The sequence below is a fragment of the Microcoleus sp. S1D4 genome (assembly GCF_036700765.1).
In the GTDB taxonomy this organism is placed as follows: Bacteria; Cyanobacteriota; Cyanobacteriia; order Cyanobacteriales; family Microcoleaceae; genus Microcoleus.
Genome location: NZ_JAUBPP010000035.1, coordinates 1 through 47,157 on the forward strand (window position 1 = coordinate 1; position 47,157 = coordinate 47,157).

The window sequence follows — 47,157 nt, forward strand, 5'->3', positions numbered from 1 at the left end:
AACCCGCGAGGGAATAACTAGGAAATCTAAGAAGTGATTCTTAGAAGCTCCGCACCTGATAGTCGGAGTAATGTCACTAACTTTTGCGACTGACAACGTTAATTCGATCGCTCAATTGACGCAAAGTTTGAGCCAAATTCGGGTCAGTGTTCCGCAACTGAGCAATTTTATCGCAACTGTAAAGCACAGTCGTGTGGTCTTTTCCGCCGAACACTTCGCCAACCTTCGGCAAACTCAAAGCAGTATGCTGCCGAATTAAATACATCCCTATTTGACGGGCGAGACTAATTTCGCGTCGGCGAGAAATACCTTTCAAATCTTCAACAGAAACATCAAACGCCTCAGCCACCACTGCAATTACCGCATCGGGAGTCGCCTGTACCGTTTCAGTTTGCGGGTTCAAAACCGGGGCGATATTCTCAACTGTCATCGGCAAACCGGTAATAGAAAGATATGCTACGGCCCGAATCAAAGCTCCTTCTAATTCCCGCACATTGGAAGTATAGCTAGAAGCAATGTATTCAATCACATCTCGCGGCAGCCGCATATTTTCGTACTCACCTTTTTTCTGCAAAATTGCCATCCGCGTTTCTAAGTCGGGCAATTGAATGTCAGCAATTAATCCCATCGAAAATCGGGAACACAAACGCTCTTGCAGCCGGGGAATTTGCTGCGGCGGGCGATCGGAAGCTAAAACTACTTGATTTCCAGATTCGTGCAAAGTATTAAACGTGTGGAAAAATTCTTCTTGAGTGTATTCTTTGCCTTCAATAAATTGAATATCATCTATTAATAAAACATCCGCTGCCCGATAATGGTCGCGGAAACTTTGCATACTGTCTTTGCGAATTGCGACAATTAAATCGTTAGTAAATTTTTCAGTAGAAACGTAAAAAATCTTGGCGTTGGGGTCAATTTCCAAGCGATAATGACCGATCGCCTGCATCAGATGAGTTTTCCCCAAACCAACGCCGCCGCACAAAAATAAGGGATTGAATTCTCTGCCCGGAGACTCGGCTACTGCGAGGGCTGCTGCGTGAGCCATCCGGTTGTTGGAACCGACGACAAAACGGGAAAATACGTATTTGGGGTTTAAATTAGCGGGTTTAGGCGGGTGAAGCGATTTGTTTTCGGGGACATCGGCGGCGATGGGGGAGGGCCAAATTGTGGCGGAGTCGCTGCTGTCGCCTGTTTCATTTCCCCCGGCAATTGTCAAGTAAATATCTACGGGATAGCCGAGAATTTCTTCGACTGCATCAGCAAGGATTTCTCTGTAATATTTTTGCAACCAATTGCGAGCAAAGGGGTTGGGGGCGCTGACGATCAAACAGTTATTTTCGAGTTGTTCGGCTCTGGCAGTTTTGATCCAGGTCTCAAAGCTAGGTCTGCTCAGTTGTACCTGGAGACGTTCAAGTATCTGTTTCCACAGATTTTCGAGGGGAATGTCCATCGATTACCTCTGCCGATCGGCATTTAAGAGATTTTCAAGTCCAGACTGTTCAGTTTAGTCGAGTTGGTGGTTGGGAAGCTAGAGCGGCCCAAGATTGGGCGGTTTCAACCGTATCTCTTAGCAAAATCAGCGAAAATCGGCAATCAAAAATCCAAAATGAGAAGCTGAATGCTAAAGTTTAAGGGAGTCTGCCGTAGCTTGCGGGGCCCGACGCCATCGCCCAAAAATTTTGCGGCTCTGCGGCGATATAGCAGGTATCAAAGAGCTGCTAAGCAAATATTTAAATTTGGCAGAAAAGCCTAAAAACGTGGCTATGAAGAGTTCTACAGGCAAGTTTTGGAAGCAACCGGCAATTTACATATTGCTGCTGGTAACGGGGGCCGGGGCCGCCATGTTGGGCGATCGGCTGACGGTTTCTCAATTACGTCCTAATTCTGGTGATTCGCGACAAGAGGTGATGCAACCGAAATTGCAACTGCCTCCTAAGACTGAGGTTAAAGGTAGCAAAGTATTGCCGCAGGTTCCCTTGTCGGGCGATGCAGCTAATGTGAATTTCATTGTGGCTGCGGTAGAAAAAGTAGGCCCGGCGGTGGTGCGGATCGATGCTTCGCGCTTGGTGAAACCGACAAATAGATCGCTTTCACCGGAAGATTTTTTTGGCGCAGAACCGAATTCGGGCGGTAGGGGCGGGATCGAACGGGGTACGGGTTCGGGTTTCGTGATCGGGGCCGACGGCGTGATTCTCACTAACGCTCACGTTGTAGAGGGTGCAGATACGGTAAGTGTAACTCTCAAGGACGGCCGCAGCTATCAGGGGCGGGTGTTGGGGGCGGATAAGGTGACGGATGTGGCTGTGGTGAAGATTGAGGCGACTGCTCTGCCTGTGGCGGCGATCGGCAATTCTGATAAGCTGTTGCCTGGGGAATGGGCGATCGCGATCGGCAATCCTTTGGGTTTGGACAATTCGGTAACTGCAGGGATTATTAGCGCTACGGAGCGATCGAGCTCTGATGTGGGCGTACCCGACAAGCGGATCGGTTTTATTCAAACAGACGCTGCAATTAATCCGGGGAATTCCGGCGGCCCCCTGCTGAATGCCTCGGGCGAAGTTATTGGCATGAATACGGCGATTATTCAAGGTGCTCAAGGATTGGGCTTTGCGATTCCCATTCAGGCGGCGCAACAGGTGGCGAAGGAACTGATTACGACGGGGAAAGTCGAACACGCTTATTTGGGTATTGAAATGGCGACGCTGACTCCCGATGTTAAGCAGCAAATTAACAGCAATCCTAATAGCAATTTGCGAGTTGCAGTCGATCGGGGTGTGGCTATTGTTAGCGTTGTTCCTAATTCTCCCGCCGCCGCCGCCGGTTTGCGCGCTGGAGATGTGATTCAAAAGCTTAACAATCAGCCGATTATTCAGTCGGAAGCTGTTCAGGAATTCGTGCAAAATGCTAAGGTTGGCGGTCTGTTACAAATGGAGATTAATCGCAACGGACAAATAGTTAATTTGACTGTTAAACCGGGGAGTTTGCCGGTTCAAAAAGTTCGATAAGAAGGAAGAAGGAAGAAGGAAGAAGGAAGAAGGAAATGGTAATTTGTCAGTAGTTAACGACTAACCAATAACGACTAACCAATAACTATGGCAGAACTCTTACAAATCTCACAATTAGGAAATCCCGTATTGCGCCGCCCGTCGCAAGTTGTCGAGAATATTAAGGACGATCGCATTCAACAGCTAATCGACAACCTAATTTCTACCGTCCAACAGGCGAACGGAGTAGGGATTGCGGCCCCCCAAGCGGCGAAGTGCGATCGGCTGTTCATCGTCGCATCCCGCCCCAACCTGCGCTATCCCCAAGCCCCTAAGATGGAACCGACGGCGATGATTAATCCCCGGATTCTCGCTGCATCCACAGAAACAGTCAAAGACTGGGAAGGCTGTTTGAGTATTCCGGGGATTCGCGGGTTGGTGCCCAGAAGTAGGGCGATCGAGATAGAATACACCAGTAGAGACGGCAAAGTCCACAGACAAGAACTTACAGACTTTGTAGCCCGGATTTTTCAACACGAATACGACCATTTAGAGGGCATCGTATTTTTAGACAGGGTGGAAAATACCCGAGAACTGATGTCAGAGGATGAGTACCAGCAGCAATTTGTCAAGCTCCTGTGATAATTGATATAATGGCGATCGGTAACTAAGATTGATGTTGTGAATAGGAGGGCGAATGTCTATTAACTTGGAAAAAGGCGGGAGAATCAATCTATCTAAAGAAGCACCGGGGCTGAAAAATGCCGGGATCGGTTTGGGATGGGATACCAATGCTACAGACACCGGCGCAGCGTTTGACTTAGATGCTTCCGTGTTTATGTTGGGTTCTGCTGGCAAAATTCCCAGCGAAAAATACTTTGTTTTCTACAACAACAAACAGTCGCCGGACGGTTCTGTAATACATCTGGGAGATAGCACAACCGGAGAAGGATTGGGCGATGATGAAACCGTTACAGTCGATTTAACCAAAGTCGATCCTTCTGTAGAAGAAATTGTGTTTGTTGTCACCATCCACGAAGCCGAATCGAGAAGGCAAAACTTCGGTCAAGTGCGGAATGCTTTTATCAGGATTTACGATACCACTACTAACACAGAAATCACGAAGTACGATTTGGATGAGGATTTTTCTCGCGAGACTGCGGTGGAGTTTGGCAGACTCTACAAGAAAGATGGCGAGTGGAGGTTCCAAGCAGTTGGAGATGGCTACAATTCAGGCTTGCAAAGCTTTGTAGACAAGTATGCCGGATAAAAGGTCGATATAAAACAATACGGTTCAGATCAAGTCGATCCCCCCTTAGCTTTCCCCCTACTCCCCCTTAAAAAAGGGAGGGGACAAGAGAGTTATCTTTCGTCCCCTTTCTTAAGGGGGATGCTGCAAGGGATATCCTGGGAATAAACAAATCGGACGTACTGTTGAAACCGCCCGGTCTTTTGATCAATCCCATATTGCACGATAAACCTTACAAAATCACAAAACAATGGCTATCAACTTGACAAAAGGACAATCAATTGTTCTCAGCAAAAGTGAATACGACTTATCCCGATTGACAATGGCTTTGGGCTGGGATGTCGCGCAAGTTAAAAAAGGTCTTTTCGGCAGAAGTAGCGGTGCAAATTTTGACCTAGATTCCTACGCTTTGCTACTGGGGGAAAATGGCAAATTAAAAGCTTACAAAGAAGATGTAATTTATTACTCTCATTTAGAATCAAAGGACAAAACAGTTGTACACTCCGGCGACAATCTCACCGGGGAGGGAGACGGCGACGACGAACAAATATTGGTGAAACTCAGCTCGTTGCCAGCACAATATCACAAAATTATCTTGGGCGTAAATATTTACAATGGCAAAGAAAGAAAACAGCATTTTGGCATGGTAGAAAATGCTTACGTGAGGGCTGTAGATGCAGGCGGGAAAGAAATAGCTCGCTATCGCTTGTCAAATGACCCTTCCTATGAAGGCAAATTAAATATGTTGATGGGAGAAGTTTATCGAGAAGGCGGCGAGTGGAAATTTAAGGCTTTGGGAAATCCTTTGACTGAAGATATGAACGGCGTTGTGGGTTCGTTTATGCGGTGAGAAGTAGGTCAACCTAATCGTCGCGATCGCTGTTAGATCCTCGACTTCTTTAAGAAGTCGGGGTTCTGCGTGTTCTGGTTAATTTAATCCCGATTCAGAAAAAGCCCGATCGATTTCTGAAGCGATATTTAACTGGGAAGACCAATGTTGCAGGTAAGCCCTATCTAACGAATCTGCCTGAAGTTTCATCACTCCTAGAATATCTCGCCATTGCTTGTCTGACTGAAATCTTGACATTCTGTACCAAATGAGTTTTTGCAAAATTATATCTTCGGGGCTACAGATATAAAAGGTTAATTCTGGTCTGTCGTCTGGGTAGAATTGCTGTCGGCGATCGAGCTGACATTGCTCGTATTCGCGATCGGGTTTAATCAAATAAATGTCTGCTTTAATGGCTGTCTCTAGGTGAATGACGTTGAAACTTGAACTTCTCCCCCTCAAAGTGTCTTCAACTGCAATATCGCTGATGTAGAATTCGCTTTGCATTGCTTGAATGAGGGACTGAGTTTGTTCTTTTCGGATGCTGATAGCAATGTCTGCATCCTGAGTAGATCTGGGTTCGCCGTGAGCGGAACTAGCAATTGAACCGCCAACATAGTAGGGAATTGACAGTGTATCTAGGATGTTACCAATTTTAGCTGCTAACCAGATCGGATCTTGCATTACAAGTTTTGTCTCTAGTAATTGGGCAATTTTAATAAATTCTTGTCCTAAAGTTGCTTTGATAAACTCTTGTTTGAGGTAGATGGAATCTAATTGAGGGTTGCGTTTTTTGATTCCCGATAAGGCTAATTGGCGGCAGCCCCTCGTGGCAGCAGAGGCTAATGCTAATCTCTTTGCGGGCGGCATTTGCCTCCAGAGATTAAACTGGATGATTTCTACCTCAATACAGGTGTCTGATGCTTGAGGTTGATATCTTGGTTTGAGGGTAACTGACTCACTTAAAATCATGTGCGATCGGTGGGTTAGTTAAATAAACAAAAACACTATAACTGGCGCGATAATTTTTATTTCAAATGTCATAAATATTAATATTTAGCTGCCACAAGCGAGATCTCCGACCTCTCTAAGAAGTCGGGGATCTGAAGGGAACTCAAATGTTTTACGAATCTTTGACCGGCCGCATTGTCGGGAACATCACCGCATCGCGGATGCTTTGAGTATTAGTTAAAAGCATCACCAATCTGTCTACACCAATTCCCATTCCCGCACAGTTAGGCATTCCCAAAGATAAAGCTTGAATAAAGTCTTCATCCATTGGATGCGCTTCGTCATCTCCTGCATTCTTCTGTGCTAATTGTTCTTCAAACCGCTTTCTTTGCTCTTTCGGATCGTTCAATTCTGAGAATCCGTTCGAGTATTCTGTGCCGTTGATAAATAGCTCGAAACGCTCGACAAATCCGGGTTTGCTGCGGTGTCCTTTGGCGAGGGGACTGACTTCGACTGGGTAGTCGATGATGAATGTAGGTTGAATTAGTTTGGGAACAACTAATTTGTCAAAAACTGCGTAGAGCACGTAGCCTAAACTCTGTTGTTCTAACTTGGAAAGGTGCAGTTCTAGTTTGGTTGCGGAGGATATTGCACTTTCTAAGTCCAAACTGTCAAAATCCAGTCCAAACTCGTCTCTGACAGCTTCTACCATTGTTTTCACTTGCCAGTGTTTGCCGCTAAAACCGGGATATTTTTCGCTGTAGTCGTATTTACGTTCTAAACTGATTGTTTCTCCCTGATTTTCTATTTCCCGCACATCGCCAAATACTTCTGCTGCTGCGAAACAAATCACATCTTCGACAACTGTTAAAATGTCGAATACATCTGCATAAGCTTGGTAAACTTCTAAGGAGGTAAATTCTGGATTGTGGGTGCTGTCAATGCCCTCATTTCTAAAGGCTTTTCCTAGTTCAAATACTCGCTCGAAACCGCCACAAATTGCTCTTTTCAAGAACAATTCGGGGGCGACGCGCAAATACAAATCTACTTCTAAAGCATTGTGGTGGGTGATGAATGGTTTAGCGGCTGCACCGCCGTAAATAGCTTGCAGTGTTGGCGTTTCTATTTCGTAAAAGTTGGCTTTCCAAAGATAGGAACGGATGCTTTGGACGATGCGGCTGCGTAGCATGAAACGGTTGAGGGCTTCTTGGTTGCTTGCTAAGTCCATTTCGCGGTGGCGACGGCAAACTTCGGGGTCGTTGATGCCGTAATAAGCATCGGGAAATTGGATCGTAGCTTTTGATAAAAGCGTGAATTCCCGGACTAAAATAGAAAGTTCTCCCCTGGGGGTGCGGCAGCCGATGCCTTCTACGCCGACAAAATCGCCGACATCAAGCAATTTTTTGATTTGTTCAAAGCTCAAACCGACTTCGCCGGTGACGATTGCTTTTTCGATTTTGAGTTGAATTTTGTCTGTGGCGTCTTTTAAATCGATGAAGCAAATTTTGCCGCTGTCTCGCTTGGAAATAATGCGGCCGGCTAATCGCAGGGGAATTTCTTCGGGGTCACTTTGTCCGTTTTCGAGTTCTTTTCCTGGCTGACTAAATATTTCGCGAACTTGTTGGGCTGTGTGCGATCGCGCGTAGGATTGGCTAGGATACGGTTCTATGCCTTGCGATCGCAGTTCGTCTACTTTTTGACTGCGGACTTCGGCTTCACTCAGAGTCATTAGTTATTGCCTAATTAAAATTACCAATATCTTAGATCTTGCACTGCATTGTCACATTCACAGGCTTTCTGGTCTGTTCCACAACTCAATTCTTTTGTGGGTAGGCCGACGGCGGATGCCCGAAAGCTCGATCGCAACAGGTGCAAGATGTCAGAAACACCAAACTCTATCATAACTGAGCTGCCTGACGGGGCCAATTTGCTAAATAATTCAGATACACGCTGCTTTTTGTACCCTGGCTGCTGAAATATTTGCGATCGCAAATTGTTATCGACAGCATAAAGCGGGCGAAACATTAAAAAATTAAGTTGTCTGTCGGTCGCAACAGGTGAGATGATATGTAGTGCAGTCTCAGGGCAGTTCCACAGAAACTCCATAGCAGACACGCGAGCGATCGAACTCGACTCATCGCACCTCTGCCAAAATTGACCACACAGATCGTGTCCGGTCGGTCGATCGTACTATTTGGTTTGGGGCGTTTACTAAAACTCTGGTTTTGATGAGGATTATTGGTTAACTCGCCCCTACAACAATCACGGTCAATTCACCGGATATGAGCTCGCACACACTCTCTCATACATATAAAAACCAGAATTATGGCTGTTGCAACCAAATCAATCGAAGAACTCTGCATTAACTCTATCCGCTTTCTCGCCATCGATGCGGTAGAAAAAGCAAAATCAGGACACCCAGGACTACCGATGGGCGCTGCGCCTATGGCCTTCGTACTGTGGGATCGCTTCATGCGGTTCAACCCTAAAAACCCTAAGTGGTTCAATCGCGATCGCTTCGTACTCTCCGCCGGCCACGGCTGTATGCTGCAGTACGCCCTCATGTACCTCGCCGGCTACGATAGCGTCAGCCTCGACGACATCAAGCAATTCCGTCAGTGGGAATCCAAAACCCCTGGACACCCCGAAAACTTCGTCACCGAAGGCGTAGAAGTTACCACCGGCCCCCTGGGACAAGGCATTGCTAACGCCGTCGGTTTGGCAATGGCAGAAGCTCACCTCGCTGCCAAGTTTAACAAGCCCGATAGCACCATTGTTGACCACTACACCTATGTCATCATGGGTGACGGCTGTCACATGGAAGGTATTTCTGGCGAAGCTTGTTCTTTGGCAGGACACCTCGGACTCGGCAAATTAATCGCCCTCTACGATGACAATCACATTTCCATTGAAGGCGACACTAACTTGGCCTTTACTGAAGATGTCGGCAAGCGTTTTGAAGCCTACAACTGGCACGTCATTACAGTAGACAATACCAACCTCGACGAAGATACTAACGCAGAAGCAGTTCACAAAGCTATTGAAGAAGCCAAAAAAGTCACGGACAAACCGTCTCTGATTAAAGTCCGCACAGTCATCGGTTATGGTTCTCCCAACAAGCGCAATTCTTACAGTTCTCACGGTGCTGCTTTGGGTACCGATGAAGTTAAAGCAACTCGCGATTTCTTGAAGTGGGAATACGCACCGTTTGAGGTTCCTGATGATGCTTTGGCTCACTTCCGCAAAGCAGTCGATCGCGGTGCTGCATCCGAACAAGAATGGAATAAAACTTTTGCAGATTATAAAGCAAAATATCCCGCCGAAGCAGCAGAATACGAACGCACGGTTGCTGGCAAACTTCCCGAAGGTTGGGATAAAGTTCTCCCGACTTACAAGGTAGAAGATAAGGCTGATTCAACTCGGAATCATTCTGGAAAATGTTTGAATGCTTTGGCTGCTGTCCTACCTGAATTGATCGGCGGTTCGGCTGACTTGGCATCTTCTAACATGACTCTGCTTAAGGGTGAAAAAGACTTCCAAAAAGGTCAATACGAAGGACGTAACCTGCGCTTTGGCGTGCGGGAACACGCTATGGGCGCGATCGCCAATGGTTTGCTACTCCACGGCGGTTTGATTCCTTACTGCGCCACATTCTTGGTATTTGCCGACTATATGCGCGGTGCAATTCGCCTCTCCGCACTCTCGGAAGCTGGAGTCATCTATGTCATGACTCACGACTCCGTAGCTTTGGGCGAAGATGGCCCCACTCACCAACCAGTCGAAACCATCGCTTCCCTGCGCGCCATCCCCAATTTGTTGGTGATGCGCCCTGCGGATGGAAACGAAACATCCGGTGCTTATAAAGTGGCAGTTGAAAGCCCCAAACGCCCCACATTAATGGCTTTGTCCCGTCAAAACTTGCCGAATTTGGCCGGAAGCTCGATCGAAGGAACAGCCAAAGGCGCTTATATTTTGTCCGACGACGGCGGCACTCCCGACATCATTTTAATCGGCACTGGTGGCGAAACATACCTCTGCGTTGATGCCGCTGAAAAATTGCGCGCCGCAGGCAAAAAAGTCCGCGTCGTTTCCATGCCTTGCTGGAAATTGTTCGACGCACAAGATGCCGCTTACCGCGAATCTGTACTCCCGAAAGCTGTTACCAAACGGTTAGCAGTTGAAGCAGCTTCTAGCTTCGGCTGGGGACGTTATTTAGGTTCCGAAGGCGACAGCATCAGCATCGACACCTTCGGCGCCTCCGCACCAGGCCCCGTTGCTTTAGAAAAGTTTGGCTACACCGTTGATAATGTGGTGGCTAAAGCTAAGGCACTCTTGGGTTAATCGCAGTAGCATAATGAATGATGGGGCGGGCTTTTGGCTCGCCCCCTTTTTTTATAGAAGAAGGAAGAAGGAAGAAGGAAGAAGGAAGAGGGAAGAAGGAAGAGGGAAGAAGGAAGAAGGAAGAAGGAAGAGGGAAGAAGGAAGAAGGAAGAAGGAAGAAGGAAGAAGGAAGAAGTCATTAGTCATCAGTCAGTAGGGGCGGTGGATGGTGCGTGCGGGCCCTCTTAGTTGTCATTAGTCATTAGTCATGTTTTGCTGTCTCCCCGGAGCTTTCCGTCCAACGTCATCAGGAAGAAGGAAGAAGGAAAACGGAAGACGGAAGACTAAAGACTGAAGACTGAAGAAGATCAAACCTTAACCCGCTGCGGTGGGTTTCGTTTGTTTGGCGTGCGAATTCCATTTGCCCGGTCTTATGTATATTTCAAAAATTTGAGATAAGTTATAAGTTATGGGGTTAAATTCCCCGTTACCCAATTACCAATTACCAATTACCAATTACCAATTACCAATTACCAATTACCCATTCCCCATTACCCATTCCTTTATCATGTGGACTTTTTTAAATAACTTGTTATTCGTCGGCAACTATATTCCTCACGGCCACTGTTACCTTTGGCAGCGAGAGCTAGTCGCGCTCCACGTAGTGTCAGACTCTATAATTGCCCTGGCTTACTATTCAATACCCGTATCGCTAATTTATTTTAGCACTCAAGGAAAAGACTTGCCCTTTCGCAACATTTTTTTGCTGTTTGGAGCCTTTATTTTCTCCTGTGGCACTACTCATATAATGGAAGTTTGGACGCTTTGGCATCCTGTTTATTGGCTTTCTGGTACTTTGAAACTGATAACCGCAGTCATTTCTGCTTACACAGCTTTCGCATTAATTCCATTAATTCCTGAAGCATTAGTTTTCACGAGTCCCGCTCAATTAGGGATGATTAATCAAATACTACAAACAGAAATCGTCGAACGTCGAGAAAGTGACGCTCGCTATCAAACTTTAACAGAAGTTTCGCCAGTGGGAATATTTTATGCTGACGATGCCGGAGACTGTTTGTATGTCAACGAACGCTGGTGTCAAATTGCTGGAATTACCGGCGATCAAGCTTTGGGTAAAGGGTGGTTGCGAGGCATTCATCCAGACGATCGCGAGAGCGTTTTTGCTCAATGGTATAGCGTTGCTACCGAGAAATTGCCGTTTAAATCTGAGTACCGTTTTCAACGTCTTGACGACGGTCAAGTGAAGTGGGTTTTAGCTCAATCTGTCGGTCAAATCGGAGAAAATGGGGAGGTTAAAAGCTATGTGTGTACCATTACTGATATTACAGAACGTAAGCTGGTAGAAGAGGAAAATAGACTGCTCAATGAAACTCTGGAAAATCGAATTGCCGATCGCACTACTCAAATGGAAATTTCCAAGCAACAATTGCAAAACGAAGTAGCTTACAGACAAAGAATTGCGATAACTTTGTTGGAATTGACGCAACTACAAAATGCAATTCTTAACAGCGCTAACTACACAATTATTTCCACTGAGCCAGACGGTAAAATTAAAATATTCAATCGCGCCGCCCAGCAACTTTTAGGCTATTCCCCCGGAGAAGTGGTAGGCAAAGTCACGCCAGCAATCATTCACGATCCTCTGGAGATCAGCAAAAGAGCGGAAGTTTTGTCTCAAGAATTGGGAGTAAAAATAGAGCCAGGAATGGAAGTTTTTTTTACTTTGCCGCGCGAGGGAATGGCTGACGAAAATGAATGGACTTACATCCGCAAAGATGGTTCGCGGTTTCCGGTGCAATTGTCGGTGACAGCCTTATTTGATACTGAAGGAAATATTACTGGTTTTTTGGCGATCGGTCAAGATATTAGCGATGCCGTGGCGGCAGCTACGCAACGCAAACAAGCTGAAAAAGAGCTGCGCGACCTCACCAATGCTCTGCAAAATGCGGTGGAAGGCATTTCGCTGCTGGACATTGACGGACGCTATGTGAATGTTAACCGAGCTTACGCTCGTAAATGTGGTTACGAACCGGAAGAAATGCTAGGCATGGAATGGCAGCTTACCGTGCATCCAGACGATGTTGAGATGTTGACATTAGCTTATCAAGAAATGCTGATTTCTGGCAAAGTAGAAGTTGAAGCTAGAGGTGTGCGGAAAAAGGGTTCATTTTTTCACAATCAATTAACAATGGTCAAAGCTTGCGATGCCGAAGGAACATTTAACGGCTATCACTGTTTTCTGAAAGATATCACCGAGCGTAAACTAACTGAAACAGCGTTGCAGGAAAGCGAATTCAAATACAGGCAAATAGTTGAATTAGCAGAAGAGGGTATTTGGGTAATTGATAACAATGCCGTCACGACTTACGTGAACCGCGCAATGTCGCGAATGCTCGGCTATAGTGAATTAGAAATGTTCGGTCGGCCACTTTGGGACTTCATGGACGAACCGGAAAAAAAACAAGCTCTCGATAATTTCGAGCGTCGCAAGGAAGGGATCGCTGAACAACATGAATTCAAATTCACAACTAAGGATGGTAAAGATATTTGGACGGATATGTCTACCAGTCCAGTCATGGACTCCCAGGGAAATATGCTGTCATGCTGCGCCTTAGTTTATAACATTACAAAACGTAAAAGATCAGAGCAACAAATGTTGCAACTTACAGAAGATTTGAAGCGTTCTAACGAAGAATTAGAACAATTCGCTTATGTGGCTTCCCACGATTTGCAAGAACCGCTCCGAGCCGTTACCAGCTACGCTCAATTGCTCGCCCACCGCTATCAAGACAATTTGGACACTAAAGCAGATAAATATATTCATTATATTGTTGACGGCGCTACCAGAATGCAACAATTGATTAATGATTTGTTGGCCTATTCGCGCTTGGGAACCCGAAGTAAACAATTTGAGCTAGCCGATTGCAACGCTGCTGTCAAGCAAAGTTTGTCTAATTTGCAAATTGCGATCGCCGAAACAAAAGCTGTCATCACCTGCGACGCGATGCCAACTGTGATGGCGGATGAATTTCAACTGGTGCAGTTATTCCAAAATTTGGTCGCCAACGGTATCAAATTTTGTCGCGAAGATATCCCGTTGATTCATATCGCTGCAGGCCGGCAAGATAGCGAATGGGTGTTCAGCGTGCGCGATCGGGGCATTGGCATCGATCCGCAATATGCCGATCGCATTTTTATTATTTTTCAACGCCTGCACTCTCGCCGCGAATATTCCGGTACTGGCATAGGTTTGGCGATGTGCAAGCGCATTGTGGAACGCCACGGCGGGCGCATCTGGGTGGAATCTCAAGAAGGAAAAGGAGCGACTTTTTACTTTACTATTCCTATAATTAGTATCTGAAGGCTTAAATTTCATTTATTTTTTTTATAGTCACAAGGATAAACAGTTTATGAGCGATCCCAGCACTGTTAGATTAGTTGAGATTCTGTTAATTGAGGATTCGCCCAGCGATGCCGATTTGGCAAGAGAAGTCCTCAGTCAGGGTAAAATATTGAATAACTTGCATTTTGTGGAGGATGGAGTCGAAGCAATCAAGTTTTTACGCAAAAAAGCACCCTATCTGGACGTACCCCGTCCCGATTTGATTCTGCTAGATTTGAATCTGCCGAAAAAAAGCGGTGTTGAAGTGCTAGAAGAAATTAAAACTGACCCGAAATTAAAATTAATTCCTGTCGTGATTCTCAGCACTTCTGCTGCTCCCGAGGATATTGTCAAGTCCTACTCGCTCCATGCCAACTGTTATATAACTAAGCCTGTAGACTTTGTAGAATTTACTAAAGTAGTCAGGTTAATTGAGGAATTCTGGCTCGCCGTTGTCCGCCTTCCTGTAATTTATTAATTGATTGAGGATTGGTGGCTGGCGGTAGTGACACTTTTAGAATAATAGCTTAACAAATAAAAATTGCATAAAAAAACCAAAAAGTTTAACCTGAGATTGATACCCAGTGAAAATGTTACAGTCAAAAATCTTTAAGCTATGTGGATTAAGATTCTGTTAGTAGAAGACAATCCGGCTGATGCTGATTTGCTTGCAGAACTGTTGGAAGTATCTGTCGGAGTGGAGTGGGAACTCGTGTCTGTTGAATTCCTGCACGAGGCGATCGCCCAACTGGGCAAGCAATCCTTTGATATAGTTTTGCTAGACCTTTCTTTGCCCGACAGCCACGGTTTGGAAACGCTAACTCGACTGCGAGAAGTGGCTCCCGATACGGCAATGGTGGTAATGACAGGCTTGGACGATGAGGCGATCGGACTCGAATCAGTACGCTTGGGAGCCCAAGATTACATTGTTAAAGGTCAAATTACCACCCAATTATTAGTGCGGACGATCCGCTACGCGATCGAACGTTCTCAAACATTTCAAATGCTGCGGGAAAGCGAACGGCGTTTTAGGGCGATTTTTGACTCTTCCTTTCAGCTTACCAAACTGCTGACCCCCGAAGGAATCGTGCTGGAAGTGAACCAGACAGCCCTAGATTTTGCCGGAGTTCGATCGCAAAATATTGTAGGTCGCCCGATTTGGGAACAGTTGATTTGGCAACAATCACCAAATGGTAAAGAACAATTAAAAGAAGGTCTAGCCAAGGCTGCTAAGGGCGAATTTTTTCGCCGCGAAATAGACTTTTTAGGCAAAAGCGGCCAAATTATCACAGTTGATTTATCACTGAAACCTGTTAAAAATGACACGGGACAAGTTTTGCTGCTGATTGCTGAAGCCCGCGACATTAGCGATCGCAAACGAGCCGAAGCAGAAATTCTCAAAACCCTCGCACGAGAAAAGGAACTTTCCGAACTGCGAGCCAAATTTGTGACAATGGTTTCCCACGAGTTCCGCACCCCCTTGACAACCATCCAATTTTCGAGTGGATTGCTGCAAGACTACAGTTCTAAGTGGACTGAAGATAAAAAATCTACTCATTTTGCGCGGATTCAAATAGCAATTAAACGCATGACAGAGTTATTAGAAGATATTCTAGTAATTGGCAAAATCGAAGCAAACACCTTGCAGTTTCAACCAGTTTCCTTAAACCTCGAAAAATTTTGCCGTCAACTGGTAGAAGAACAGCAGCTCAACGACAGCAACCAACACCCGATCACCTTTAAACATGAAGGCGACAACTGCGATGCTCAAATGGATGAAAAACTGCTGCGGCAAATCTTGGGAAACATCCTCTCAAATGCTATCAAATATTCCCCCGCCGGCAGTACAATTTCCTTACAGCTAAACTGTCAAAACCAAAAAGCTGTTTTCCAAGTTCAAGACCTTGGCATCGGGATTCCCCAAGCCGATCTAGAGCGAATTTTGGAAACTTTTTACCGCTCTACAAATGTCGGCACTATTTCGGGAACTGGCCTCGGTTTAGCCATTGTGAAACGGGCTGTGGAACTGCACGGTGGCCAACTGGCGATCGACAGCCAAGAAGAAAAAGGTACAACTTTCACTATTACCTTGCCTTTGATTTCACAAACACAATAATCGCTTAATGCTTAACTATAAACATCAACCACTCACCTAAATTTTATCCGAAAATCACAAAATTGTCAAGGTTATGAAAGCAAAATTTTATAACCAATTATTAATCAAAAGGAGTAACGACCGTGGCAAAAATTTTGGTAATAGAAGACGAAGAATCGATTAGAGAAAATATTTTAGATTTACTTGAAGCTGAGAATTTTCAAGGAATTGGAGCCAGCAACGGCCGAGCCGGCATCAAATTGGCGATCGCCCAAATCCCCGATTTAATTTTGTGCGACATGATGATGCCGGAAATAGACGGTCACGCCGTCCTCAAAGCCTTGCGCTCCGAACCCCTAACTGCCACAATTCCATTTATTTTCCTCACAGCCAAAGCCGATAAAAATGACATTCGCACGGGCATGGAACTGGGAGCCGACGATTACATTACTAAGCCTTGTACGCCGCAAGAACTGCTAAAAGCAATTGCTATTCGACTTGAAAAATATAAAACCATTAGCAAGCAGTCTAAAAAAACCCTAGACGAATTGCGGACTAATATTAGTATGTCTCTCCCCCACGAATTGCGGACTCCTTTGAATGCCATTCTGGGTTTTTCTGAGCTAATCTTATCCGAATATCAAGTCTTTGAAAAAGCAGAAATATTAGAAATGATCGGTCAAATTAACACTTCCGGTCATCGCTTGTACAGGCTGATTCAAAACGTTTTGCTCTATGCAGAACTGGAAATAGCCGCCACAAATCCCGAACAGCTAAAAGAGATGCGTAGCAGCGAATTTAGCTGCGTCAAATCTTTGCTGACTGAAAAAGCGCGGCAGCAAGCAAAACAAGTGAATAGAACCGACGACTTACACTTAAATTTGCAAGATTCGTCAGTTGCTATCGATTCTATAAAACTCACAAAAATTGTTGAGGAACTGCTCGACAATGCCTTCAAATTTTCTGTAGAAGGAACCCCAGTTTTTTTAAGCACTTTTGTCGAAGATCGGACGTTTATTCTCTCTGTAAAAGACCAAGGACGCGGCCTGACTCCCGATCGCATTGCACAACTAGAAGCTTACAGACAGTTCGATCGCAAACTTTACCAACAAGCAGGTTTGGGATTGGGCTTAGCCATAGTTCAACGCCTTGCAGAATTGCACGGAGGAAGATTTAAAATAGAAAGTTTACCGCAGCAAGAAACAATTGTTTGCGTTTCCCTGCCCATCTAACAAACAATTATATCGTGTCCGATCGATTCATATCAAATCCTTTCTTCATCGGAATAGTAAATTAACAGTTAACAGTTAACAGTTAACATCATGTATGAGTGCAACCGTATTTGTTATGGTGTTCAGCAGAACATGATATAGTTCCCAACTCTTACGCAATCAGTAGACTTTTTGCAAAAATTCTTTGTTATTGTTACATTTTCTTTTATTCATTCTCATTTTTTCAATCTCAAATCCTTCGACGTTAGCGCTCACACCGCAGTCGAAAATCTTAAATAATTTTATATAGAATATATCGCCCGTTTCACACATCGCTGCATATAAATTTTAGCTACCTTATCCTCATGGTTGATTTGTTTGCACTGCGAAAACAATCTTCTCGCTTCGACAAACCTATTATTATTGTACAATACCAAACCTTCCTCAAAGATTGTCTTTGTATCTAATTTTTTTTGTCGCACCTCCGGCGCATCTCCCGCGAATATTTCATAAACTGTTACCAATTGCGATTTACCTTTCACTGTAACGCGATCGATCAATCTAAAATCATAAATATCGTTCAACTGTATAAAAGTATGGTGAGTAATTAACATCGAAACTCCATACTCTTTCGTCAAGTTTTCGACGCGGGAAGCTAAATTTACTGCATCGCTAATCACCGTGCTGTCCATCCGACTTTTGCCGCCAACCGTACCTAACATCAAAGAACCTGTATTGATGCCAATGCCAATTTGCAACGGCGGGCGATCGGGTTGATGACGGCTGACATTGTACTCGTTAAGCTGTTCTAACATCGCAATTCCTGCTTTCACAGCATCGTCTGCACTGCCATTAAACAGCGCCATAATCGCATCGCCAATGTATTTATCAATAAAGCCAAAATTTTCAGTAATTACTGGTTCCATCCGCGACAAATAAGCATTAATAAATTGAAAGTTTTCTTCGGGATTCATAGTTTCAGAAAGAGTAGTAAAATCGCGAATATCTGAAAACAGCACCGACATTTCTTTCTGTACTTGATCGCCTAATTTTACGTCCAGAATACTTTCATATCCCAGAAAGTGGAGAAATTGGTGCGGCACAAATCGCCCGTAAGCATCTGTTAAATTTTCTTCTGCTGCCAAAGCTTTTTCGAGCTCGTTTGTGAATTTTTGCCGCTCGGTTTCTACCTCTTGGCGCTCTGTGATGTCTTGAAAAACCGCGATCGCATAAACTATGTTTTTTCGTTCGTCGTAGATTGGAGTCGCCCAAACCTCGATCGGCACAATCTTCTCCGGGCCGTGAATTTCCGCATCGTCAACGTGCACCACTTCCCCCCGCAGCGCCCGTACAATCGGTTGAATTTCGTCCGGGTAAAGCTCATTGCTTCCAGCACAATAAATTTGATAAACTGCAGACAAATTGCTAGGAATAACATCAGAAACCAAGCCTTTGCCAAATATTTTTTCAGCCCAAGAATTCATATAGCAAGGTTTTCCGACATTATCTATCACAAATATACCCACCGGCACTGCTTCCAGCAATTGAGTCAGCCGATTTTCACTTTCTAACAGCGCTCCATTTAACTTTTCTTGAGCTACCAAAGCTTTTTCTAAATCATTTGTAAACCTGAGTCGCTCCACATCTACCAGTCTTCGCAAAGTAATATCCTCAGCAAAACCTTGATAGTAAAGCACATCACCGCTAGCATCAAAAACAGTGCGCGCATCCTCAGAAATCCAGATAACACTACCATCTAGCCGATAAACTTCCGACTCAAACTCAGACACGCTACCGTACTTTTCCATCAGCGCCAAAAACTCTTGACGGCGGTGCGGTTGCACGTATAATTCCCGCTGAATATCATTAACACTTGCGATCAATTCTTCAGGGGAATCATAGCCGTAAATTTGAGCCAGAGCAGGATTAGCGCTGAGCAATTTTCCCCCCCGTGCAGTCTGAAAAATACCTTCAAGAGCATTTTTAAATATCTGGCGATACTTCTCTTCAGCTTGCACCAGCGCTGTTTCAGCTTGCTTGCGTTCCGTAATATCAGTAAAAGCAATAATCCCGTAGCAAATATCGCCGATAGAATCATAAATAGGAGTCGCCCAACTCTCCACCGGAATAATCTTATTTCCAGTCCTAATTTCTACACCCTCAGTCCGCACTGTTTCGCCCCGGAGCGCCTGCATAATTGGCAACTCTTCCACAGGACATCTCTCATTAGTTCCGGCTTTATAAAATTGATAAATTGCCGCTTTCTGCTCTGAATTAATATGCGGCACTGTGCCTTTACCAAAAACTTCCCGCGCCTTCTGATTTGCATAAAAAGATTGACCGTGAGCATCCAGCACGCACACGCCCAGCGGCATGGCTTCCAGATATTGCGTCAACCGACTTTCGTTTTCGTGGAGTTTGGAAATCAGCATCGCCTGCTTGCGGTTTAATCTGGCTAACTCCTGATTCATCTCCTGAAGTTCTATTTGCTTTTCAGCTAATTGTTTGTCTTGAAAATATCTATAAATCGCCTCAGTGACCGTTAATTTTAAATCATCAGATTGCCAAGGTTTAGCTATGTAGCGGTATAACTTAGCATAATTAATAGCATTGGCTACCGCCTCCAAATCTGCCTGCCCCGTCAGCATGATTTTGAGAGTTTTCGGCGAAATGGCATGAACACTCCTCAATAGCTCGTCTCCTTTCATATTCGGCATAATATGATCGGAAATAACCAAAGGAACTTCATACTGTTCTGCTAAAAGTTCGGATAGCAACTCTAAAGCTTCTTCGCCACTTTGGGCAGTTTCAATTAAATATTTATCTTCAAAGGCTTTGAGCAAGTCTATTTCCAGACTATCGAGTATAGTCTGCTCATCATCAACACAAATAATGACTGGCTTTTTCATAAATTTGCTAGACCAGACTTAATTGCTTCAATTAATTCTTGATTTTTCCAAGGCTTTTGTATGAAAGCATGAAGATTGGCTTGAGCTTTTGTGCGTTCGATTGCTTCTTTATCTGCTTGTCCCGTTAGCATAACTGTCACGATTTGCGGATACTTGTGATGAATTGCAATCAGCAACTCATCTCCTTTCATTCCGGGCATCAACCAATCCGAGACAATTACTAGAATATTAACCTCATTTTCACATAGCTCTTCAATAATTTCTAACGCTTCTGCTGCACTTTCAGCAAATTCGCACAGATATTTACCGTTAAATGCCTGTTGCAGTTCAATTTCCAGACTTTCCAACACCGCTATTTCATCGTCAACACACAAAATTGCTGGTTTAGACATTGCTAGTTTCCTCCTTTAGTCTGGCTGAGTGAACCCCGACGGGTAAGCACATCGTTGTCTAAATTCTACATTCTGCGGGGTAGACTGCCCATTTTTAGCCCCAGATATAGTAGTTAGAGCAAAATATGAAGTATTGACCAATCAATCGCTCAATCCCTCAATTCCTCAATCCCCCAATCTAAAACTTGTACTGAGCGCAGTCGAAATAAGTCGAATAATCTCAAATCTCACCTTTTTGATAAATGCTATAGATATCTGGGGAGTGTCAACTACTCCCTTAAATTGATCGGTACAGACACTATAAATTCTGTTTGCCCTGGCACCGACTTTACATCAATTTTACCCTGATGTTTTTTAATTATTTTATCAACGATATCCAACCCTAACCCGCTGCCTTCTCCAGCAGGTTTAGTAGTAAAAAAAGGCTCAAAAATTCTCGGCAAAATCTCCGGTGTAATTCCCTTTCCACTGTCGGTAATTTTGACTACAACGTTGGTATCTTGCTGCTGGATATCTATTGTTAAAGTTCCTTGATTGTCCATCGCTTGTAAGGAATTGTGAATTAAATTTGTCCAAACTTGATTGAGCTCGTCGGAATAACAAAATACCATAGGCAATTCAGCTTCATAGTTTCTGACTGTCTCCACACCCTGCTTGAGTTGGTTTTGATAAAGAGTCAATACAGTTTCAATTCCATCCATAATATTCACCTGTATTTTTTCGCTATTGACATCGTAACGTGCATAATGTTTCAGGGCAAATACGACTTTAGCAGCGCGTTCTGTAGCGGTAGCGATAGTTTTGGCGCTTCTGTGAATGCTAGCAAAATCGTAGGCGGTTTTGATAATATTTTCACTTTTAGGATCTTTGAGTAATGGCAAGAATTGGTCCAAGTTTCCCTGCAATCCAATATTGACTAAAATGTTAGCAAGACTGTCAGCATTATCAATTTGTTCGGAGTCTAGTTGCTGCTTTAGACCTCTTTTTAATTCCCGTTTTTCTCGCGTAGATAAAGAGTAATTTTGTTGGCGGGCACTGTACATCAAACTTAAAAAATCGTGCTGGCGTTCGGCTGACAGTTCTTTAAAAAAAACTGGTAAACTTTCGAGATTGTTATCCAAAAAGTTGGTAATATTGCCAATAGACGATCGAATTGCGCCCAGTGGTGTATTGATTTCGTGAGCAATACCGGCAATCAGTTGCCCTAATGCGGCCATTTTTTCTGATTGAACTAATTGATGCTGAGTTGCTTGCAGTTCGTCTAAAGTGACTGTCAGTTGATCGTTTTTTTCTTGGAGTTTTTTTTGCAAGTGGCACATTGCTAAATGGGTTTCTACCCTGACTAGAACCTCTTCCATTTGAAATGGCTTGGTAATATAGTCTACCCCTCCAACAGCAAAGGCTTTTACTTTATCTAGTACGTCATTAATCGCGCTAATGAAAATTACCGGAATGTCGCGAGTGCGTTCGTCTGCTTTGATTTTTTCGCAAACTTCATACCCGTTCATTTCGGGCATCATAATATCTAACAAAATCAAATCGGGAGGCATACCTTTGGCAGCAGAAAGCGCTAATTCACCGTTAGGTACGGGGCGGACTTTATAGCCCTTGCCGTTCAAAATTCCAGCTAGCAGCCGCAAATTAGCTGGGGTGTCGTCAACTACTAAAATATTACCGCGATCGGTGCTAGGAATGTTGTTATTCATGTGATTCTGCTTGAGAGATTAACTTTAAAACTTTGTCGTACTCGAAATTTTCTATACAATGGGCGATCGCACTAGCCGTTACTGTATCCTTTAATCGAATTTGCTCGATGGATATTTCAATTAAATCCATATCTACATTCAGTATGGCGAGCTTTAAATCCGCTACCAGCGAGTCAGGCAATTTTACGAAATCAGCCTCAATCATTTCGCGATCGCGCTCTGGAATTACCGATAAATTAGCTTGACCCGGATCTTCATAAATATAGCGCACTCCGATATGTTTGTGCATAGCATCAAAAATATCGGCTTCCCGGAAAGGTTTCCGCATAAAAGCATCGCAGCCAGCCGACAAAATAACTGCCCGTTCTTCCTCCAAAACGCTCGCTGTCAGCGCAATAATAGCAGTAGCTTGACCTTTAATCGTGCCTTTAATGTGTTTTGTTGCTTCGTAACCGTCCATCACGGGCATTCTCATATCCATCCAAATTAAATGGGGTTCCCAAGAGTCCCAAAGCTCAATAGCTTCTTCACCGTTAGTAGCTTCTTTTAGTTGAAAATTGAGAGGATGAAGAAGTTTGATTAACAGTTGGCGGTTGAGCGGTTTATCGTCTACAATTAAAATTCGATAAGGGTGTTGATTGGGTGCGAGTGCAATCACATGGCGGGTAGGCTTTTGACTTTCAATATCAGTCGCATCGACCGCAATCACTTGAATGTCAAACTTAAAATTAGTTCCCTCACCTACAGCAGAACTGACGCTCATTTCGCCGCCCATTAATTCCACAAATTTGCGGCTGATTGGTAATCCCAAACCTGTACCTTCTTGGGAATCTTTGCCGGATTGGGTTTGCACGAAAGCTTCAAAAAGATTGTCTAATTCATTGGCCGCAATACCAGGGCCACTATCTTGGACTTCAAAATGAATAAAACATGAGGAGGTAGAAGCTGAACTGTTGTTTTGGGCTGCATAAGTTGCGTTTTCTGAATAAATTAATTCGGAATTTTCATAACTGTTATTTGCAGGAGTTCCTGTATTTTTTGACTGCTCGTCAAACTGTAATGTTTCGCCGTTATTTATGCCTACTGAATGCTTGCTAACTCTGATCGCAACACCGCCCTCTAATGTAAATTTAAGAGCGTTATTGAGCAGATTTATCAAGACTTGTCGCAACTTTAACTCGTCACTTTCTACGTATTGCGGCACGTCGGGACTGCAGTCAAAAATTAACTGCAAGTGCTTGTCATCTGCTTTGAGTTGAAACATATCTTCCAAGTCGTGGAGTAGGCGATAGAGGTCGAATTTTTTGGGATTGAGGGTGGTGCGCCCCGATTCAATTTTAGATAAATCGAGTACGTTATTAATCAGGGTGAGGAGGTGTTCTCCGCTGCTACTAATTATGCTAATATTTTCTTGATGTTCTGGGGATAGATTTTGGCTGCGAGTCATCAGTTGGGAAAAGCCGAGAATTGCATTGAGTGGCGATCGCAATTCGTGACTCATGTTAGCCAGAAAGGTGCTTTTAGCTTGATTTGCTACTTCGGCTTTGTCCTTAGCTACAGCCAATTCAGCAGTCCGCTCTCGCACTCGCTGTTCTAAAGTTTCAAAAGATTGTTGCAGTTGTTGAGCCATGCTGTTAAAGGACTGGGCTAATTCCCCCAATTCGTCGGATCGTTGACTTTCTACTGTTTTGTCCCATTCACCTTTAGCAATATTTTTGGCTGCTGTATTTAAGCGCAAAATAGGATTTGTTACCCAGCGAGAAGTTTGAATGCCAATGGATACAGCTACTACTAAAGCTGCGAAACACAGCAAAATCGTCAGACGGGTATTGGCATCGATTTCTTCGGTAAAATCTGCTTCGGGAACTACTACTACAATCAGCCAGTCTAAGCCTTTGCCGTCTTGGAATGGCAGGACTTTTAAAAATTGCCGCTTGCCATTTATTTCAAACTTCAATAATTCAGTTTTTTTAATATTTAATTGTTTAAATTGTGTAGTTAAATATTTGGCTGTAGCTTGAGTAAGAGGGTTACTGCTTTCTTTTACTTTAAATATTTTTTTTTCCTTACCGCTAGTGCGAAATGGTTTTTCGGTGGTAGAAGTTGCTAACAAATTACCTTGGCGATCGATAATAAAGGCTTGTCCCGATTTTCCAATTTTTAGACTGTTGAGAAATCTGCCGATATAGTCGATACGCAAAGCAGCAATCAATACTCCTTCTAGCTGATCTTTTTCGCTGTATACAGCTTGGACAGCGCTGATAATTAATGTCGGTTCTAGGAAGGAAACGTAAACCGGACTCCATGTGGGCTTGCCTTCTTTTACGGCAACTTTGTAGGAAGAATGTTGCCTACTGTCAATATTCTTGATAACTGTTACTATGGTAGTGCGATCGCCCGTATCATTAGTATTGTAAGAATAAAAATTTACTCCAGTAGATTTCTCGATTACATTCATCGTTCGGGAGCCGTTAGAAAGTTGTTCTCCGGATCGATAATCTCCCTTTTCGTTACCAACGGCAGTAAAATTGATATAGGGATATAATTTTACTTGTCGCCAAAGATATTTCTCCCACTTTGACAAATCATCCATTCTTAAAAACCCGATCTTGACTGTATCGAGCTTGCTTTGATTGATTTGATGGGGAGTTGTCAGGTAAACTTGCAGGTTTTGCTCGACACGCAAACTCACCTCGCTCATTAACTGAGTGGCCAGGTTATTAACTGCTTTTTGTCCGTTTTTAAAAGACAAATATCCTACGAGTCCCACTGCTCCGACGATTTGCAGTACAAATGGAACTATGAGAACTGTTCGCAGCGGTAATTTGTCTAAAATTTTAGAAATCATCAGATTTAGAGGTTTGGTGAACTTAGCCTAGAAGCGTCCTTGCAGAGTTTGTCTTGACAGCAGCGCCATCCCCGACGAGCTAGAGGGAATTCATGGGGGCTATATTTAGGTGTGGTAGATGTTTAACGGCGATCGAATGCGAACCTAATCTTTGCTATATGAGAGTATATTATTTTACCTATTGTCGTAATTATTGACGATTTAGGCAAAATTTGCAGTCTCTGGCTTCGATAACTGGCTGATGCGCCCTCTGTGGGCGAGTTCCCTAGGGAGCGAGGGGTTTGGAGACTGGCGATCGAATTTGGTTGATCCACTAGCCATTTTCGGCAAGACGTGTTATGATGGCAAAAGTCAAGGGCACGTAGCTCAGTGGATAGAGCATCAGGTTCCGGTCCTGAGGGTCGGGGGTTCAAATCCCTCCGTGCTCATTTTATATGTCTTGTGTTGAGTAAGGGTTTCAGGTTCATTGTATTGCCTATCGTCCTACTTTCCGCTCAAATTTCGCTCCTGTCGGTTTCAAGTATCTCCAAAACCACTTCCATATCTGCCAAGTTTGCCCCGGACTTTTTGCGTCTGGCTTTCAACTGGTTGAGCAAGTCTGTCGGCTCTGGAAAATCCGCGTCGGTCGGAGCTGAGTTTTGATTTGCTTCCCGATCGGCGCGTTCTTTCTTGAGTTCTTGCCTCAGCATCTGAACTTCTAAGACCAAATCGCCGTTGCGCTCGTGTAACTGATTCAGTTCTGCATCCCACTCTGCCAGTTGCTTGTTGGCCGCTTTCAATTCTTGCCTGAGCGATTCATCATTGCCATCGCTCAGGCTCTCAATTTTCCCAGCCGTTCCTCAATGGCGGCCATCCGCTCCATCACGGGGTCAAGACTTGAGCTTACAGCCTTGTCTACAATGTCTACAACTTTTGTAGACGCGACGCTATCACTGTTTGGTGTAGACAAGTCTGTAGACATTGTAGACACAATGTCGTTACTCGGTGTATACATTGTAGACGGCACTGTAGATGTACCTGAGACTTCCTTGAGAATGCGTTGTGCTGCTTGATTAACCGACTCACCGTCTAACCTCTGAGCTTCTATCCAATTCAGGAAGTGACCGGAAGCTCTAAACGATACGACTTGACTTTGACTCATTGTAGACACCTGTATACAGTATTTGTCTACAATAGCAGGCAACTGTCTACACTGTCAACATTTTGTCTACAAATTTGTAGACACAAAAATCCCCCAGTTAAGGGGGATGGGGTTTAGCCGTCAATTGTCAGTCAGCGGTTAAATTTTCCGTAGGTTGCAGAACAGCATTGAGATTATCCGTCCGCCTTTCATACCTTCGCGCTCTTGCCAGTCAACCTTGCAACTGATGCTCGTGTGGATTTCAACGACGCGGCCGTGCCAGTTGTAGCTCATATCATCTGGATTGTTACCAGCCACTTTATCCCCAACTCTGAATGCTTTTAGCGGGTCTGAGCAGGGAGTGCCGGTGAGTAGTTCTACCAGTTTTTGTCTTTGGGTTGGAGTGAGTTTTGAGAAGGAATTGCAAAATCCTATGAAAAGTGAGTTTTCATCCGCAGAGTCCGCAGTCTCCCACTGTGTAAGGATTGTTGCCTCAGAGGCATCCGCAGAGACATCCGCAGAAAAAGTTGTTCTCTGCGGATGTTCTGCGGATGTTTTAACGACAGAACAAGGTTCTGCGGACTCTGCGGATGATTTGTCACTATTTTGCTTGCGGATACCCAAGTAATAGGCGTTACCCATTTCTCGCCCATTTAGCTGCGCTTCCGTGTGCCGATGTTTCTCTAATTTTGGGAAAATCTCACAAAGGCGGGCATACAACTGATTTATAGCTTTTACTGGCTTATCCCACTGGTTGGGCAGCTCATTCCAAATCAGTTTTTCCTTACCCTCTTTGTTGTACTCAAGCTCAAGTATCCCCGCCTCCTGGTACCAATCTTGCAGCTCACTCCATAAATCCTTGGCATAGACGCAATCGCCCTTGCCAGCCTCATATCCTAAATCCCTGACAAACTGCCAAAGATGTCGGCTTTCTTCCTGAGCTTCCCGCATCGCTTCACGGGTTGCCTTGTAATCAATCCCCTCAGTCAACAACAACGGCAACCGCTCCAGCATCTTGTTAAGCATCGCCGGCGCAATTCGTTCAAGGATGAAGTTCTCATCATCTTTAAAGCGCGGGTCAGCCTCTAACTCACCCTGAGATGAGTCAGCGCCGTGCTTATAGGTTTTTTCAAACTTCAAGATGCCGTAGCGGTCATCAATTGCAGCCGTCCCCCCGGTGATAGAGGGTAGTTTGTTGCAGTTGGCCAAGAAAATCGCAGCAGGCTTGTACTCATAGCTATCTTTGCCCTTGCGCTCAATATCCAGAGGATCGCCCGTAATTAACTGTTTGAGGCTCTGAATAGTGTCTAGGTCTACTTTGGCGGTATTCTCCGAGGCCCAATTGCAGATACTTCCCTCAACCCCAGCCAGAGAAAACTTGCGGCCATTATCGTAGGACTTGAAATCTGACAGCGATTTACCAGTCATTCCCCGCCCAAACACAGCGGCCAACACAGCCCGCAGCGTATCCTTGCCGTTAGACCCCTCGCCATAGCACAGCAAACCTTTTACGCCCCGCCCAGTCAACTTTGAGCGCACCAGCTTCAAATTTAAAGCAGCAGCAGCAGTCCGCAAAAACACTTCACGCTGCGACGGCTCCAAACATTCCAGAAGGCGATCACAATCCGTCGCATCAATATTGGGGTCATACTTGCAGCCGACATAGGTATAGACCCGCTCAGGGTTATGCGGTACAAGCGAGTGCGTCCCATCTGAGTTAATCTTCACGACTCCATCGGCACAGTTCAAGCCATCCGGGTTAATCATATTGGGGTCAACTGCTTTAGCCAAAAGGATATAAGTGTAAACCTCGTTAGCGCTGGCAGAGTTGGCACGGTTGCAGCGATACTTCCCTTTCACAAACTCAGAGTAGGTACTCAACCAATCAAGAATGCGTCGCTTCTCTGTTGCTTCCGGCCTCAGTTCGTAGTAAGTCCCGGTAAATTCCAAAAGTTGCCCCGCTACCGACACCCAATGACCACCGGAATAGAGCGCTTCGACTGTTTTTTGCACATAATTTTGCTCTGGAGTCGGTGCGGTGTCTGGGATGTAGTCGCTTGTACTGCTACTAGACTCCAAACGTACTACATCTTTTCGCGTGCGCGGGTGAGGAGTTAAAGAAATATTAGGGTTAGAAGCGTCATTTTTGCGATCGCTTTTTTTGAGCTGTTTTTCCCATTTGACTAGGGTTGGCGCGTCCGCTACAGCCTTTTTGAAGACATCGCCACCGCTAGCTTTGATAAAATCATCCATGCCTTTGAATTGGGCATCCCAAGTTGTTATGTAAACCTCGCATCCGCGTTCTTCTAGCAAGCGGCCAAACTTCAAAATGGCTGCACGGCAAGATGAATTGGCTGCGTAGTCAGAGTCAAAGTCTATGTAATGAACAGTTTCAGGTTGCGCCCAGTTTTCAACCTCTTTTGCTAGTTGACCGTCTTTGCCCCAATTCCAAACTCCTGTCAGGGCAATGGTTGCTAAGCCGATGCTCAGTCCAGAGCCAGCTTTTTTGACCCCTTCTCTCCAGTGCCGGGGAATAGAGAGGTCGTTGCGAGTCTTGAGCCAGTAATCTCTATCTGGCATGGCTAGGAAAATTGCGTCGGGTTCCGTTCCTGATGCTGTTAGGTACTTACGCGGTTTTTGCCCTTCTGGTTGATGCGGTTTGTCTGGCTTGCCCTGGCCGTAGCGGTTCCCTGTTTTTGCCCCGGTGCGCCAGTTGATGCTGCGACACTACCAACCACCTGTTTTGATTGGTTCTTTGGGCTGGATGCGTTCGTTGAGTTCTTTGGCCGCTAGCGATTCGATGTTGAGACGGGCGAGAGCTTCTGATACGGCTGAACCTTCAACCCACTCGGCGAGGTGTTTTGGGTTGACAGGAGCTGGTACTAGGAATGAGGAAAAATTGCTGCTATCATTGAGTGCAGACATGATTATTGCCCGACCTCTAGCCGGGAATGATTCCAAAAAGCCGTTGCAAGCTAGGTTCCAATTAGAGAGCAGCGGTTTTTTGGTGTTTACTGAGTTTTTGAAAAATTGAAAGCTTAAATGGAACCAGCTTATATCGCCATGCAAAACCAAGCATCAAAGGAATGCGTTTTGCCTGCGATAGAAAGCCAGTCATCCTCGTGCAAATGAGAGTCCAGCTCAGTTTGTGGTGGGTTGTATGCACTCGCAGCCTGATCACGGTGCTGTCTGTTTATCGGGTGTAACCCGTCCTTCCTAGCAACCTACTTTGGGAGATTCCCGGATTCATACAGCCGAACTGGTACAAATCGCGCCTACTCTTTCTCTTGTCAAAGCATTTCTTGGGCTGCCTACTGGATGCACCTCGATCGCTCAAGGCTAGGATTCCACCAATTTTTAAATCGTACAACGTGCCAGAGGGTTGCGGCTATTTTTCCGAAGTTCCGGCGGAATCTGTGCAACTTCGGCAGAGCTTGCTAGCGGAACATCGAAAAAATCCCGCTAGTGAATAAGCCTGAAAGCTTAGAGAGTCAAATAGCTGAAAAACATATCAAAGTAGATGGTGAATTGTTTACTATCTACTTTATTCTATTTTTTAACTAATATTATCTATTGGGCTTTTTTTCTACTTGTTAAAGAGTGTACCGGGTATTACCGGGTATTACTCAGGTCCGGTTGCCTGCGGCGCCTTAAATTCTGATGTAGCGGCCGGGGGGCAGACCCTAAACCAGCCCCCCCCGGCCCGCTTTTTCATTTTTCCTCTTCCTCCTGTTGGTTGATGAATTGCTCATATTGGGCTTCGGCAGCTTTGTACTTGGAAGAGCCGCCTTTGCTTATGCCCCAAATTTCAAGGATGATTTTAGCTTTGCCCCAGCCCTTAGCTTTGAGTTGAAGTGCCCGTTCAGCGCGTTCAGATTCGGAGTTCTTATCGAGTTCAGCTAGCTGTTGCGTTCCGATCGGTTCGGACTCGCCGTCATCAGCAGAAGTCAATGCTAAAGCACGTTCAAGCCGTTCGCGCGGGTTGAAGATTTGTTCCGCTTCCTGTTGACGTTGTTGTTGGCTCACATAAACTTCCGTAGCAATCTCATCCTCGACATCTGCCTTGATTGCTCTAATTTTTAAAAACTCGATTTCATTTTCATCAGCCAACTGGGAGGCAATTTTCCCAGCACCGACCGCGCAAGCAATCGCACCGCAAAGGCTTAAGCCCTGGATTGACTTATGCCAGCCGACACGCTTGTCGAGAGCCGTAAGCGGTGCTAACCACAGAGTCAGAGCGGCACCGCTGAGCATCCACATTTTTAGCTGCATAGAAATACCCCCGCTCCGATGATTGTCATAGCCAAGCCAGCCAGCAACAGAGCTTGCAGATTTTGCACAGAAATTTTGAGCCACTGACTGAACCCATCCCAGAAGGGAGGAAGCGATGCAGCCGGCACAGAAATAATTAGCCAGATACATCGCTCTCATTAGTTCATCCCCGCTGTGAGTTTGGCTTTGATTGCGTCAATCCGAGTGCGGGCATCGCTGTCAGCTTTGTCAATCCCCAAACCCAGTCGGGCATAACCAGGGCGCAAGCCGTGCAGTTTTTTAGCCAGTCCAGTATCGGCGCGCTTCTTGCCTAATTCGTTTTCAGCAACCGCGCCCTCGTATTTGCGATGCTCTTTGTGTACTACTTTGTCCGCCACTTCAATCTTGGTCAAAGCTTTGTAAGCGCGTTTGGATTGTCGAGCGCCGTCTGTCTTTTCTTTGGCAAGCTCTTTCAAGCGATCAGCTTCTTAGCGATCAAAATAGCGCGGTTCGGGCAACACGGGGACTGTGCGGATTGAGCCAAAATTGCCGGGATTTGTCGGCGTGATGACTCCGGGTGCGGTTGATTGCAGGACTTTAGATTTGTCGATCGCGTGTCCGCCGTCGTTGGTGGTAGCTAAATCGGCAGCAGTTTTTCCGCCGCCAAACAGTCGGAGTTGTAAGCTCATAATTTTGTCCCTATTTGAATGTTGACTTTGACAGGAGGCAATAGATTGAGGGGGGTTGATGTGCTGCCACAAACTCATAGCCAGCACAAAGACCCCCGCCGATGCGAGTGCGAGTGCGATGAGTTGAGAGAAATCAACCCATTCTAAAAAGTTGGTGGAAGTCTGGCGGGTAAAGTCGCAGACGGGGAAGGAACCGTCGTTAGTCCAGCTAGTGTCTACACTGTCTACAGCTTCTGTATTAAAGGATTCAGGTATTGTGTCTGCAGTGTCTACAACATTGAGAGTAATGTCTACAGTGTCTACACTGTCTAGTGATTCGCCGTCAACAAGATAAAGCTCTAGCAGCGCTTCCCATGTGGAAGTCTTGGAAAGCTTCCCAAACTGCTTTGCGTCTTCGTTGGTGAAACCGCGCTCGAAAGCGATCGCCTTGAGTTTGTCAATGCGGCGGTAATGTACGGGAGGCTCAGTCATGGCTAGCCCCCGCACCCGGAAACGTTAAGTGTTGCGATCGCCCCTTGGGACAATCGGCTGAAAGTGGCATAATTTATAGGCTCCAAACGTTGTCGATGAACGGTTTGGGGAAGTCGTGGTTTGGCTAGCATTGCAAGTGCTCGTCAACCGCGCATCAATCTTCCTTAGTTACTCACGATTGCAGACTTACAGTTCCTTGTCAACACAGAGACTGTAAAGCTTTGTTTCAAATTATTCGGCAAGCAACTCCATCACTGCGTCGGGCGTAATGCCGTAAATAGCAGCTAGCAGTTTGATACTTTTCCCGCTGATTGACTGACAAAAGTTTAATTAGCCCAAACTACAGTGGTAGCTTGAAACTCAATTCGGTAAGTTCTTTGCTGATGTTGTAAACGAGAAGCCTTGACTGGTTCGGGGTCAATATTAGTAGAAAAAGAGATAACAGAAATTAAATTCCAGCCCTTGTTCAGAGCTTGTTTGACCCAACTCCAGCCAATTTTCAAGTAGCTAGCACCCCGATACCAATGTGGATCTACACAGCGACGCTGACCTAAAATGACAACTTCAACACCTTGAGCAGTCAAGAACAAAGTAGTCATCGCTAACACCAAGCACAGTCGAGAAAGAGCTGGAGCCCAACGGAGTTTAGAGTCTTCGAGATTGAATCCAGAGGATTTATCATCCAGAAAATTTTCCTCAATGGTAAAGCGTTGGCCATATTCCCGAAAAGTTTGGAGAGTAGTAGGTTCTGTACTAATAATGTACCAGTGTTCGCCATTCGTAGATTCCCACGCAATTGCTAGATGGACATCTGTGAGCGAGTTACATTTGTGAATTTGAACGTTGTGGATCAGTTTTGCCTCGCCGATGGCTACCGGAAATTGACTCACTCGCTGCCACCCCTGCCGTGGATGACGCAGCCAAAAATTGCCTTTAATCCGGATTCGACAGTGCCAGCCTAATTCTCTGACATAACGGACTAATTCGGCATTGGCAAACCCCCTGTCAGCCAAGAGAATGACTTTGACATCGACTGGTAGGAGCCTAGAGACACGCTTGAGGAGGTCCTGATAAGTATCGATTTTGACACTACTACTTTTGTGTTTGATTACTCGCGGGCCCACCGGAATCGCTCTGCCCAAATGTACAACACAGATCCGAATGATGCAATATTTATCCCATAACATACTGGTACCAAAACTCAGATCAATTTCTGAGTCTTTCCAGTTGGCAAAGGAGGCCTTCACTACAGGACTATAAAGTTTTGCTGGGTTGATGCGAGGATTATTTACCCATCGAGACAATCTTCGTTGTGTGCTTTGGGCTATTTGTGCTTTGGTGCAAACATGGTCGATCCATTTGGTTAGATTTACCTTGCCTTCTACAATCAAACCAACCATCATCCAACACATCACTCCTAGATGTCTTAAATCTGACCACTGACTGTATTGACCTGCGAATTTCATTAGTTTATGATGAAGATGAGAGGGGCGATCGAGCATTTCGATTCATACTGGTTTTTTCGTTAAAAACAGTTTATCCCTCTTTTTCTCTTTAATCCAGTCTGGGTCAGCTTTTATCCCGATCTTGACTGACTTTTGTCAGTCAACCAGCTTTTCCAGTCACTTCCTAACTGTTTAAGAACCCCAATTGCACTCCCCAAAGGAATAGCTTCCTTCGTAGATTGAGTTAATAAATCAATCGTCGTCTCAGTGTTAGCGCGACGCTTGTAAACAGTTTCATTCATCTGTGGTGAATGCCCCAAACTTTTAGCTCTTGTTTCTTGAGACATCCCAGCCATTTGACCACTGAGATTAGCGAGATGGCGTAAAGCGTGGATTTGAGTAAAGCCTTTGTTCCATCTTCTTAAAAAATTTTGTGCGCCGTCACTATATAGTCCAGCAATTGTTTTCGGATTACTTGATAGCGTTCCAATCTCAGGTAATTTACCTGACTTAATTTCTAAGCACTCTATCAAGTCGAGATGAGTAGGAGGAAGCATCGGCACGCACAGTCGGTAGCCAGTTTTAGTCGTCGTATCGAGTAGCGTTCTGTCACCAACTACAGCAATCATCTTTATATTGCTTGGCTCAATCAGTGCCGGGATAATAACGCCATCCTTTGTTTTAAAAGGTTTGTCAATGTTCTGAACAGCAAACACTTCGTGAACCCGAAAGCCATACACCATCTGCATCGAGAATACCCACAGCCACCGTTTACGCGATTCCAGGTGGTATCGCTTATCATCTGAGACACTGAGAACCTGAATGCGAAGCTTGAGAAAATCATCCACTGATAAAGTTTGAAGGTCTTCCCGAAATTCTGTTTGTGTACCGTCAATTTCTTTCAGTCTGCATAGCAACTCAGTATCGCCAATAGTCTCAGCTAGTTTTTTCATGGCACACAAACAGTTCTTAAAGCATTTAGTTCCTTGCTTCTTGATGTGAATGACAGCCAAAATATCCGCTGAGTTTATAACCGCCTCCCTGGGTAACAGTTTAAAATATTGTCCGTAAACACATCCCCAAGAGCTTTGATGGCTAGCATTATTCCTGTCACGTTGTTGACGGCGTTTGGTACGTCCCTCCCAGTATTCTTTCTCTACTTTCGCTATCGCCTCACCAAACGTCATCAAATCATTTTTGATAACGTTTTTATCCAAAATAACATCATCATACCAGACTAAAAATCGACTCTCGCTAGAGAAGGATTGCAAAGCGCTAGCAACTAGATGAGCCTTCCTCAGAGCATCAGTGATACCTTGCATCGTCAAGTAGCACCCACAAGTTCTATTGACACGCTTGTCACCTAACTTGAATTGCAGCGTTATGTAACCACCGCTAGCTTTCCTGTCTTTTTTTAGCCCTACGCCTTTGGGGCATTCTTTCTGTGCTTGTTGGAAGTAGTCTAGAATCCGCTCGTAACCAACAAGGTAGTCTGCGGTGGTACTTGCAGTGACAGGATTAGACTTTTCGCTCATCTTTCGCTCCCTACTCTGACAGTGCTGAGTTTGACTGATGCACTCAGCCTACAGCAAGTCGCTCAGTGTTCGCTCAAATCAAAAACAGGACTTTCAGAGTGGGTGCAAAAAATGGCTAGAACGACGGAAAATCGTCATTCAAGAGCGAGTCTTTGATTCAAATCCCACCCTCTCCGTTTTTGAGAACTAGCAAAAGAACAGCAAAAAAAAACACCCCCGCAGGAGTGCTGTTGCTTACCAGGTAAAATTTCTAGCCAACTAATTCAACTCAAACAACTTCCTCATCCGCCGGGTCGCCGTAGGGGTCTTCGCTGGCCGGACGCACGTTGCCGAACATTCCGGCATCCGCTACGTTGTCCGCCGGGTCGCCGTAGGGGTCTTCGCTGGCCGGACGCACGTTGCCGAACTGTCCGGCATTCGCTACGTTGTCCGCCGGGTCGCCGTAGGGGTCTTCGCTGGCCGGACGCACGTTGCCGAACTGTCCGGCATTCGCGCGATCGTCATAATTGGCATCAGGATCGACTTGTTCGCTGTCTGGCCCGACGATCGCATCTTTTAACTTACGCAAAAATCCGTCTACCATGATAAACTTCCTCTGTTTTATGGGTTGAAAAACTGGTGTTTTAGATTTGGAATACCAGATTTAATTAAAAATCGCGGCAGTGACCATCTCAAATGATGAGGCTATTGTGCTGGAACAGGACTTGTAGCTTCCGGCAAGCTTTTGAGGTCTCGGCCGGTAGTTTGGTTGTTGTACCCCTCGAATTCGCGGTAACGCGCCGCCTCGGACTCAGGAACTGTAATTCCTTCAGGCGGGGGCGTTACCCAGTGAGCGCGATTCTGGGCATCGCGGTAGTAAACGCGACCGTTTTTAGAAAGGTAATACTTTCCCTGCGGCCCCTGTTCTTGCTTGTTTTGGTGCTGGCGGTAAAGGTAATAAAGGGCTGCTGCTCCTACTAAAGTAATCCCTACTTTTTGAGCATTGTTCAAGCCTTTTTTCGCTTGTGGCAAAGGAGTCTGGGCGCGATTAGTTTGCACTCCTCCAGCACGAGTGTCGTCAACGGTCGGCGGGGGGGTGGAACTTTGCTGGCCAGAACCGCAAGCATTCAAAAGCGGAAATGTCAGTAGCGTTGTCAGCAGCAGAGCCATGAAGCGCGATCTTCTGGGTTCGGGTTTGATTGTGTTCATTGCCGCTCCGAATTGTCGGGATTACAGATAGGGTGTGTTTTGGCTAGGTTGGGAAACCTGAGCTGCTGCCAACGGTTTTTTAAGTAAATTCATCGATCGCAGCAATTTTGCCAAAATTAGTTGCCGAGAACTTCCAACAGCGCAGGTAAAGTATTTCCTTTGTGTTTAATCATCTTCACATCTGTCTAAGATCGGCTCACTCCAGGGATATAAATAAAGTTTCTTTGATTTCAGTCCGCAGGTATATACAAATGCACCACCTCTGCTAAAAAAAAATCCGTTTGCGGCCACAAAGCGAGCCAAGTGAAGCCGACGGAGGCGAGCCGGAAACCCAAAGCAGCACTGGCCAAGGAAAAGAAGCGGGATTTATCACTCCTGCAGTGTTTAATTGCACCTCCGAGCTTGTCTGATATCGAGGCAATTTTTTCGTAGAAATTCTGGAGATGTCGATCGCACTCTTGTATTAATAATTAACCGCGATAGAAAGCCGCCGCAGCTTTTATGAGTTTTTATGAAAACCAAAAATATAGTTACCGTTGGATTGTCGATCGCAGTTTTATTAGCTGCGACCAAATACATACCTGATTTTAACCAACAAAAGCTAGTCAAGCAATTGCTCGAAACCAAACAGTGTCCCGAATGCAATCTCAGCAATGTCAACTTAAAAGCAATGGACTTACAAGGATTTAACTTGCAGGGAGCCAACCTAGAAGGTGCTAACTTATCAGGAGCAAAATTGGCGAATGCCAACCTCAAAAATGCTAACTTGAATAAAGCCAACCTGACCGGAGCAGATTTAGGCTGTAGCGGCATAAGTTTCAATCTTGATACTAATGGTCAAGCAGCAAATATGGATTTTAATGTCAGTGCTGTTCCCGAAAAAAATAACCCAGAAAATGCCGCAGTTGGTTTGAACATGAAATCAACAGATAGAGGAGCTACAATTCGTTTAAATCTGCCGGGATGCGCCGATTTCGAGAATACTAAATTGCAGGGTACTAAAATGCCCGATGGGAACATTCACCCTTAATCAAAGCAAACATAGCAATCAGCCCCACAATCATTTGTGAAATTCTTGTCAATCTTTGAGCTCTGTGTTTTCTCAATCTCTGTGTCCTCTGCGGCCTCTGTGGTTCATCAAAAAAAACCGCCATTTCAATAACAGACATCAGCCCCACAATCATTTGTGAAATTTTTGTCAATCTTTGAGCTCTGTGTTTTCTCATCAATCTCTGTGTCCTCTGCGGCCTCTGTGGTTCATCAAAAAAAACCGCCATCTCAATAACAGACAGCGGTTTTTTTTTTAAACAACTAACAATCGCCTAAAATTAGTGAGCAGAACCGTTACCGTGATACTTGTCGCTATCATAGAATCCGTTTTTTGTACCGAAGAACAAACAGCAAACGGTGAAAACTGCTGTCAAGACTGCTAAAACTAACTTAACGTCCATAATTGAGTGTCTCCTGATTTAGTGAGCGAAAATACTCAGATTGTAGAAGATTTTTGGCTGGCGCGCCCGTCTACGGGCGTAGCGCCAGATTTGCTGGGCTGTGCTTTGGTGCGGCAGTTTCCTGATGGCGAAGAAATTCGAGGAATTATTGTCGAAACCGAAGCTTACGGCCCCGGAGATCCGGCTTGTCACGCTTACCGCCAGCGCACTCCTCGCAATCAGGCGATGTTCGGGCCTGCGGGTATCTGCTACGTTTACTTAATCTACGGGATGTATCACTGTTTTAACGTGGTGACGGATGCAGAGGGGGTTGCTAGCGGTGTGCTGATTCGAGCTTTGCAGCTAGATGCGCTTCCCAAGGGGTTCGCTGGAATTCCCGAAAAAAAGCGATCGCGCCTCGCCGCCGGGCCTGGGAAACTGTGTAAGGTGCTGGAGATTGATCGAACTTTCAGCGGTTCTCCCTTAGATGCAGGCCACCCGCTGCGGTTGGAACACCGGAGCGAGCAATTTCAGCAAGCCGTGGAGGAGGGTACAATAAATTTTGTGCAAACTACGCGGATCGGGATTTCTCAAGGAATTGATTTACCTTGGCGATGGTATGTAGGGAACTCTACGGCTGTGTCAAAACTCTAGTAATGTCAAAGGTATCACTGTAAATTTTGTCGCTTATCTTAGTGAAATTATGGCTTACTCTTCTGAAAATCCGATCGTACAACTCAAAAAATGCCTAAGCCTGGTTCAGGATGTCAACACTCACACCGAAGCGAACCGAGCCTTCGAGCAATTGTGCGGGATTATCGATGCTGAAAACCCTATGGCGGCGCAACTTTTGGAGATTTTGTGGGAAGAAGCTATCATGGCGAGGCGATCGGCCTTATTTTGGCAGCAAATGAGCGATGTTGAGAAAGATATGGCTAATCGAATGATGGAAAATATGACGCAGATGCGGCAAAACTATTTGCGGCTGATGCAGGAAATGTAAGATTGGGCAATGGGTAATTGCTAATTAGTAATTACCCATTGCCCAGACTGCGATCGGAAACGATAAAAACGAGTAAAAGAAGCAGATTTAACTGCGGCGAGACTCAGAATCCACCAGGCAATATGTGCGTATTGAGCGCAGTCAAACCAAGTGACAGTAAAAATTAAATAAGCAATAGCAACAGCTTCAATACCGCGCATAGACGAATTCAGCGCTAAACATACATAATATCCCCAAAGTGCAATAGCAGCCAGCAGCCCTAAGATACCAACTAACAAAGTAGTATCCAGAATCCAATTGTGAGCTTTGTAAGTAGGGATTTCTCTAGTGCTGATTTCACTTTTTATGTTAATATAGTTGTAAGTAAAGTCATCTAAATTTACAACAATCGGAGTTAGTTGAGGATTTCTGATGTAGGGATAGGCAATGCCGAAACCATCAAATCCCCATCCAAGTAGCGGGCGTTTTTTGATGCCACGGGCTGAAAGTGTCCACATGGGCGATCGGCTAGACATGATTTGGGCGATCGAAGGTTTGCTCCAATCTAGGGGTCTGCTGACAGTCATGATGGCAATGGCGATTACACCCATAAGAGCAATGCCTGCAACGATTTTGTAATATTTGCCTCTGAGCAAATAGACACTCGCAACCATCAAACCTAAAATAGCACTTCGGGTAGAAGTTAGCAGCAGCGCGGGAACAGTTAAAATCAAAGTAATTGCAGTTAATTTAGTTGCGGTAAATCTCCCAAACCAACCGACAATAGTAGTAATTATTATTAATGCTAAAACTATGGCCGCGTGACCGCGATGGGAGTACAATCCGATGGGTTGCTGTCCTTGAAAAATACTGCTGGCATTAACATCAGCTCTGATAATTTGACCCATTGTCGCAGTGTAGTCGATCCGCCAGTCGATGATTTGGGGGAAGATACTAATAGAAAGGATGATGCCGCCAATTAGCAGTCCTTGGAATTGGGAATTTATGAGTTGCGGGTGTACGGTTAAGAGCAAGCTGTTGCTGAGGGTGAAGGCGGCGATTAACAGCCAGTAGAGCCAGCCGTCTCCCATTTGGTCTTGACCGAAGAAAGAGGTTAAGGGGAAAGGACTTTGTAGAGTGGAGATAGCTCCGATTGAGAGAAATATTGTCCAAAGTATTAGCGAGATTTTCCATTGTCGGGGAATGGTTAGGGCTTTTCTTTGTTCCCATAATAGGGCAAGATTGACTCCTAATATTAGCCAAATAATTAATACTTTGGGGGAAGTCCAGATGAGACCCCGGCTGCTTCCCCAGGGGTTAATGAGAATGATGCTGAGGGCAAACAGCAGGGTGTAGAGGGTTTTCATTACTCTTGGTTTTTCCGGTTTTTGAGTCTTTTAATTACAGGCAATACAGCTAGAGCAAATAAAGTTCCTAATGCGGTGGTTGGTTCGGGAACGGCTGCGGCGGCAAGGGCATCCTCCTCGGCTTTTTTAGATGAGGCTTTTTCGTTTGGTAAGTCGTCGCTGTAAAGGCTTGCTATGTCAGAAACGTCGCTTTCGGAAAAAGACATTTCCTGGTTTATACTCCTAGCAGCGAAGGTTCTTGTATTCGTACCCACATTACTCGAAGATGTAGAAACGCTACTGCGAGAAGGAAGGTAATCTTGATACATCTTGACAGCTAAGTCGTATTTTCCAACTTGAGGATGTGGTGCATTGCGTACACATCCACCACCACCGCTACCGCCGTTACATGGGCCGCCACTAAAGTCATTACGCTCATCAAAGTTGAAGTCGTTGTAGCCACTCACCTTGAGTTTGAGAGAACCGTCATTGTTTACAGAACTTTTAATCCCTGAACCCCAATTGCTTCCAAACGGCCCGCCGTCGTCATTCACTGCAATCAGATTTCCCGATTGGTTAAATGCTCCTAAAATTGTGTCGGGTTTCTTGGGTGGGTTGATACCGGGAAAGTTATTAGTCCAGGCGACAAAAGGTGCTGAGGGTTGAAGTGCAGATTCTGTAAAAGAGTCAATCTTGCCTGGGGATAGGGTACTGGAGTACAAGTACGTAGGAAGTTTTTCTACCTTTTTGTACCCAAACTGTTCCTCAACTAGGTTGGCATACTGTTTTGTAAATGTTGCACCTTGTTCTATATTTGTGATAGTTGAAGTGCCTCCACTTAGGGAAATTGACCAGGAAAAACTTGTTAAAAAATCGTAGGTTTTGTTGCCGAAATCACCGACCAAAAATGTCTCAAACTTGAGATTATTGGCTTGAATAGCACCAGTTGGCACGTCAGAGAATTTTAAAATCTGACCATTGTTTTGACTCTGTAATGCTAGCTGGGTATATTCACTCCAGGGTAGAAATGGTTCTAATTCTTCTGGAATTCTGTATTCATTCCAGTACCAAGGTTCCTCGTCAGCCCATCCACTAAGATAACCAGATGGTGGGGTATCTATATATGGGACTTTTAGGGGGTTATTGGCGAAGCGGGGGTCAATAGGTATGGGTGGATTTGAATCTTGCGTTACTATTTGAAGCCAGTTGAGATGATCGACGCCGAGAAAATTTTTCCAGTCATTTTTAGTAGCAACAAATTGACCATCAATGGCATCTTCGGTTCCTGCTGGGACAGGCCTAGTTTTTGTCTCCAGGCTAATATTACCTAAGACTTCATTTTTGACGATTACATCAAAACTCAGTTGTGCAGCACAAACTTCCCCGCTTGAAACGGTTGTAAAGAATGCAGCTATTGAGATCGTACAGATGTATGTTGTGGTAGCATTTCGCTGTGACATAGCCTTGACTCCTATTTGCTTGAAAGTGTATTAAATCCTAATCAGCAAGTTTTTCAACTTTGTAAGTTTTGAGATTGAAACGCCACAAAGTTCGTACAATTAGGCGACTCTTAAGATCGACGACCGTATATTCTGGCGTAACCAAAAAATTTGAATCGGCAGAAAACTCGCCTATTGATAGCAAGTTAAGCTGATAAAATTCTTTAATTTCCTGACAAGTTTCGATCTCAAAAAGTCGCGCGTAACTCACCGGACCTCCACTCCGATCCGGTAGAGGATAATTTTCATCGATCGGGGGATATCCGTTACCAAATTGGATGTTCAAAAAGCGATCGTTTGGTGAAAAGCGAAACTGCACAGGCCCGGGAGCTCCTTTTTTCCATTTGCAGGCAAGTGTAAAGCTGGGATAGCTGTGCACGAATATTATCCCTTGCGGAAATTTATAGGTAAAAAACTTGGTTTCATCGTGGGAAAAGCCATAAATCCTTTGCGGAAAACGGCGAACTTCTTTACCTGTCGCCAACTCCCAGAAAACAGCATGGTCTTTCTGCGAAGCAGCAACAGTCTTACCGCCGTCTAAGAGAAATGTTTCCCTGACAACTACTCCATCATCCATTTTAAAAGTGCGAATCACCTCTGAAGAAACAGCATCTTTGACGGTAACAATGCCATTGCGTGAGCCGCTGACAGAGTAGCGATTTGTTGAGGGCGTGTTGTCAGCTACCCTCTCCATTTTCCCATTATTGTATGCAGTAATTCCAGGTAAAACAGAGCTTAGTGCCATTGCCGCACAAAGAATTAAAGCCAATATAAACAGGAAAAAATACTTCATAATTTCGCCCTCTGGATTACGGAATCAGCGAAAGAACCAGAACCACACCGCCACACCAATTACACTCAGCCAAAATAACTTTCCCCAACTCCCTCTCGAATCTCCGGGATGTTCAACCAAACTATACTTGTAATATCCCAATACAGGCTGACAATCATCCTTCTGCGGTACATTACTCTGCCAATAACAGTCAGATTTTGACCAATAATCGTCTGGCATACTCTGCCGTCTACTGGGCAGATAACCGTAAGTTAAATTCAGCTTTGAACGAGGAGGAAAGCCTTCTTGAAGAGCAAGTTGTTTCTGCGTCACCTGCACAAAACCCCGACTTCAACTCAAAGGTTGGAAAGGCTTCAATTGTTTGATGGCAACTGATACAAAACTCGTTACGTGCGAGCTTTTTTAGTTAAGGAGAGTGAGATTTGTCGGAGTAATGCTTTTCGCTGCGGTGTTTTTTCCAGTAGTTCATAACTATTCATTCGATTTCCCTGATTAATGAATTGATAGCTAACACTTGAACTGATGCACTAAAATTATCATAAATATTTGGTTCTGGATGCAGGGTTTATACGGAAGTTTTTGGAATTTACCTTGTATCCGAAACTTAGGCTTAACTAGAGATTTATCTGTTAGAAAAAAGTTAACTTCACAGAATCTTTATAAAAAAATCTGAGTTCCGGCGTTTCAGATCAGTTGTTGTCAAAAGCGTCAAGAGGACTGCTGGAAATGAAATTGGGACTATGGTACACAAGCTAACTTTACACAATCTTCACAAAAGAGAGAATTTGTGTCAATTAACACTTATGTAAAAGTCCTGAACGCATACAGACCAAAGAAACCGGGTTTTTTACCGAATCTGCGATGCTCTAATCAAGGATTTCCGTAAAAAAACCGGGTTTCTGATCCCCCATGCGTCCATGAGTGTTGATATAAAATCCGGGTGTACTGGAATTATTTGTTTGTATACTAATTTCATAAAGTAGTGCTAGATATTACCCCCCCAACCCCCCCGCGATTTCGGGGGGGCTAAGATTTCATCCATAGCACATCTTTAGAAAAATGGTAGTAAAACTTGTTAAAGTTCGCAGTTGCGGGTTTTTCGTTACACCGCGAATGCCAACTTTTCCTACTTCATTAAAGCAGCGCCGCGGTTGTAAAGTTCCCGCGCGTAATCAGTCCAAGTTCCTTGTCCCCAATAGCGGAAACAGCTTGTTTGTACCAACAAGTTGTAAAGCAAAGCTTGTTGGTATTCAAACTGCTTGGTAACGGCGGCATCTTGCTGTACCAGCCGATCGTACTTTTGGTGAAATGCTGCGCTGAGTTGATTCATCGGTTCCAAGACGTTTTCATAGCCTTTCACCCAACTCAAATCGTTAGTCCAAGATGCACCATCCATGTGAAAATTATGGTCTGTTTGCTTGAGTTGGCCGATCGCACTCTCGACCTTTTCCGGCGTCGCACTGTCGGGATCGACTAACTGCCAGATTTTGTGCTGGTTGACTCCCTGACAAACAGGATAATCATCAGGATTAACACCAGCCGCCTCAATTATCTCCAAATATTCAGTCCCATTTAAACCGACAACACCCGATTTTCCACCTCCTTGTTCGCGGTTTTCGTGCCAAGCTTTCATAAAAGCGCTGGGAAATTCATTCATCATCACGCCGCCATTTTCGCCGTCAGCAATTTGAGTAACTAAAGAAGGAACTGTGACATTGCCAATTTGCTGTTTTTGGCGGACTTTAGCTTCGTAATACGGCTGCATTTGACCGACCAACTTTGTATCGGAACCTTGGGTTTTAATCAAAGCCGTAATGCTGATGGTTTCGCCGCGAGAATTGCGGGCAACCAAACGGTTGGGAATATATTTTTGATCCTGCGACAATCCCGAACCGTCGGAAGTTTCTACAGAATGTTCTTGCACCATCAGCCAGCGATAGCCGCATTCTTTCAAAGCTTTGATGTATTCGTACAGTGTATCTGGGTGATTGGGAAAGTGCATTTCTGGGGGCGAAAAACCTTTGACGCGCTTCAGGGCATCCAACCCAAAAATAGCTGCAAAATGATGTTGCCATGCTTGAATTTGGAGTTTGATGTCGGGAATGGGAGTTGAGGGAATGACGGCGTGACTCCACATTGTCCCCAGCCATTCTACGTGAGGTTGATATTGAGGATCGCAGGTAATCCGCTTGAGATTATCAAAGATATCGTCGCGTCCCATTTGGCGCAATCCCCACAATAAATTGCCCGAATAGTCGAGCATAATTCGCGGGTTGCAGCCTTCAGCAATCAGTTGGGGAATAAATTCTCCCATGCGGGAATAGCACCAAGCAAAGACTCCGGCGTTGTGATTGTCTCCTTGGTTAGGATTTTCAAACATATTCTGCAAATTGCAGATTAGTTCGCCGTTTGCACCGGCTGGAATTGTGGGTTGGTGCATATGCAGGGCGCAGGCAAATCCGGCTTGAATGTTTTCGAGGCGCAGATTTGTTGTAGGTAAAAAGACTGGTTCGTTGCTGTTGGCTGCGGCACTGATTTCTGCTTCAAAACCGCAGATATTGGGCAAGCCTGAGTTAATTTCGTTTAAAATTAGTAGGTTTGGAGATTGGGCGATCGCAGACATAAATTTTTCTCAAGAATTGTGGAGCGGCATTGTCTGCTATTGCTAAAATAGCTAGATAATTTAATAGTAGCAGAGGATGTCTGCCAAAAATCAAATATAAAGCAATTCTCTTTCTTTTGTGAATTAGATTTATTTTTTAACTAACTGCTTGCACGGCAAATCCGGGACGCACCAATACCAAAAAAAGTGTTTTTTTATCATTACTGCGGGTTAAACAGAAGAATTTTCGTCCATCAAATCCGGTTTATGACCAAAGAGTGCGTGCAGGACTAATAGCAAAGGAAGTTAAGACAGAGAAAGAGATTAGTTCAAGAAGGTTTGAGAAAGTTGTGCGATCGATCTTCGGAACAACAGGATACAAAGGGCGAGTTGGCTCAACAGCAGCCGGAGACGGTACTGCGCCGTTTCCCTACCTGTATTCTAAGTATTTTCATTGTATTCCCAATGGCCGACTTGCTTATTTGCCGAGAAATCATATACTTTGTCAAGTTAAGAAAATATTTTTGGATTTCTAGGAGTCAGAAAAAAAATGTACATCGTACAAATTGCCTCAGAGTGCGCCCCTGTTATCAAAGCTGGGGGTTTGGGCGACGTAGTTTACGGTTTGAGTCGAGAATTGCAGAATTCCGGCCACTGCGTCGAGATTATTCTGCCCAAGTACGACTGCATGAGGTACGACCACATTTGGGGGCTGCACGAGGCCTATCGGGATTTGGCCGTGCCCTGGTACGACGGCGAAATCCTTTGCGATGTCTACTGCGGCTGGGTGCACGGGGTGTTGTGTTTTTTCATTGAACCTCGATCGCAAGATAACTTTTTTAACCGCGGCTGTTATTACGGTTGCAATGATGACAATATGCGGTTTGCATTTTTCAGCAAAGCTGCTTTGGAATTTTTGCTCAGAAGCAACAAACGCCCGGATGTGATTCACTGTCACGATTGGCAAACTGGTTTGGTTCCAGTCATGCTGTTTGAAGTTTACAAATACAATTGGATGGAAAATCAGCGAGTCTGCTATACCATTCACAATTTCAAACATCAAGGTATGGGTGGTAGCGACGTTTTGCAAGCAACGGGTTTGAATCGAGATGATTATTATTTTCAGTACGATCGCCTCAGAGATAATTTTAACCCCTTTGCCATTAACTTTATGAAAGGGGGCATTGTCTACTCAAACTTTGTCACCACGGTGTCGCCACACCATGCTTGGGAAGCTCACCTCGGCGAGTTCGGCTACGGTTTGGGCCACACTTTGCATACATATCAAGATAAGTTTCGCGGGGTGCTCAACGGCATTGATTATGATGTATGGAATCCTGAGAGCGATCGCTATATTCCGCATCACTACACTGAAAAGGATCTGGCAGGAAAAGCCAAAACTAAAAAGGCTTTGCGCGATCGGCTTTTATTGCGCGATGCTGACAAGCCTATGATTACCTTTATCGGTCGTTTGGACGATCAAAAAGGCGTTCACCTCGTGCACCATGCAATTTATTATTCTCTGAGTAAAGGCGCGCAATTCGTGCTTTTGGGTTCGGCGACGGAAGCAGGAATTAACGCACATTTTCAGCACGAGAAATGGTTTTTAAATGACAATCCAGACTGCCATTTGGAACTTGGTTTTAATGAGGAACTGTCGCACTTAATTTACGCGGGTGCGGATATGATTGTGGTGCCGAGCAATTACGAACCCTGCGGGCTGACTCAGATGATCGGGTTGAGGTACGGTACGGTTCCTGTGGTGCGGGGTGTGGGCGGTTTGGTGAATACGGTGTTCGATCGCGATTACGGCACCAGCCACACCCCCGAAGAGCGCAACGGTTACGTGTTTTACCAAAGCGACTACTACGCTTTAGAGTCGGTGCTCGATCGGGCGATCGGATTGTGGTATGACTACCGTGATGAATTTGAAAAACTCGTAATTCAAGGTATGAATTGCGATAATTCGTGGAAATATCCAGCTAAAGATTATGTGGAAATTTACGAGCTAATTCGACACAAATGAATTAGTCAGTAGTCAGTAGTCAGTAGTTAGTAGTCAGTAGTTATTAGGGAATTGTTAGCTGTTGACTGTTAACTGTTAGCTGTCAACTGTCAACTGCCAACTGTCAACTGTCAACTGTCAACTGTCAACTGTCAACTGTCAACTGTCAACTGTCAACTGTCAACTGATATATCTATCCAGACAGAGATAATGTTTTGAGTAAAAATGCGGGGGTGGAAAGTACGAATGTTGATTGTAGGGTTTTCTTGCCTGTCGCACTCAAGTGCGATCGTACAAGATAGAAGTATAGAAATTAAACGGCTGGTGTTCGCCCGCCCTACAAAAAATGAATTCACAACTAGAACAACAAGTAACTATTCTGCAAGACGAAACAGTAGCGGCAGGCAATGCAGCAAACCCAACGGTTGAAACACCTTTATTCGCTTCAGAATTTGCAACCGAAGAAAAAGTCAGAGTAGAAGAGTTTAAGATTAGCGCCGACAGTTTAATTGGTAAAGTCAAAGAACTCATTCAGCAAGGAAAACTCCGCCGACTCGTCATCAAAAACTCGCAAGGGCGGACTTTGGCAGACATTCCGCTGATGGCGGGATTGGTAGGCGGCGTTGCAGGAAGTGTAATCTTTCCAATTGCTGCTGCACTTGGCGCAGTTGGGGCGGTTGTGGCTCATTTGACTGTAACTGTCGAGCGCCCAGAATAGTCATCATACAAAATCCGGGTCTTGGATACCCTTGATGAACCAGTCGGCGCAGGCCGACTTTGTTTGACTTTCTGGCGGTTTCAACCGCCGAATTATCAAAGGACTATGTTAAGCTGAGACGCAGCTAGATTGTATAATATAAAAAAATAAGCAATCATTAGTTATAGTGTATGCCAGCCAAAAATC

40 protein-coding genes and 1 tRNA gene are annotated in these 47,157 nt (G+C 44.9%); 17 read left to right on the forward strand and 24 right to left on the reverse strand.

Features of this window, described 5'->3' with window-relative positions; all coding sequences use genetic code 11:
• Positions 1 to 76: 76 nt before the first annotated feature.
• A complete protein-coding gene (dnaA, locus tag QT998_RS25250) occupies positions 77 to 1,450 on the reverse strand; it encodes a chromosomal replication initiator protein DnaA (RefSeq protein ID WP_333090840.1) in 1,374 nt (457 codons plus the stop codon).
• A 313-nt stretch (positions 1,451 to 1,763) separates the two neighbouring features.
• Between dnaA and QT998_RS25255 the strand changes: the two genes are divergently transcribed.
• The 4 genes from QT998_RS25255 (at position 1,764) to QT998_RS25270 (ending at position 5,083) form a co-directional block, all read left to right on the forward strand.
• Positions 1,764 to 3,005 (forward strand): HhoA/HhoB/HtrA family serine endopeptidase, encoded by a 1,242-nt coding sequence (locus tag QT998_RS25255; RefSeq protein WP_333090839.1) that lies wholly within the window; start codon positions 1,764 to 1,766, stop codon positions 3,003 to 3,005.
• A gap of 87 nt (positions 3,006 to 3,092) precedes the next feature.
• Positions 3,093 to 3,626 (forward strand): peptide deformylase, encoded by a 534-nt coding sequence (gene def, locus QT998_RS25260; protein WP_333118395.1) that lies wholly within the window; start codon positions 3,093 to 3,095, stop codon positions 3,624 to 3,626.
• 55 nt (positions 3,627 to 3,681) lie between these two features.
• Positions 3,682 to 4,254, forward strand: coding sequence for a TerD family protein (locus tag QT998_RS25265; RefSeq protein WP_194066440.1), 573 nt, complete (start codon positions 3,682 to 3,684; stop codon positions 4,252 to 4,254).
• A gap of 229 nt (positions 4,255 to 4,483) precedes the next feature.
• Entirely contained in the window at positions 4,484 to 5,083 is a 600-nt protein-coding gene (locus tag QT998_RS25270; RefSeq protein ID WP_333118400.1) for a TerD family protein, read from the forward strand.
• A gap of 78 nt (positions 5,084 to 5,161) precedes the next feature.
• Here the strand turns inward: QT998_RS25270 and QT998_RS25275 are convergent, their stop codons facing one another.
• Together QT998_RS25275 and lysS are read right to left on the reverse strand one after the other, a co-directional pair.
• Complete coding sequence (locus QT998_RS25275; protein WP_333090834.1) at positions 5,162 to 6,034, reverse strand: hypothetical protein; 873 nt, start codon at positions 6,032 to 6,034, stop codon at positions 5,162 to 5,164.
• 151 nt (positions 6,035 to 6,185) lie between these two features.
• Positions 6,186 to 7,742 carry a lysine--tRNA ligase gene (gene lysS, locus QT998_RS25280; RefSeq protein ID WP_333118403.1) on the reverse strand — a complete coding sequence of 519 codons (1,557 nt, stop codon included), beginning with the start codon at positions 7,740 to 7,742 and terminating at the stop codon, positions 6,186 to 6,188.
• 596 nt (positions 7,743 to 8,338) lie between these two features.
• Between lysS and tkt the strand changes: the two genes are divergently transcribed.
• The 6 genes from tkt (at position 8,339) to QT998_RS25310 (ending at position 17,063) form a co-directional block, all read left to right on the forward strand.
• Positions 8,339 to 10,354: a transketolase gene (gene tkt / locus QT998_RS25285; RefSeq protein WP_333090831.1), complete on the forward strand. Its 2,016-nt coding sequence runs from the start codon at positions 8,339 to 8,341 to the stop codon at positions 10,352 to 10,354.
• A 13-nt stretch (positions 10,355 to 10,367) separates the two neighbouring features.
• On the forward strand, positions 10,368 to 10,550 hold the full coding sequence (locus QT998_RS25290) for a hypothetical protein (protein WP_194008234.1): 183 nt from the start codon (positions 10,368 to 10,370) through the stop codon (positions 10,548 to 10,550).
• Positions 10,551 to 10,802: 252 nt separating this feature from the next.
• Positions 10,803 to 13,715 carry a PAS domain S-box protein gene (locus tag QT998_RS25295; protein ID WP_333118407.1) on the forward strand — a complete coding sequence of 971 codons (2,913 nt, stop codon included), beginning with the start codon at positions 10,803 to 10,805 and terminating at the stop codon, positions 13,713 to 13,715.
• Between the two features lie 49 nt (positions 13,716 to 13,764).
• Positions 13,765 to 14,214: a response regulator gene (locus QT998_RS25300; RefSeq protein WP_333090828.1), complete on the forward strand. Its 450-nt coding sequence runs from the start codon at positions 13,765 to 13,767 to the stop codon at positions 14,212 to 14,214.
• 138 nt (positions 14,215 to 14,352) lie between these two features.
• Positions 14,353 to 15,852, forward strand: coding sequence for a sensor histidine kinase (locus QT998_RS25305; RefSeq protein ID WP_333090827.1), 1,500 nt, complete (start codon positions 14,353 to 14,355; stop codon positions 15,850 to 15,852).
• 122 nt (positions 15,853 to 15,974) lie between these two features.
• A complete protein-coding gene (locus QT998_RS25310; protein ID WP_333090826.1) occupies positions 15,975 to 17,063 on the forward strand; it encodes a hybrid sensor histidine kinase/response regulator in 1,089 nt (362 codons plus the stop codon).
• Positions 17,064 to 17,344: 281 nt separating this feature from the next.
• Here QT998_RS25310 and QT998_RS25315 read toward each other — a convergent pair whose 3' ends face one another.
• From QT998_RS25315 to QT998_RS25330, 4 genes are all read right to left on the reverse strand, one after another.
• On the reverse strand, positions 17,345 to 19,951 hold the full coding sequence (locus tag QT998_RS25315; protein WP_333090823.1) for a PAS domain S-box protein: 2,607 nt from the start codon (positions 19,949 to 19,951) through the stop codon (positions 17,345 to 17,347).
• Positions 19,948 to 20,343 (reverse strand): response regulator, encoded by a 396-nt coding sequence (locus tag QT998_RS25320; RefSeq protein WP_333090822.1) that lies wholly within the window; start codon positions 20,341 to 20,343, stop codon positions 19,948 to 19,950. The genes QT998_RS25315 and QT998_RS25320 overlap by 4 nt, the downstream gene beginning before the upstream one ends.
• A gap of 269 nt (positions 20,344 to 20,612) precedes the next feature.
• Positions 20,613 to 22,049: a hybrid sensor histidine kinase/response regulator gene (locus QT998_RS25325; RefSeq protein ID WP_333090820.1), complete on the reverse strand. Its 1,437-nt coding sequence runs from the start codon at positions 22,047 to 22,049 to the stop codon at positions 20,613 to 20,615.
• Entirely contained in the window at positions 22,042 to 24,897 is a 2,856-nt protein-coding gene (locus tag QT998_RS25330) for a hybrid sensor histidine kinase/response regulator (RefSeq protein ID WP_333118410.1), read from the reverse strand. Before QT998_RS25330 ends, QT998_RS25325 begins: the two co-directional genes overlap by 8 nt.
• 355 nt (positions 24,898 to 25,252) lie before the next feature.
• Here QT998_RS25330 and QT998_RS25335 point away from each other — a divergent pair.
• Positions 25,253 to 25,325: transfer RNA gene (locus QT998_RS25335), tRNA-Arg, on the forward strand.
• A 66-nt stretch (positions 25,326 to 25,391) separates the two neighbouring features.
• Here QT998_RS25335 and QT998_RS25340 read toward each other — a convergent pair.
• From QT998_RS25340 to QT998_RS25390, 11 genes are all read right to left on the reverse strand, one after another.
• A complete protein-coding gene (locus tag QT998_RS25340) occupies positions 25,392 to 25,676 on the reverse strand; it encodes a flagellar alpha dynein (protein ID WP_333090817.1) in 285 nt (94 codons plus the stop codon).
• Between the two features lie 32 nt (positions 25,677 to 25,708).
• Positions 25,709 to 26,038 carry a hypothetical protein gene (locus QT998_RS25345; RefSeq protein ID WP_333118413.1) on the reverse strand — a complete coding sequence of 110 codons (330 nt, stop codon included), beginning with the start codon at positions 26,036 to 26,038 and terminating at the stop codon, positions 25,709 to 25,711.
• A gap of 138 nt (positions 26,039 to 26,176) precedes the next feature.
• On the reverse strand, positions 26,177 to 28,597 hold the full coding sequence (locus QT998_RS25350; protein WP_333118415.1) for a DUF3854 domain-containing protein: 2,421 nt from the start codon (positions 28,595 to 28,597) through the stop codon (positions 26,177 to 26,179).
• A gap of 147 nt (positions 28,598 to 28,744) precedes the next feature.
• Positions 28,745 to 28,942, reverse strand: a complete 198-nt coding sequence (locus QT998_RS25355) for a hypothetical protein (RefSeq protein WP_333118417.1) — start codon at positions 28,940 to 28,942, stop codon at positions 28,745 to 28,747.
• A 786-nt stretch (positions 28,943 to 29,728) separates the two neighbouring features.
• Complete coding sequence (locus tag QT998_RS25360; RefSeq protein ID WP_333090810.1) at positions 29,729 to 30,373, reverse strand: hypothetical protein; 645 nt, start codon at positions 30,371 to 30,373, stop codon at positions 29,729 to 29,731.
• Between the two features lie 74 nt (positions 30,374 to 30,447).
• Positions 30,448 to 30,744, reverse strand: a complete 297-nt coding sequence (locus tag QT998_RS25365) for a hypothetical protein (RefSeq protein WP_333118423.1) — start codon at positions 30,742 to 30,744, stop codon at positions 30,448 to 30,450.
• A 12-nt stretch (positions 30,745 to 30,756) separates the two neighbouring features.
• On the reverse strand, positions 30,757 to 31,428 hold the full coding sequence (locus tag QT998_RS25370) for a hypothetical protein (RefSeq protein ID WP_333118426.1): 672 nt from the start codon (positions 31,426 to 31,428) through the stop codon (positions 30,757 to 30,759).
• 326 nt (positions 31,429 to 31,754) lie between these two features.
• Positions 31,755 to 32,894, reverse strand: a complete 1,140-nt coding sequence (locus QT998_RS25375; protein WP_333118429.1) for a transposase — start codon at positions 32,892 to 32,894, stop codon at positions 31,755 to 31,757.
• A gap of 110 nt (positions 32,895 to 33,004) precedes the next feature.
• On the reverse strand, positions 33,005 to 34,408 hold the full coding sequence (locus QT998_RS25380) for a hypothetical protein (RefSeq protein ID WP_333090803.1): 1,404 nt from the start codon (positions 34,406 to 34,408) through the stop codon (positions 33,005 to 33,007).
• Positions 34,409 to 34,676: 268 nt separating this feature from the next.
• On the reverse strand, positions 34,677 to 34,991 hold the full coding sequence (locus tag QT998_RS25385) for a translation initiation factor (protein ID WP_333090802.1): 315 nt from the start codon (positions 34,989 to 34,991) through the stop codon (positions 34,677 to 34,679).
• A 101-nt stretch (positions 34,992 to 35,092) separates the two neighbouring features.
• On the reverse strand, positions 35,093 to 35,596 hold the full coding sequence (locus QT998_RS25390) for a hypothetical protein (protein ID WP_333118431.1): 504 nt from the start codon (positions 35,594 to 35,596) through the stop codon (positions 35,093 to 35,095).
• A gap of 511 nt (positions 35,597 to 36,107) precedes the next feature.
• Here QT998_RS25390 and QT998_RS25395 point away from each other — a divergent pair.
• Complete coding sequence (locus QT998_RS25395) at positions 36,108 to 36,626, forward strand: pentapeptide repeat-containing protein (RefSeq protein WP_333118433.1); 519 nt, start codon at positions 36,108 to 36,110, stop codon at positions 36,624 to 36,626.
• Between the two features lie 298 nt (positions 36,627 to 36,924).
• Here the strand turns inward: QT998_RS25395 and QT998_RS25400 are convergent, their stop codons facing one another.
• Complete coding sequence (locus tag QT998_RS25400) at positions 36,925 to 37,047, reverse strand: hypothetical protein (protein WP_096830678.1); 123 nt, start codon at positions 37,045 to 37,047, stop codon at positions 36,925 to 36,927.
• A gap of 21 nt (positions 37,048 to 37,068) precedes the next feature.
• Here QT998_RS25400 and QT998_RS25405 point away from each other — a divergent pair, with 21 nt between their 5' ends.
• The gene (locus QT998_RS25405) at positions 37,069 to 37,680 is read left to right on the forward strand and encodes a DNA-3-methyladenine glycosylase (RefSeq protein ID WP_194008248.1); all 612 of its coding nucleotides are present in this window, start codon (positions 37,069 to 37,071) and stop codon (positions 37,678 to 37,680) included.
• Positions 37,681 to 37,729: 49 nt separating this feature from the next.
• A complete protein-coding gene (locus QT998_RS25410) occupies positions 37,730 to 38,029 on the forward strand; it encodes a hypothetical protein (protein ID WP_333090796.1) in 300 nt (99 codons plus the stop codon).
• 20 nt (positions 38,030 to 38,049) lie between these two features.
• On the opposite strand, the gene QT998_RS25415 is transcribed toward QT998_RS25410, so the two are convergent.
• The 5 genes from QT998_RS25415 to QT998_RS25435 all read right to left on the reverse strand — a co-directional run bounded on the left by QT998_RS25415 (position 38,050) and on the right by QT998_RS25435 (position 44,269).
• Positions 38,050 to 39,375, reverse strand: a complete 1,326-nt coding sequence (locus tag QT998_RS25415; RefSeq protein ID WP_333118438.1) for an O-antigen ligase family protein — start codon at positions 39,373 to 39,375, stop codon at positions 38,050 to 38,052.
• Positions 39,375 to 40,814 (reverse strand): hypothetical protein, encoded by a 1,440-nt coding sequence (locus QT998_RS25420; protein WP_333118441.1) that lies wholly within the window; start codon positions 40,812 to 40,814, stop codon positions 39,375 to 39,377. Before QT998_RS25420 ends, QT998_RS25415 begins: the two co-directional genes overlap by 1 nt.
• A gap of 37 nt (positions 40,815 to 40,851) precedes the next feature.
• The gene (locus QT998_RS25425) at positions 40,852 to 41,646 is read right to left on the reverse strand and encodes a hypothetical protein (RefSeq protein WP_333118444.1); all 795 of its coding nucleotides are present in this window, start codon (positions 41,644 to 41,646) and stop codon (positions 40,852 to 40,854) included.
• A 24-nt stretch (positions 41,647 to 41,670) separates the two neighbouring features.
• On the reverse strand, positions 41,671 to 41,958 hold the full coding sequence (locus QT998_RS25430; RefSeq protein ID WP_333090790.1) for a hypothetical protein: 288 nt from the start codon (positions 41,956 to 41,958) through the stop codon (positions 41,671 to 41,673).
• A gap of 814 nt (positions 41,959 to 42,772) precedes the next feature.
• On the reverse strand, positions 42,773 to 44,269 hold the full coding sequence (locus QT998_RS25435; protein WP_333090789.1) for a glycosyl hydrolase family 57: 1,497 nt from the start codon (positions 44,267 to 44,269) through the stop codon (positions 42,773 to 42,775).
• Positions 44,270 to 44,526: 257 nt separating this feature from the next.
• Between QT998_RS25435 and QT998_RS25440 the strand changes: the two genes are divergently transcribed.
• The 3 genes from QT998_RS25440 (at position 44,527) to QT998_RS25450 (ending at position 46,971) form a co-directional block, all read left to right on the forward strand.
• Positions 44,527 to 44,784 carry a hypothetical protein gene (locus QT998_RS25440; protein WP_333090787.1) on the forward strand — a complete coding sequence of 86 codons (258 nt, stop codon included), beginning with the start codon at positions 44,527 to 44,529 and terminating at the stop codon, positions 44,782 to 44,784.
• A 14-nt stretch (positions 44,785 to 44,798) separates the two neighbouring features.
• Complete coding sequence (gene glgA, locus QT998_RS25445) at positions 44,799 to 46,274, forward strand: glycogen synthase GlgA (RefSeq protein ID WP_333118450.1); 1,476 nt, start codon at positions 44,799 to 44,801, stop codon at positions 46,272 to 46,274.
• 325 nt (positions 46,275 to 46,599) lie between these two features.
• Positions 46,600 to 46,971: a DUF4342 domain-containing protein gene (locus QT998_RS25450; RefSeq protein WP_333090783.1), complete on the forward strand. Its 372-nt coding sequence runs from the start codon at positions 46,600 to 46,602 to the stop codon at positions 46,969 to 46,971.
• Positions 46,972 to 47,157: the final 186 nt, after the last annotated feature.

Bases quoted from the DNA above. Each gene is read 5' to 3' on its own strand.
- QT998_RS25295 (WP_333118407.1), top strand. From the start codon at position 10,803: ATGGGGTTAAATTCCCCGTTACCCAATTACCAATTACCAATTACCAAT.
- tkt (WP_333090831.1), top strand. From the start codon at position 8,339: ATGGCTGTTGCAACCAAATCAATCGAAGAACTCTGCATTAACTCTATC.
- QT998_RS25425 (WP_333118444.1), bottom strand. From the start codon at position 41,646: ATGAAGTATTTTTTCCTGTTTATATTGGCTTTAATTCTTTGTGCGGCA.
- QT998_RS25355 (WP_333118417.1), bottom strand. From the start codon at position 28,942: ATGTCTGCACTCAATGATAGCAGCAATTTTTCCTCATTCCTAGTACCA.
- QT998_RS25435 (WP_333090789.1), bottom strand. From the start codon at position 44,269: ATGTCTGCGATCGCCCAATCTCCAAACCTACTAATTTTAAACGAAATT.
- QT998_RS25450 (WP_333090783.1), top strand. From the start codon at position 46,600: ATGAATTCACAACTAGAACAACAAGTAACTATTCTGCAAGACGAAACA.
- QT998_RS25370 (WP_333118426.1), bottom strand. From the start codon at position 31,428: ATGACTGAGCCTCCCGTACATTACCGCCGCATTGACAAACTCAAGGCG.
- QT998_RS25325 (WP_333090820.1), bottom strand. From the start codon at position 22,049: ATGAATAACAACATTCCTAGCACCGATCGCGGTAATATTTTAGTAGTT.
- QT998_RS25345 (WP_333118413.1), bottom strand. From the start codon at position 26,038: ATGAGTCAAAGTCAAGTCGTATCGTTTAGAGCTTCCGGTCACTTCCTG.
- QT998_RS25290 (WP_194008234.1), top strand. From the start codon at position 10,368: ATGAATGATGGGGCGGGCTTTTGGCTCGCCCCCTTTTTTTATAGAAGA.
- dnaA (WP_333090840.1), bottom strand. From the start codon at position 1,450: ATGGACATTCCCCTCGAAAATCTGTGGAAACAGATACTTGAACGTCTC.
- QT998_RS25305 (WP_333090827.1), top strand. From the start codon at position 14,353: ATGTGGATTAAGATTCTGTTAGTAGAAGACAATCCGGCTGATGCTGAT.
- QT998_RS25410 (WP_333090796.1), top strand. From the start codon at position 37,730: ATGGCTTACTCTTCTGAAAATCCGATCGTACAACTCAAAAAATGCCTA.
- QT998_RS25380 (WP_333090803.1), bottom strand. From the start codon at position 34,408: ATGAGCGAAAAGTCTAATCCTGTCACTGCAAGTACCACCGCAGACTAC.
- QT998_RS25390 (WP_333118431.1), bottom strand. From the start codon at position 35,596: ATGAACACAATCAAACCCGAACCCAGAAGATCGCGCTTCATGGCTCTG.
- QT998_RS25420 (WP_333118441.1), bottom strand. From the start codon at position 40,814: ATGTCACAGCGAAATGCTACCACAACATACATCTGTACGATCTCAATA.
- QT998_RS25300 (WP_333090828.1), top strand. From the start codon at position 13,765: ATGAGCGATCCCAGCACTGTTAGATTAGTTGAGATTCTGTTAATTGAG.
- QT998_RS25265 (WP_194066440.1), top strand. From the start codon at position 3,682: ATGTCTATTAACTTGGAAAAAGGCGGGAGAATCAATCTATCTAAAGAA.
- QT998_RS25385 (WP_333090802.1), bottom strand. From the start codon at position 34,991: ATGGTAGACGGATTTTTGCGTAAGTTAAAAGATGCGATCGTCGGGCCA.
- QT998_RS25275 (WP_333090834.1), bottom strand. From the start codon at position 6,034: ATGATTTTAAGTGAGTCAGTTACCCTCAAACCAAGATATCAACCTCAA.
- QT998_RS25400 (WP_096830678.1), bottom strand. From the start codon at position 37,047: ATGGACGTTAAGTTAGTTTTAGCAGTCTTGACAGCAGTTTTCACCGTT.
- def (WP_333118395.1), top strand. From the start codon at position 3,093: ATGGCAGAACTCTTACAAATCTCACAATTAGGAAATCCCGTATTGCGC.
- glgA (WP_333118450.1), top strand. From the start codon at position 44,799: ATGTACATCGTACAAATTGCCTCAGAGTGCGCCCCTGTTATCAAAGCT.
- QT998_RS25270 (WP_333118400.1), top strand. From the start codon at position 4,484: ATGGCTATCAACTTGACAAAAGGACAATCAATTGTTCTCAGCAAAAGT.
- lysS (WP_333118403.1), bottom strand. From the start codon at position 7,742: ATGACTCTGAGTGAAGCCGAAGTCCGCAGTCAAAAAGTAGACGAACTG.
- QT998_RS25415 (WP_333118438.1), bottom strand. From the start codon at position 39,375: ATGAAAACCCTCTACACCCTGCTGTTTGCCCTCAGCATCATTCTCATT.
- QT998_RS25315 (WP_333090823.1), bottom strand. From the start codon at position 19,951: ATGAAAAAGCCAGTCATTATTTGTGTTGATGATGAGCAGACTATACTC.
- QT998_RS25350 (WP_333118415.1), bottom strand. From the start codon at position 28,597: ATGCCAGATAGAGATTACTGGCTCAAGACTCGCAACGACCTCTCTATT.
- QT998_RS25255 (WP_333090839.1), top strand. From the start codon at position 1,764: ATGAAGAGTTCTACAGGCAAGTTTTGGAAGCAACCGGCAATTTACATA.
- QT998_RS25375 (WP_333118429.1), bottom strand. From the start codon at position 32,894: ATGAAATTCGCAGGTCAATACAGTCAGTGGTCAGATTTAAGACATCTA.
- QT998_RS25320 (WP_333090822.1), bottom strand. From the start codon at position 20,343: ATGTCTAAACCAGCAATTTTGTGTGTTGACGATGAAATAGCGGTGTTG.
- QT998_RS25330 (WP_333118410.1), bottom strand. From the start codon at position 24,897: ATGATTTCTAAAATTTTAGACAAATTACCGCTGCGAACAGTTCTCATA.
- QT998_RS25395 (WP_333118433.1), top strand. From the start codon at position 36,108: ATGAAAACCAAAAATATAGTTACCGTTGGATTGTCGATCGCAGTTTTA.